58 protein-coding genes, 1 tRNA gene and 1 riboswitch (2 of these 60 only partly in view) are annotated in these 55,441 nt (G+C 59.2%); of the genes, 26 read left to right on the plus strand and 33 right to left on the minus strand.

Annotated elements, in window-relative coordinates:
* From ACR1XY_RS12355 to ychF, 4 genes are all read right to left on the minus strand, one after another.
* On the minus strand, nt 1-140 hold the start of the coding sequence (locus tag ACR1XY_RS12355) for an NAD(P)H-dependent oxidoreductase subunit E (RefSeq protein ID WP_480593681.1). It extends 1,564 nt beyond the left edge of the window; only the first 140 of its 1,704 coding nucleotides appear in the window; its start codon is at nt 138-140; its stop codon lies beyond the left edge, outside the window.
* A gap of 85 nt (nt 141-225) precedes the next feature.
* Nucleotides 226-1,107: a LysR family transcriptional regulator gene (locus ACR1XY_RS12360; RefSeq protein ID WP_480593682.1), complete on the minus strand. Its 882-nt coding sequence runs from the start codon at nt 1,105-1,107 to the stop codon at nt 226-228.
* 471 nt (nt 1,108-1,578) lie between these two features.
* Nucleotides 1,579-1,827 (minus strand): hypothetical protein, encoded by a 249-nt coding sequence (locus ACR1XY_RS12365; protein WP_480593683.1) that lies wholly within the window; start codon nt 1,825-1,827, stop codon nt 1,579-1,581.
* A 102-nt stretch (nt 1,828-1,929) separates the two neighbouring features.
* Nucleotides 1,930-3,027 carry a redox-regulated ATPase YchF gene (gene ychF / locus ACR1XY_RS12370; protein WP_480593684.1) on the minus strand — a complete coding sequence of 366 codons (1,098 nt, stop codon included), beginning with the start codon at nt 3,025-3,027 and terminating at the stop codon, nt 1,930-1,932.
* 199 nt (nt 3,028-3,226) lie between these two features.
* On the opposite strand from ychF, the gene ACR1XY_RS12375 reads away from it, so the two are divergent.
* The 7 genes from ACR1XY_RS12375 to ACR1XY_RS12405 all read left to right on the plus strand — a co-directional run bounded on the left by ACR1XY_RS12375 (nt 3,227) and on the right by ACR1XY_RS12405 (nt 9,103).
* Nucleotides 3,227-3,712, plus strand: coding sequence for an acyloxyacyl hydrolase (locus ACR1XY_RS12375; RefSeq protein WP_480593685.1), 486 nt, complete (start codon nt 3,227-3,229; stop codon nt 3,710-3,712).
* Nucleotides 3,713-3,790: 78 nt separating this feature from the next.
* The gene (gene trpA, locus ACR1XY_RS12380) at nt 3,791-4,582 is read left to right on the plus strand and encodes a tryptophan synthase subunit alpha (RefSeq protein ID WP_480593686.1); all 792 of its coding nucleotides are present in this window, start codon (nt 3,791-3,793) and stop codon (nt 4,580-4,582) included.
* A gap of 137 nt (nt 4,583-4,719) precedes the next feature.
* On the plus strand, nt 4,720-5,886 hold the full coding sequence (locus ACR1XY_RS12385) for an alpha-hydroxy acid oxidase (RefSeq protein WP_480593687.1): 1,167 nt from the start codon (nt 4,720-4,722) through the stop codon (nt 5,884-5,886).
* Between the two features lie 122 nt (nt 5,887-6,008).
* A complete protein-coding gene (locus ACR1XY_RS12390; RefSeq protein WP_480593688.1) occupies nt 6,009-6,665 on the plus strand; it encodes a 50S ribosomal protein L25/general stress protein Ctc in 657 nt (218 codons plus the stop codon).
* 127 nt (nt 6,666-6,792) lie between these two features.
* The gene (gene pth, locus ACR1XY_RS12395) at nt 6,793-7,473 is read left to right on the plus strand and encodes an aminoacyl-tRNA hydrolase (protein ID WP_480593689.1); all 681 of its coding nucleotides are present in this window, start codon (nt 6,793-6,795) and stop codon (nt 7,471-7,473) included.
* An 82-nt stretch (nt 7,474-7,555) separates the two neighbouring features.
* Nucleotides 7,556-8,719: a serine hydrolase domain-containing protein gene (locus ACR1XY_RS12400; protein WP_480593690.1), complete on the plus strand. Its 1,164-nt coding sequence runs from the start codon at nt 7,556-7,558 to the stop codon at nt 8,717-8,719.
* Nucleotides 8,720-8,728: 9 nt separating this feature from the next.
* Entirely contained in the window at nt 8,729-9,103 is a 375-nt protein-coding gene (locus ACR1XY_RS12405; protein ID WP_480593692.1) for a DUF2237 family protein, read from the plus strand.
* A gap of 42 nt (nt 9,104-9,145) precedes the next feature.
* Here ACR1XY_RS12405 and ACR1XY_RS12410 read toward each other — a convergent pair whose 3' ends face one another.
* The 8 genes from ACR1XY_RS12410 to rpsA all read right to left on the minus strand — a co-directional run bounded on the left by ACR1XY_RS12410 (nt 9,146) and on the right by rpsA (nt 16,071).
* Nucleotides 9,146-10,291, minus strand: coding sequence for a slipin family protein (locus tag ACR1XY_RS12410; RefSeq protein ID WP_480593694.1), 1,146 nt, complete (start codon nt 10,289-10,291; stop codon nt 9,146-9,148).
* A 396-nt stretch (nt 10,292-10,687) separates the two neighbouring features.
* Nucleotides 10,688-10,762: transfer RNA gene (locus tag ACR1XY_RS12415), tRNA-Cys, on the minus strand.
* A 367-nt stretch (nt 10,763-11,129) separates the two neighbouring features.
* Nucleotides 11,130-12,377 carry a tryptophan synthase subunit beta gene (gene trpB, locus ACR1XY_RS12420; RefSeq protein ID WP_480593695.1) on the minus strand — a complete coding sequence of 416 codons (1,248 nt, stop codon included), beginning with the start codon at nt 12,375-12,377 and terminating at the stop codon, nt 11,130-11,132.
* Nucleotides 12,378-12,444: 67 nt separating this feature from the next.
* Nucleotides 12,445-12,780, minus strand: coding sequence for a hypothetical protein (locus ACR1XY_RS12425; protein WP_480593697.1), 336 nt, complete (start codon nt 12,778-12,780; stop codon nt 12,445-12,447).
* Between the two features lie 47 nt (nt 12,781-12,827).
* Nucleotides 12,828-13,472, minus strand: coding sequence for a phosphoribosylanthranilate isomerase (locus ACR1XY_RS12430; protein ID WP_480593698.1), 645 nt, complete (start codon nt 13,470-13,472; stop codon nt 12,828-12,830).
* A 9-nt stretch (nt 13,473-13,481) separates the two neighbouring features.
* Nucleotides 13,482-13,832, minus strand: coding sequence for a lipopolysaccharide assembly protein LapA domain-containing protein (locus ACR1XY_RS12435; RefSeq protein ID WP_480593798.1), 351 nt, complete (start codon nt 13,830-13,832; stop codon nt 13,482-13,484).
* Nucleotides 13,833-13,838: 6 nt separating this feature from the next.
* Nucleotides 13,839-14,123 carry an integration host factor subunit beta gene (gene ihfB, locus ACR1XY_RS12440; protein WP_037310872.1) on the minus strand — a complete coding sequence of 95 codons (285 nt, stop codon included), beginning with the start codon at nt 14,121-14,123 and terminating at the stop codon, nt 13,839-13,841.
* Nucleotides 14,124-14,394: 271 nt separating this feature from the next.
* Entirely contained in the window at nt 14,395-16,071 is a 1,677-nt protein-coding gene (gene rpsA / locus ACR1XY_RS12445; protein WP_170326968.1) for a 30S ribosomal protein S1, read from the minus strand.
* A gap of 353 nt (nt 16,072-16,424) precedes the next feature.
* Between rpsA and ACR1XY_RS12450 the strand changes: the two genes are divergently transcribed.
* Complete coding sequence (locus ACR1XY_RS12450) at nt 16,425-16,832, plus strand: hypothetical protein (protein ID WP_480593699.1); 408 nt, start codon at nt 16,425-16,427, stop codon at nt 16,830-16,832.
* Here the strand turns inward: ACR1XY_RS12450 and ACR1XY_RS12455 are convergent.
* On the minus strand, nt 16,829-17,344 hold the full coding sequence (locus tag ACR1XY_RS12455; protein WP_480593700.1) for a hypothetical protein: 516 nt from the start codon (nt 17,342-17,344) through the stop codon (nt 16,829-16,831). The genes ACR1XY_RS12450 and ACR1XY_RS12455 overlap by 4 nt on opposite strands.
* Before the next feature lie 218 nt (nt 17,345-17,562).
* On the opposite strand from ACR1XY_RS12455, the gene ACR1XY_RS12460 reads away from it, so the two are divergent.
* Nucleotides 17,563-18,042 (plus strand): YHS domain-containing (seleno)protein, encoded by a 480-nt coding sequence (locus ACR1XY_RS12460; RefSeq protein WP_480593702.1) that lies wholly within the window; start codon nt 17,563-17,565, stop codon nt 18,040-18,042.
* 18 nt (nt 18,043-18,060) lie between these two features.
* Here ACR1XY_RS12460 and ACR1XY_RS12465 read toward each other — a convergent pair whose 3' ends face one another.
* Both ACR1XY_RS12465 and aroA read right to left on the minus strand, forming a co-directional pair.
* Nucleotides 18,061-18,678 (minus strand): (d)CMP kinase, encoded by a 618-nt coding sequence (locus ACR1XY_RS12465; RefSeq protein ID WP_480593704.1) that lies wholly within the window; start codon nt 18,676-18,678, stop codon nt 18,061-18,063.
* Nucleotides 18,675-20,021, minus strand: a complete 1,347-nt coding sequence (aroA, locus tag ACR1XY_RS12470; RefSeq protein WP_480593705.1) for a 3-phosphoshikimate 1-carboxyvinyltransferase — start codon at nt 20,019-20,021, stop codon at nt 18,675-18,677. The genes ACR1XY_RS12465 and aroA overlap by 4 nt, the downstream gene beginning before the upstream one ends.
* A gap of 185 nt (nt 20,022-20,206) precedes the next feature.
* Here aroA and ACR1XY_RS12475 point away from each other — a divergent pair, with 185 nt between their 5' ends.
* The gene (locus ACR1XY_RS12475; RefSeq protein ID WP_480593707.1) at nt 20,207-21,016 is read left to right on the plus strand and encodes a hypothetical protein; all 810 of its coding nucleotides are present in this window, start codon (nt 20,207-20,209) and stop codon (nt 21,014-21,016) included.
* Nucleotides 21,017-21,019: 3 nt separating this feature from the next.
* On the opposite strand, the gene trmB is transcribed toward ACR1XY_RS12475, so the two are convergent.
* The 8 genes from trmB to miaB form a co-directional block, all read right to left on the minus strand.
* Complete coding sequence (gene trmB / locus ACR1XY_RS12480) at nt 21,020-21,727, minus strand: tRNA (guanine(46)-N(7))-methyltransferase TrmB (RefSeq protein ID WP_480593709.1); 708 nt, start codon at nt 21,725-21,727, stop codon at nt 21,020-21,022.
* 93 nt (nt 21,728-21,820) lie between these two features.
* Nucleotides 21,821-23,002 (minus strand): methionine adenosyltransferase, encoded by a 1,182-nt coding sequence (gene metK / locus ACR1XY_RS12485; protein WP_480593710.1) that lies wholly within the window; start codon nt 23,000-23,002, stop codon nt 21,821-21,823.
* Between the two features lie 5 nt (nt 23,003-23,007).
* Nucleotides 23,008-23,056, minus strand: a riboswitch (SAM-SAH riboswitch).
* Nucleotides 23,057-23,098: 42 nt separating this feature from the next.
* Nucleotides 23,099-24,595: an apolipoprotein N-acyltransferase gene (gene lnt / locus ACR1XY_RS12490; RefSeq protein ID WP_480593711.1), complete on the minus strand. Its 1,497-nt coding sequence runs from the start codon at nt 24,593-24,595 to the stop codon at nt 23,099-23,101.
* Nucleotides 24,592-25,479, minus strand: coding sequence for a hemolysin family protein (locus ACR1XY_RS12495; protein ID WP_480593713.1), 888 nt, complete (start codon nt 25,477-25,479; stop codon nt 24,592-24,594). The genes lnt and ACR1XY_RS12495 overlap by 4 nt, the downstream gene beginning before the upstream one ends.
* Nucleotides 25,480-25,514: 35 nt before the next feature.
* Complete coding sequence (gene ybeY / locus ACR1XY_RS12500; protein ID WP_480593714.1) at nt 25,515-26,009, minus strand: rRNA maturation RNase YbeY; 495 nt, start codon at nt 26,007-26,009, stop codon at nt 25,515-25,517.
* A gap of 33 nt (nt 26,010-26,042) precedes the next feature.
* The gene (locus tag ACR1XY_RS12505; RefSeq protein WP_480593715.1) at nt 26,043-27,065 is read right to left on the minus strand and encodes a PhoH family protein; all 1,023 of its coding nucleotides are present in this window, start codon (nt 27,063-27,065) and stop codon (nt 26,043-26,045) included.
* Nucleotides 27,066-27,208: 143 nt separating this feature from the next.
* Nucleotides 27,209-27,973 carry an outer membrane protein gene (locus tag ACR1XY_RS12510; RefSeq protein WP_480593716.1) on the minus strand — a complete coding sequence of 255 codons (765 nt, stop codon included), beginning with the start codon at nt 27,971-27,973 and terminating at the stop codon, nt 27,209-27,211.
* Between the two features lie 182 nt (nt 27,974-28,155).
* A complete protein-coding gene (miaB, locus tag ACR1XY_RS12515; RefSeq protein WP_480593718.1) occupies nt 28,156-29,475 on the minus strand; it encodes a tRNA (N6-isopentenyl adenosine(37)-C2)-methylthiotransferase MiaB in 1,320 nt (439 codons plus the stop codon).
* A gap of 120 nt (nt 29,476-29,595) precedes the next feature.
* Here miaB and ACR1XY_RS12520 point away from each other — a divergent pair, with 120 nt between their 5' ends.
* Nucleotides 29,596-30,459 (plus strand): hypothetical protein, encoded by an 864-nt coding sequence (locus ACR1XY_RS12520; protein ID WP_480593719.1) that lies wholly within the window; start codon nt 29,596-29,598, stop codon nt 30,457-30,459.
* A gap of 7 nt (nt 30,460-30,466) precedes the next feature.
* Here ACR1XY_RS12520 and ACR1XY_RS12525 read toward each other — a convergent pair whose 3' ends face one another.
* Nucleotides 30,467-31,264, minus strand: coding sequence for a phytanoyl-CoA dioxygenase family protein (locus tag ACR1XY_RS12525; protein WP_480593723.1), 798 nt, complete (start codon nt 31,262-31,264; stop codon nt 30,467-30,469).
* Nucleotides 31,265-31,351: 87 nt separating this feature from the next.
* Between ACR1XY_RS12525 and ACR1XY_RS12530 the strand changes: the two genes are divergently transcribed.
* Nucleotides 31,352-32,242 carry a LysR family transcriptional regulator gene (locus tag ACR1XY_RS12530; RefSeq protein WP_480593725.1) on the plus strand — a complete coding sequence of 297 codons (891 nt, stop codon included), beginning with the start codon at nt 31,352-31,354 and terminating at the stop codon, nt 32,240-32,242.
* Nucleotides 32,243-32,244: 2 nt separating this feature from the next.
* Here the strand turns inward: ACR1XY_RS12530 and irrA are convergent, their stop codons facing one another.
* Nucleotides 32,245-32,661 carry an iron response transcriptional regulator IrrA gene (irrA, locus tag ACR1XY_RS12535; RefSeq protein WP_480593730.1) on the minus strand — a complete coding sequence of 139 codons (417 nt, stop codon included), beginning with the start codon at nt 32,659-32,661 and terminating at the stop codon, nt 32,245-32,247.
* A gap of 188 nt (nt 32,662-32,849) precedes the next feature.
* Here irrA and fabA point away from each other — a divergent pair, with 188 nt between their 5' ends.
* The 4 genes from fabA to ACR1XY_RS12555 are packed head-to-tail and all read left to right on the plus strand — an operon-like array spanning nt 32,850 to nt 35,662.
* Complete coding sequence (gene fabA, locus ACR1XY_RS12540) at nt 32,850-33,359, plus strand: bifunctional 3-hydroxydecanoyl-ACP dehydratase/trans-2-decenoyl-ACP isomerase (RefSeq protein ID WP_170326986.1); 510 nt, start codon at nt 32,850-32,852, stop codon at nt 33,357-33,359.
* A gap of 31 nt (nt 33,360-33,390) precedes the next feature.
* Complete coding sequence (fabB, locus tag ACR1XY_RS12545; RefSeq protein WP_480593732.1) at nt 33,391-34,620, plus strand: beta-ketoacyl-ACP synthase I; 1,230 nt, start codon at nt 33,391-33,393, stop codon at nt 34,618-34,620.
* A 5-nt stretch (nt 34,621-34,625) separates the two neighbouring features.
* The gene (locus ACR1XY_RS12550; protein WP_480593734.1) at nt 34,626-35,417 is read left to right on the plus strand and encodes an enoyl-ACP reductase FabI; all 792 of its coding nucleotides are present in this window, start codon (nt 34,626-34,628) and stop codon (nt 35,415-35,417) included.
* A gap of 59 nt (nt 35,418-35,476) precedes the next feature.
* Nucleotides 35,477-35,662 (plus strand): hypothetical protein, encoded by a 186-nt coding sequence (locus ACR1XY_RS12555; RefSeq protein ID WP_480593736.1) that lies wholly within the window; start codon nt 35,477-35,479, stop codon nt 35,660-35,662.
* Between the two features lie 23 nt (nt 35,663-35,685).
* On the opposite strand, the gene ACR1XY_RS12560 is transcribed toward ACR1XY_RS12555, so the two are convergent.
* Complete coding sequence (locus ACR1XY_RS12560) at nt 35,686-36,114, minus strand: FKBP-type peptidyl-prolyl cis-trans isomerase (protein ID WP_480593738.1); 429 nt, start codon at nt 36,112-36,114, stop codon at nt 35,686-35,688.
* A gap of 127 nt (nt 36,115-36,241) precedes the next feature.
* Here ACR1XY_RS12560 and ACR1XY_RS12565 point away from each other — a divergent pair, with 127 nt between their 5' ends.
* From ACR1XY_RS12565 to ACR1XY_RS12605, 9 genes are all read left to right on the plus strand, one after another.
* Nucleotides 36,242-36,928: a haloacid dehalogenase type II gene (locus ACR1XY_RS12565; RefSeq protein ID WP_480593741.1), complete on the plus strand. Its 687-nt coding sequence runs from the start codon at nt 36,242-36,244 to the stop codon at nt 36,926-36,928.
* Nucleotides 36,928-37,755, plus strand: a complete 828-nt coding sequence (locus tag ACR1XY_RS12570; protein ID WP_480593743.1) for an alpha/beta fold hydrolase — start codon at nt 36,928-36,930, stop codon at nt 37,753-37,755. Before ACR1XY_RS12565 ends, ACR1XY_RS12570 begins: the two co-directional genes overlap by 1 nt.
* A complete protein-coding gene (locus ACR1XY_RS12575) occupies nt 37,752-38,726 on the plus strand; it encodes a threonine ammonia-lyase (protein WP_480593745.1) in 975 nt (324 codons plus the stop codon). The genes ACR1XY_RS12570 and ACR1XY_RS12575 overlap by 4 nt, the downstream gene beginning before the upstream one ends.
* A 58-nt stretch (nt 38,727-38,784) precedes the next feature.
* On the plus strand, nt 38,785-39,573 hold the full coding sequence (pcaD, locus tag ACR1XY_RS12580; RefSeq protein ID WP_480593748.1) for a 3-oxoadipate enol-lactonase: 789 nt from the start codon (nt 38,785-38,787) through the stop codon (nt 39,571-39,573).
* A 12-nt stretch (nt 39,574-39,585) separates the two neighbouring features.
* On the plus strand, nt 39,586-40,308 hold the full coding sequence (locus tag ACR1XY_RS12585) for an alpha/beta fold hydrolase (RefSeq protein ID WP_480593750.1): 723 nt from the start codon (nt 39,586-39,588) through the stop codon (nt 40,306-40,308).
* 71 nt (nt 40,309-40,379) lie between these two features.
* Complete coding sequence (locus ACR1XY_RS12590; RefSeq protein WP_480593752.1) at nt 40,380-41,579, plus strand: TCR/Tet family MFS transporter; 1,200 nt, start codon at nt 40,380-40,382, stop codon at nt 41,577-41,579.
* A gap of 82 nt (nt 41,580-41,661) precedes the next feature.
* Complete coding sequence (locus tag ACR1XY_RS12595; protein ID WP_480593754.1) at nt 41,662-42,756, plus strand: Zn-dependent alcohol dehydrogenase; 1,095 nt, start codon at nt 41,662-41,664, stop codon at nt 42,754-42,756.
* A gap of 6 nt (nt 42,757-42,762) precedes the next feature.
* On the plus strand, nt 42,763-43,995 hold the full coding sequence (locus tag ACR1XY_RS12600) for a mandelate racemase/muconate lactonizing enzyme family protein (RefSeq protein ID WP_480593756.1): 1,233 nt from the start codon (nt 42,763-42,765) through the stop codon (nt 43,993-43,995).
* A 110-nt stretch (nt 43,996-44,105) separates the two neighbouring features.
* Nucleotides 44,106-44,393, plus strand: a complete 288-nt coding sequence (locus ACR1XY_RS12605) for an ArsR/SmtB family transcription factor (RefSeq protein ID WP_480593799.1) — start codon at nt 44,106-44,108, stop codon at nt 44,391-44,393.
* On the opposite strand, the gene ACR1XY_RS12610 is transcribed toward ACR1XY_RS12605, so the two are convergent.
* Nucleotides 44,390-47,413 carry an ABC transporter transmembrane domain-containing protein gene (locus tag ACR1XY_RS12610; protein ID WP_480593800.1) on the minus strand — a complete coding sequence of 1,008 codons (3,024 nt, stop codon included), beginning with the start codon at nt 47,411-47,413 and terminating at the stop codon, nt 44,390-44,392. The two genes, ACR1XY_RS12605 and ACR1XY_RS12610, sit on opposite strands and share 4 nt — an antisense overlap.
* A gap of 244 nt (nt 47,414-47,657) precedes the next feature.
* Between ACR1XY_RS12610 and ACR1XY_RS12615 the strand changes: the two genes are divergently transcribed.
* Complete coding sequence (locus ACR1XY_RS12615) at nt 47,658-47,990, plus strand: DUF3307 domain-containing protein (protein WP_480593757.1); 333 nt, start codon at nt 47,658-47,660, stop codon at nt 47,988-47,990.
* Here ACR1XY_RS12615 and ACR1XY_RS12620 read toward each other — a convergent pair.
* The 6 genes from ACR1XY_RS12620 to ACR1XY_RS12645 all read right to left on the minus strand — a co-directional run.
* Nucleotides 47,948-48,721, minus strand: coding sequence for a hypothetical protein (locus ACR1XY_RS12620; RefSeq protein ID WP_480593758.1), 774 nt, complete (start codon nt 48,719-48,721; stop codon nt 47,948-47,950). The genes ACR1XY_RS12615 and ACR1XY_RS12620 overlap by 43 nt on opposite strands.
* A gap of 54 nt (nt 48,722-48,775) precedes the next feature.
* Nucleotides 48,776-50,080, minus strand: a complete 1,305-nt coding sequence (locus tag ACR1XY_RS12625) for an NAD(P)/FAD-dependent oxidoreductase (protein WP_480593759.1) — start codon at nt 50,078-50,080, stop codon at nt 48,776-48,778.
* Nucleotides 50,077-50,751 (minus strand): TetR/AcrR family transcriptional regulator, encoded by a 675-nt coding sequence (locus tag ACR1XY_RS12630; RefSeq protein WP_480593760.1) that lies wholly within the window; start codon nt 50,749-50,751, stop codon nt 50,077-50,079. Before ACR1XY_RS12630 ends, ACR1XY_RS12625 begins: the two co-directional genes overlap by 4 nt.
* Nucleotides 50,752-52,305 carry a trimethylamine methyltransferase family protein gene (locus tag ACR1XY_RS12635; RefSeq protein ID WP_480593761.1) on the minus strand — a complete coding sequence of 518 codons (1,554 nt, stop codon included), beginning with the start codon at nt 52,303-52,305 and terminating at the stop codon, nt 50,752-50,754.
* On the minus strand, nt 52,305-54,707 hold the full coding sequence (locus tag ACR1XY_RS12640) for a GcvT family protein (RefSeq protein ID WP_480593762.1): 2,403 nt from the start codon (nt 54,705-54,707) through the stop codon (nt 52,305-52,307). Before ACR1XY_RS12640 ends, ACR1XY_RS12635 begins: the two co-directional genes overlap by 1 nt.
* A 111-nt stretch (nt 54,708-54,818) precedes the next feature.
* On the minus strand, nt 54,819-55,441 hold the 3' portion of the coding sequence (locus tag ACR1XY_RS12645; protein WP_480593763.1) for a glutathione S-transferase. It continues 7 nt past the right edge of the window; only the last 623 of its 630 coding nucleotides appear in the window; the start codon falls outside the window, past its right edge — the gene reads right to left on this strand; its stop codon occupies nt 54,819-54,821.

Below are 55,441 nucleotides of genomic sequence, written 5' to 3' on the forward strand. Positions count from 1 at the left end.
CGGTCACCCAGCAGGCGATGAATTTCTGCCTGCGCCTCATCCGTAAACTGACGGCCTTTGGGCGTGTGACGCCCTTTGCCTTTACCTGACTTCCAGACGCCCTTGGGTGCGCCTGATGGCTTGGTGTCTAATGGTGCCATGATGCCCTCCGATTGAGGCTCCGTGTCTCATCAGAATAACATATCGTCAAATCGCTTATTGCAATCGCACGATAACGACAACTTATCACCGCAAAGACGTCACCACCGCCCGCAAAGCCTCAACCGTGGGCAGCTCCGGATCGCGAGACAAAGTTGCCAGACAAATTGGTTTGCTGACCACGGGATTGACCAGTGGCAATACCTTCGTTCCCTTCAAATCGCCCAGCGCGCTGACCAACACGCGCGGGATGACTGTGGCAGCCAACCCCTCGCGTGCCATGACCATCGAGGCAGTGAAACCACTGGTTTCCGCAACAACTTGCGGGTGCAACCCCTGTTCGGCGAAAATCCGATCCAGAATGCGTCGGTTCTGCATTTGCGGCTCCAACAGGCTAAGCGGGAAATCGGCCACCCGCGCCCATGGGATCGGGCCGGTCTCGCTGGTCATGTGAGACGGGATCAACAGTACATAGGTCTCTTGGTACAATGGCTGCACCTGCCGAAGATCGGTGCCGATGCTGTCACCATAGGTGATGCCCGCATCCAAACTGCCCTCATCCAGCCGATGTTGAATCGCTGTGGCCGACATGGTTTCGATTCGCGTAACGATCCGGGGGTGCGCCTGCCGCAATCGTTTGGTCAGGCGGCCAGTGAATGCAGTCGCCGTTGGGATAACGCCCAGAATCAGCGTGCCGGTGATCTCGCCCTTGGCGGCCAGAACCTGTTGTTCCAGCGCCTTGGTTTCGTCGAGGATCCGCCGCGCACGCTGGACGATCATCTCGCCCTCTTCGGTCAGGCCCTGAAATCGGTTGGCACGACGAACAATGGAAACACCCAACCGGTCCTCAAGATTGCGGATGCGCATCGAGAACGCAGGCTGCGAAATCCCGCATTCCTCGGCCGCCTTGGCAAAATGCTGATGCCGCGCCAGGGCGCTGAGGAGTTGGAGGTCGCGGATTTCGATCATTTGGGGTCTTCTCGGTTGGCGGATCAAAATCCATACTAACGGGGTTTTCTATGCGTAGAAATGTGTTGACTGAATGGAATTTCGAAGCCGCACGAACACTCGGCATACTGCGTCAGAAAGTAAATGGCAGGAGAATGTAACCCAGATTCAAAGTCGTAGTTAGTGCTAAGACGACTTTTAGCGAATGTCGTTTTGGTGCGCAGGAACTTTTTGTAAGTCGATCGCCAAGGAACTGACCCATTTGCACACTTGGCCGTCACGTGTAGCGATGATCCGATCTTCAACGTGGCTCGCTTCCCAAACAGCAACGCATTCCAGCCCAAGGCACTCGCTCAAAAGCGCTGGTCGCTCCCCGCCTTGCTCTGCAAAGTCAGAATGACAAAGCGAAAGGACCCCAGATGTTTTGTCCTGTTTGAAGCGAAGGTCCTCCCTGATGACATCGCCACGAGGTTCAACCCGGCCGACTTTCAGTCAATAACCTCTGCTAATAACATCACGATAGACAAAAGATTTGAACAGTACCGGTAGTTCAATCAGATCCTCGATTTTCGGCCGCTCTGAATAGTAGCCTTCGAGAACCGCAACGAAATACTCTTCCCCCAATTGCCCATAAGCCCAACAGCATTCACCTAACGGAATCTCAACCAGCGCCCCGACTTGCCAGCGTTGCCGTTTTGACGGTTGGTTTCTTTTAGCCTGCATAAAATTGTTTACGCCCATGCTCCGTGCATCTCACATCAAACGCCTGCTCTCAATCTCAAAACGAGGCATCCAGTCGCCTTATGTCGAGCGTGCAGAATGCCAGGCCGAAACTGTCGCCGTTCAGGTGTTGAACAAGAAGTGCATGACATCGCCATCCTTGACGATGTAGCCCTTGCCTTCGGCTCTCATCTTGCCCGCCTCTTTTGCACCCTGCTCGCCATTGGCAGAAACATAATCGTCGTAGGCGATGGTCTCGGCGCGGATGAAGCCTTTTTCGAAGTCACCGTGGATCACGCCAGCGGCCTGCGGCGCGGCGGTGCCGGTGCGGATGGTCCAGGCGCGGGCCTCTTTCGGGCCAACCGTGAAATAGGTTTCCAGCTTGAGCAGGTCATAACCGGCGCGGATCAGGCGATCGAGGCCCGGTTCTTCAAGGCCCATTTCCTCTAGGAACATCTGGGCTTCATCGTCTTCCAGCAGGCTGATCTCTTCTTCGATCTTGGCGCTGATGATGACATGGGCGTTGCCCTGCGCGGCGGCCATTTCGGCAACTTTGGCTGAGTATTCGTTGCCCTCGGCGGCCTCTTCCTCAGACACGTTACAGACGTAGAGCACAGGTTTGGTCGTCAACAGTTGCAGCATCTTCCAGGCCTTGGCGTCCTCGTCCGAAACCTCGACCAGACGTGCAGGCTTGCCGCTTTCCAGCATCTCCTGCGCGGCGGACAACAGGCGGTCCTGCTGTTGCGCTTCCTTATCGTTGCCCTTCAGCTTACGCACCAGATTGGCACGGCGCTTTTCGATGCTTTCCAGATCGGCCAGCATCAGTTCGGTCTCGATGGTGTCGGCATCAGCCACCGGGTCAACACGGCCATCCACATGGGTCACGTCACCATCTTCGAAACAGCGCAGTACATGGGCGATGGCGTCGGTTTCACGAATGTTGGCCAGAAACTGATTGCCCAGCCCTTCACCCTTCGAGGCCCCCTTCACCAGACCCGCGATATCCACGAAGGTCATCCGCGTGGGGATGATCTGTTTTGAGCTCGCAATCGCCGCCAGTTTATCCAGACGGTCATCAGGCACAGCAACGTCACCGACGTTGGGCTCAATCGTGCAGAACGGGAAATTTGCCGCCTGAGCGGCTGCGGTTTTGGTCAGCGCATTGAAGAGTGTCGACTTGCCCACATTCGGCAAACCCACGATTCCCATTTTAAAGCCCATGACAGTCTCCTGAAGCCATTCGAGGGGTGCTTCTATGCAGGTCCGGGTCGATGCGCAAGCCGGACTGCAAGCAACCCGGCCAAGTCCAATCTGCAACATCACGAAAATGTTCACTACCCAGCAGCTTGCCGGGGTTCGAAATCGCACTCTAAGATCGTCGTATAGAACGTTATGAACAAACAAATAGTGAATGGTAGGCATGAAGAAAATTATCGTAACTCTTGCGCTGCTGCTGGCCGCCCAGATGGCGCAAGCACAATCCCTTGTATTTGGCGCCGGGTTCTCAGATTTTTCCGACAGCGAAGCAGATGACGAAGCGGTATTCGCGCTTGAATATCATCACCGCCCGTTTCACGAAGCCACCCGCTTTTCCGCAAACTGGGGCGGCGCCCTGACAGTGGATACCGCAAGCAATGTCCATATCGGCATCGGACTAATCGGCTTCTACACCTTTGCCGACCGCTGGTTCATCGAAGGTAGTGTCATGCCGGGGTACTTTTCCCATAGCGATGACCTGAACGATCTTGGCGGAGAATTCCAGATCCGCAGCCTGCTAGGCCTCGGGTACACTCTGGACAATGGCAACAAGGTGTCCTTTGCAATCACCCACAAATCCAACGCCAGCACGAATAACGAAAACCCCGGCGTCAACTCGGGCCTGCTGCGATACCACTACCAGTTCTGAGGCAATCTGACCCGGCGGGATTGATTTCCGGGCAAAGTTTCTGCACATCAGGTTCAACTCTGAATGCAAGGACTGCAGATGACCCGTATTGACGCTAAGTTCGCCGCCTTGAAGGCCGAGGGAAAAAAGGCCTTTGTCGCATATATCATGGCAGGCGACCCCGATTTCGACACCTCGCTTGAGGTTGTGAAAGGCCTGCCCGGCGCTGGTGTCGACGTGATCGAACTGGGGCTGCCCTTTACTGATCCCATGGCGGACGGCCCGACCATTCAGGCTGCTGGTCAACGGGCGCTGGAAGGGGGCATGACCCTGCAGCGCACTCTGGACCTGGCGCGTGCGTTCCGCGAAACCGACGACACGACACCCATTGTTCTGATGGGCTATTACAACCCGATCTACAGCCGAGGCGTTGATAAGTTTCTAGTCGATGCGCAAGCCGCTGGCATCGACGGGCTGATCGTGGTGGACCTGCCGCCAGAAGAAGACGAAGAGCTTTGCCTGCCCGCGCAGGCGGCGGGGCTGAACTTCATCCGGCTGGCGACCCCTACAACCGACGACAAACGCCTGCCCCGCGTGCTTCAGAACACCTCGGGCTTTGTATATTACGTGTCGATCACCGGCATTACCGGCGCGGCCGAGGCTCAGGCCACGAATGTCGGCCCAGAAGTGGCGCGGATCAAATCCGCTACCGATCTGCCCGTGATCGTAGGCTTTGGCATCAACACGCCCGAGAAATCCAAGGCCATCGCCAGCGTCGCCGATGGTGCTGTGGTCGGCTCGGCCATTGTCAGCCAGATCGCGGCAGGCAAACCCGTGGCCGAAGTTCTGGATTTTGTGAAGACCCTTGCCGACGGCGCGCATTCCGCCTGATCGATTGGCATCGAACCCTTTCAACAGACCGCAGCAAGCAACTGGCCTGCTGCGGTTTTTTTCTTGTCTTCAGACAATTGCGCCATGCCGGATGCCTCAGTAGAAATATGTAAACACTCAACCAAAGGCGCGGTCCCATGCCCGTAATCACCACCATCGAAGACCTGCGGCGCATCTATGAACGCCGTGTGCCGCGGATGTTCTACGACTATGCCGAAAGCGGCAGCTGGACCGAGCAGACCTTCCGCGACAACAGCTCGGATTTCTCGGATATCCGCCTGCGACAGCGGGTTGCAGTGGACATGGCCGGACGCTCGACCGCCTCGCAGATGATTGGAGAGGACGTCGCGATGCCCGTCGCACTGGCCCCGGTCGGGCTGACGGGCATGCAACATGCGGATGGCGAGATGAAGGCCGCCAAAGCTGCCGAAGAATTTGGCGTGCCATTTACCCTGTCCACCATGTCGATCAACTCAATCGAGGATGTGGCCGAGCACACGACGAAACCTTTCTGGTTTCAGCTTTATACGATGAAGGATCAGGACTATGTCAGCCGCCTGATCCAACGCGCCAAGGATGCGAAATGCTCGGCTTTGGTGATCACGCTGGACCTGCAGATTCTGGGCCAGCGCCACAAGGACTTGAAAAACGGCTTGTCCGCACCGCCGAAACTGACGGCCAAAACCATCGCGAACCTGATGACAAAATGGTCATGGGGCATCGAGATACTGGGCGCAAAGCGGCGCGAGTTCGGCAATATCGTCGGTCACGTCGAGGGTATCTCGGATGCCTCCTCCCTCGGCGCATGGACGGCCGAGCAATTCGACCCCAGCCTCGACTGGAGCAAGGTCGAAAAGCTGATGGAGCAATGGGGCGGCAAGGTCATCCTCAAAGGCATTCTGGACGCCGACGACGCCAGGATGGCTGCTAAACTTGGCGCTGATGCCATCGTTGTGTCTAACCACGGCGGACGGCAGTTGGATGGCGCACTCAGTTCCATCCGTATGCTGCCACAAATCATGGACGCGGTCGGCGATGATATCGAGGTCCATCTGGACAGTGGCATCCGCTCTGGTCAGGACGTCCTCAAGGCCTTGGCTCTGGGGGCCAAGGGCACCTATATTGGTCGCGCTTTTGTCTATGGGCTGGGCGCGATGGGGCAGAAAGGCGTGACAACTGCGCTGGACGTCATCCACAAGGAACTGGATACTACTTTGGCGCTGTGCGGCGAACGCAACGTTGGCGATCTGGGGCGGCACAACCTGCTGATCCCCGAAGACTTCGGCGGTCGCTGGCAGGACTGACTTGAACCTAAAAGCGAAAGCTCAAAAAGCCCTTTCCAAATCAAGTGAATCAAGCTAAGGACGCGGCTTCACGCGGGCATACAGCCTTGGAGGATGCCCGCCCTAACATTTGGAGAATTATCATGGCTGGAGAGATTCCTGATCTCGTAGCTCTGGAACGGACGGGGACAGGCAAGGGCGCCGCTCGTCAAGCACGCCGCGACGGCATGGTTCCGGGCATTGTTTTTGGTGGCGATAAAGAGCCGCTGCCGATTCAGATCCCGTTCAACGTCCTGTTCAAGCGCCTGAAAGCAGGCCGGTTCAAGTCGACCCTGTGGAACCTGAAAGTTGAAGGCCACGAAGACGTCCGCGTCATCTGCCGTGACGTTCAGCGTGACGTCGTCAAGGACCTGCCGACCCACCTGGACCTGATGCGCCTGCGTCGGACCACCAAGATCGCGCTGTTCATCCCGGTTGAGTTTATCAACGAAGAAGCAGCCCCTGGCATCAAGAAGGGCGGCGTTCTGACTGTTGTCCGACCGGAAGTCGAACTGCTGTGCACCGCCGGCGACATCCCTGAGAAGATCACCGTTGATCTGACCGGTATGGAGATCAACGACGTTGTGACCATTTCCTCCGTTGACCTGCCCGCAGGCACCAAGCCGACCATCGACCGTGACTTCGTGATCGCGAATGTCTCGGCACCGACCGGCCTGTCGTCCAGCGACGATGAAGAAGAAGGCGAAGAAGTGGCTGCAGACGAAGTAGAAGTCGTCGGTCAGGAAGAAACAGAAGAATAAGTCCGGACCCAACATTCCGGATTATGAAACGGGGCCTTTACCGGGCCCCGTTTTCTTTTGGCCCTTGGGCTGGAAAACAGATGGCATTCCGTGCCATCAACCACGTGCATCGCACAAGGACGAGACTATGAAACTGTTTGTCGGATTGGGGAACCCGGGGTCGAAATACGCCCGCAACCGGCACAATATCGGCTTTATGGCCGTGGACCGGATCGCCGAAGATCACGGTTTTGGTCCGTGGAAGTCCAAATTTCAGGCTGAGACCGCCGAGGGGCGTTTGGGCCGCAAAAAGGTGCTGCTGATCAAGCCGCAAACTTTCATGAACCGGTCTGGTCAGTCGGTAGGCGAGGCGATGCGGTTCTACAAGCTGGACTCGACTGACGTGACCATCTTTCACGACGAGTTGGACCTTGCCCCTGGTAAGGTGCGCGTCAAGGCGGGCGGTGGACATGCCGGGCATAACGGGCTGCGCTCGATCCACGAACATATCAGCCCGGCCTATGACCGGGTCAGGCTGGGGATCGGGCATCCGGGGCGGAAAGAGCTGGTCTCTCCATATGTCCTGAGCGATTTCGCCAAGGCCGATGCCGACTGGCTGGACGACGTGCTGCGTGGAGTGTCTGACGGCGCTGGATATCTGGCTGATGAGGAAAGCGGCAAGTTCATGAACGCAGTTGCCCTGCGCACCGCGCCGCCGCGGTCTTCGAAATCTCCGGCCAAAACACCAAAATCGGACGCCACCCACGCGCCGGAACCCGAGGTCGACGAACGCTCGGCCATGCAAAAGCTGCTGGACAAGTTCAAATAGGGCTGTTGACCTTGCCGCAACGTCCCAATTGCGGAACCACATCGGGCGGGTTCCAATGCCGCAGGAATGAGGGAGGCGAAAGATGAAGGCTCTGTTCAAGTGGGTGCTGCGCATCCTGCTGATGTTGGTGCTGGCTGCAGTTGTTGTCGGGGTCTGGAAACGCGAAGAGATTCAACGGCTGATGGCCGTGAATTCTCTGTTTTCCGAAGAAAAAATCGTCCACAATTTCTCTCATATGGATGAGGCTTTTCTGACGGTCGATCTGCCGCGCGGCGATGGCCAGACATGGGAGCTGCCCTATGGCCCCGGCTTTGACCTGCCCGACGGCACTGACCAATGGATCGAGGATCGCGCCGTGACCTCTTTGCTGGTGATGCAGGACGGGCAGATCCGGTTCGAAGAATACTATCTGGGCACGTCTCCCGAGGATCGGCGAATTTCATGGTCGGTTGCCAAGAGCTACCTTTCGGCGTTGTTCGGCGTCCTACTGGCCGAAGGGGCTATCGAGTCGCTGGACGACCCGGTCGTGAAATACGCGCCAAAACTGGCGGGCTCTGCCTATGACGGTGCGACGATCCGGAACGTACTGAACATGGCCAGCGGCGTTACCTTTGATGAAGACTACTTTGACTACAATTCCGACATCAACCGAATGGGCCGGATCATAGCATTGGGCGGTGAACTGGATGATTTCGCGGCTTCACTACAAGACGGTTTCGCACCCCCGGGTGAGACTTGGCAATATGTGTCGATCGATACCCACGTGCTGGGTATGGTGATCCGCGGCGCAACCGGGCGCAATGTGCCCGAGCTGATGACCGAAAAGATCATACAACCGCTGCAGCTGGAACGGGACGGGTATTACATCACCGACGGGGCGGGCGTTGCCTTTGTGCTGGCTGGGTTGAACTTTACCACGCGGGATTTTGCGCGCTTTGGGCAGATGATCCTGCAGAACGGCACGCATGACGGACAACAGCTTGTTCCGGCTGAATGGATTCGCGAGTCAACCTGGCCCAGCGCCCCGACACAGGCGGGTGAAACCGGGTATGGCTATCAATGGTGGATTCCCAAAGGTGCACATGAGGGTGAGTTCTTTGCGCGTGGAATCTACGGACAATACATCTATTTTGATCAATCCCGCGACGTGCTGATTGTGTCCACCGGAGCAGACCGGAAATTCCGCGATCCGGGCGTCAGCGACCAGAATATAGAAATGTTCCGCAAGATCGCGCAAAGCCTGTAAGGTGGATCCATGCAAAAACAGGACAGTATCAACGTTTTGGGAGGTGTGCTTGCCCCGTGTTCCCGTGATCCACTGACCGGATTCTTTCGCGATGGGGCCTGCAACACCTGCCCCGAGGATCAGGGCAGCCACACGGTTTGCGCGGTAATGACGGCCGAGTTTCTCGCGTTCTCCAAGTATGTCGGAAACGATCTGAGCACCCCGCGCCCCGAGTTCAACTTTGCCGGCCTGAAACCGGGTGACAGCTGGTGTCTGTGCGCCGGGCGTTTTCTGCAGGCCCATGACGAAGGCTGCGCGCCAAAGGTACATCTTGAAGCCACACACCAGCGCGCGCTCGACGTGGTGCCACTGCGGCTGCTGACCGAACACGCGGTTGCGGAATAGCCAGACCGGCCCAGGACATCCCGGACCGGCCCTTATTCGGGATCACTCCCGCAGTTTGACAAGGTCGGACATCAGCCCTTCGGTCCCGTTGTAGACCGTCAGCCGTTCGACCTTCCCGGCGATGGTTTCCAGCGCCTCCAGCTCTTTCAGCCGCAGCATCACCGGGTTTTCCGCCATCACCTTCGCGGTGTTCAGCAGGGACCGCGTGGCGTTGGTTTCTTCCCGCCGCCGGATGACGTTGGCCTCGGCCTGTTTCTCGGCAGCGACCACGGCGGTCAGGATTTCCCGCATCTCACCGGGCAGGATGACGTCTTTCAACGCGATTTCACCGACTTCGATACCGATCCCGGCCATTTGTGTCCGCACCCGATCCGCGGCCTCGGTGTCGACAGTCACCTTCTCGGCCAGCAGCCGGTCCAGTGTCATCGCCCCCAAAGTCTTCCGAAACGCCAGTTGCAGCGCCCGGTGCAGGGCCTGATCGAAGTCCTTGACCGCCCCCACCGCCTTTACCGAATCAATGACCCGGTAATCAGCGCTGAGGTTGACCCGGATGGTCACCCGGTCCTTGGTCAGGATCTCCTGCCCTGTCACCTCATGGGTCCGTTGCCGCAGGTCGATCTGTTTGACCTCCACGTTCCGCCCGACTTTCCAGAAGGCATGCGCACCGGGGGCCAGCTGATCCACCAGTACCCCGTCAACCGTCAGCAGCCCGGTATGCCCTTCGGCCACCTCAACCTGCGTCAGGTTCAGCCGCAGCCCGGCCCGAACCAGCCGCTGCGCCGTCGCTTTGGGCACAACCATGGTGTCGGTCAACGCGTGATGCTCGATCTTCCACGGCCCTGCGGCCTTCCATACAAGCACCCGTGCTTCGGGGTTCAGCACCCGAACAGCCACCCCATCCCGCAGCAGAACCAGAACTTCGTCAGGTTCGGCCCGGAACTCGGTCAGATGCTTGGCGGCCAGCTCGGGCCGGTTCTGCATCAGCGCCCGCTCATAGGGCGACACGAAAAAGAGCTTTTCCAGATCGTGCAGCTCGGTCAGCACATCCTTGCGCGGCAGCCGGTGTTTCCCGGGGCCGAGGATTGCATCGAACACCCCGTTGCGCAGGACCAGCATCCGCTGGGTCTCGGTCAGGGTCAGCCGTTGGTGACCGGTCAGCCGGTCGATCAGATCTTGGAACAGTGTCATGTCATTTCTCCTTTTCGTCTCGCTCTATCGTCGTCGCAATTGCGAACTCCTTTTCATGTTTTCAGTGGGATGCACCCCGAACGGGTGACAGGTGTGAAGCCTTCGGACGAAAGCGGGAAAGATCCGGACATCCCCCGCGCCATACCCCTGCGCGGGAGGATCAGAGAGAGGGGCGCGGGACCCATGCGCCGCGTGACCCATAGGCCAAGCGGGGCACCGATCCGGCGGTACCGTCATCTGCCCTCCGGCCCAAGGCCAGAGCAGCGAAGACCCCTGCCCCGCCCGGCCAAAGCCTGACGCTGCGCGGTGCCGCCCCTGCTGGGGAACACCCGGACCCATATGTTTTGGACCGTTTTCACGGGCCGGCGTGGAAGGCCGGTGCTGACTGAACAGCTTTTCAAATGACGGGATTCGAACCCGTTACACATCGATTTGCAGTCGATTGCTCTCACCAGAATGAGCTACATTTGGAGCTTTGGAAGGAATTGAACCTTCGCCTACAGATGGGAAACCTGTCGCTCTATCCAACTGAGCTACAAAGCGTGTACCAATCCCCGGTTTCGGCCCTGGCATACGGTTTCGGCAGCGCCGTCCGCACCGGGAGAGTGATCACCTCTGCCCGCTAGGGTCCGGCCCGTTGCGACCGGTAACGGCGGGTTTAGGCGAAAGGTCTGGATTCGCTCAATAATTTTCTGGGGGTCAAAATCGCACCTGTGGCGGGCGCGCAACAAAATTACCCATCTGCGCAATATTCGAAAAGGTAGCGCGACAAAAACAAAGCGGCGCACCCGTCAAAGGTGCGCCGCTCTTGTCACAAATTTCAAATTTTACCACCTGGTCAATCGGCGCTGCGGCCTTCGGTATCCGACATGTCGAAGTTAAGATACTTGGCCACGGTCTGCACGTCCTTGTCGCCACGACCGCACATGTTCATGCAGATCAGGTGATCCTTGGGCAGTTCGGGGGCGATTTTCATTACATGGGCCAGCGCGTGGGAGGGCTCAAGCGCCGGGATGATGCCTTCGGTCGCGCAGCACAGCTGGAACGCCTCCAGCGCTTCTTTGTCGGTGATCGAGACATAGTTGGCGCGGCCAATTTCGTGCAGCCACGAGTGTTCGGGACCGATACCCGGATAATCCAGACCGGCTGAGATCGAATAGCCTTCCAGAATCTGCCCGTCATCGTCCTGCAGCAGATATGTGCGGTTGCCGTGCAATACGCCCGGACGCCCACCGGTCAATGAGGCGCAATGCTCCATCTTTTCGTTCACGCCCTTGCCACCGGCCTCAACACCGATGATGTTGACGTCCTTGTCGTCGAGGAACGGGTAGAACAAGCCCATCGCGTTCGAGCCGCCACCGATTGCAGCAATGATCGTGTCAGGCAGACGGCCTTCGGCCTTCATCATCTGCTCTTTGGCTTCCTTGCCGATAATCGACTGGAAATCGCGCACCATCGCCGGATAGGGGTGCGGCCCCGCCACGGTGCCGATGCAATAAAAGGTGTCGCGCACATTGGTCACCCAGTCACGCAGCGCGTCGTTCATCGCGTCTTTCAGCGTGCCGCGGCCAGAGGTCACCGGAATCACCTCGGCCCCCAGCAGGCGCATACGAAACACGTTCGGGGCCTGACGCTGCACGTCATGCGCGCCCATATAGACCACGCACTTCAGGCCAAACTTGGCGCAGACGGTGGCAGTGGCCACGCCGTGCTGACCGGCTCCGGTTTCAGCAATGATCCGGGTCTTGCCCATGCGCCGCGCCAGAATGATCTGGCCCAGCACGTTGTTAATCTTGTGAGCGCCGGTGTGGTTAAGCTCGTCGCGTTTCAGGTAGATCTTAGCACCGCCCAGATGCTCAGTCAGACGTTCCGCGTAATACAGTGGCGAGGGGCGGCCCACGTAGTTCGCCCACAGATCGTCCATCTCGGCCCAGAAGGTGGGATCGTCCTTGGCCTTCTCATACTCCTCCTCCAGCGACAGGATCAGGGGCATCAGCGTTTCGCTGACGAACCGCCCGCCGAAGATGCCAAAGCGGCCCTGTTCATCGGGGCCGGACATGAAGGAATTGAAAAGATCGTTGGCCATGGGTTTCTCCATCGTCGTGCCCATTGTTCATAGGAGGTGGCGGCGGGATTTGCCATGGCAAAACGTATTATTCCGCCGCTTCAAGGTGCTGCGCCCAGATTTGCAACGCCTGCTCTCTACTGGGCACTGCAATGCAGGGGAAGTGGTGAAACTCACTCACCTCGGCCAGTCGTACAGCGGCCTGCACCACGCGTCGGTGCGGACCGGAATGGGCAAAGGTCAGCATCGCCTCGGCATCGTGCCAGACACTGAGCGAGAAATAGAGCCCCTGATACGGAAAGACATCCGCTTTCAGACACAACGGATCGCCGCGCGCCTGAAGCAACGCCTGATGCGCGCGCCAAAAAAACTCCGGCCCGTAATACCACCGTTTCAATGAAACTCCGCCAATCGCTGCCAGCATTGCCGCGCCCTCCCCTATCGGAGATACGCAGGCACCGGGCGATCAGATCACCGGGTGGCGTCGATAAAGGCGCGGATGAGGGTTGCGTCCTTCACGCCGGGCGCGCTTTCCACGCCCGAAGAGACATCGACCTGCCGCGCGCCAGTCATGCGCATGGCATCGGCAACGTTATCAGCCGTCAACCCCCCGGCCAGCATCCACGGGCGCCGCCAGTACTTGCGCCCGGCCAGCAGGCGCCAGTCAAAAGCCAGGCCGTTGCCGCCCGGCAACTCGGCGTTGCGCGGTGGCTTGGCGTCGATCAGCAGTTGGTCCGACACTTCCGAGTACAGGTCGATTGCCACAAGGTCTTCAGCTTCGGCCACACCAATGGCTTTCATCACGGGCAGGCCGAACCGTTCGCGGATCTCGGCCACGCGATCCGGGCTTTCCTTGCCGTGCAGTTGCAACATGTCCAACGGTACGCTGGCCACGATCCGGTCCAGTTCCTCATCCGACGCGTTCACGGTCAGCGCGACCTTGGCCACACCAGAAGGCACCAGATGGGCCAGTTCGGTGGCGGCCTCAATGTCCAGATGCCGTGGCGATTTTGGGAAGAACACGAACCCGACATAACGTGCGCCAGCCTCGGCTGCCACGCGCACGTGATCGGGGGCGGTCAGGCCGCAGATTTTGACACTTGCGTCTTGGGGCATTGGTTTGCCTCAGCTGGCCTCGTCCAGCAGGGCCAGAACTTCGTCCTGACCTTCGTTCTGCTTTTTCTTGAGCTTTTTGACTTCACGCTCAAGCTTGCGCACTTCGTTTTTCTTCACGGACGCATCCCGGCGGTGCTTGTGCTCGCGCAGCCATTCCCAGAGGAAACCGATGATCAGGCCTGCGACAACGCCGCCCAACACCACCACGAACAGCGGCAGCGACGTGCTGAAGTTAAAACCCACAAGCTCGGCAAAGGGTTCCGGCATCAGCGACAGTTCAACCGTTTCGCGATTGGCCAGCGAGACGGAAATAAGAACGATCCCGAGGATCGCCAGGAAAGCATATCGAAGGTAGCGCATCATGACTTAGGCTTTACCGTTCAATCGATCCCTAAGCAACTTGCCAGTTTTGAAAAACGGCACACATTTTTCTTCGACTTGAACAGTCTCACCCGTGCGGGGATTGCGGCCGACACGCGCGTCGCGCTGTTTCACCGAAAAGGCACCGAAGCCACGCAGTTCCACACGGTCACCGCGCGCCATGGCATCCGTCACTTCTTCGAACACGGTATTCACGATCCGCTCGACGTCGCGTTGATATAAATGCGGGTTCTCGTCGGCGATTTTCTGAATCAGTTCTGAACGGATCATGAGCGCTACCCTCCCAGGCGATCGGTTAACCATCTCTATTGTTCTGAACAGTATAGGAAAAAAGTCGGATCGGGGGAACGTAAACTCTTTGTGCAAAGCCTTCATTTTGCTGCTAAACCGCGCGATTTTTCGCTTGTTCACGCGAATTCCGCGCTTAAAGCGCGAACCACACCCGAAATAAGTCCGGAATTTGGAACATATTGATTCGCAACAAAAACGGCCCCGCGCGGATACGCGGGGCCGTAAATTCGGCTAAGGCTGATGCCTTGGCTTAGTCGCCGGACTTCAGCGCCGCACCCAGGATATCGCCCAGCGATGCGCCCGAGTCGGAAGAACCGTACTGTTCCACGGCCTCTTTCTCTTCGGCGATCTCGCGTGCCTTGATCGACAGGCCCAAACGGCGGGTCTTGCTGTCAACGTTGGTGACGCGAACGTCGACCTTGTCACCGACCGAGAAACGCTCAGGGCGCTGTTCGGCACGGTCACGCGACAGGTCCGAACGACGGATGAACGATTTCATGCCTTCGTACTCGACCTCGATGCCACCATCTTCGATCGCGGTGACTTCGACAGTGATGACCGAACCACGCTTCACGCCGCCCACGGCTTCGGCGAACTTGTCACCGCCCAGGGCTTTGATCGACAGCGAGATACGCTCTTTTTCGACGTCAACTTCCGAGACAACGGCCGAAACCATGTCGCCTTTGCGGTAGTTCTGGATGGCATCCTCGCCACGCTCGTCCCAGGACAGGTCCGACAGGTGAACCATGCCGTCGATGTCGCCTTCGAGGCCGATGAACAGACCGAATTCGGTGATGTTCTTGACTTCGCCTTCGACCTGCGTGCCCTCGGGGTGCGTTTCTGCGAACACTTCCCACGGGTTGCGCTGAGTCTGCTTCAGGCCCAGAGACACGCGACGCTTGGCGCCGTCGATTTCCAGAACCATAACGTCGACTTCCTGGCTGGTCGAAACGATCTTGCCGGGGTGGACGTTTTTCTTGGTCCAGGACATCTCGGACACGTGCACCAGACCTTCGACACCGGCTTCCAGCTCGACGAACGCGCCGTAGTCGGTGATGTTGGTGACGCGACCCTGATGGACCGAGCCCAGCGGGTATTTCGCAGCAACCAGATCCCACGGATCTTCCTGCAGCTGCTTCATGCCCAGGCTGATGCGGTGGGTCTCTTTGTTGATCTTGATGACCTGAACCTTGATGGTTTCGCCGATCGTCAGGATCTCGGACGGGTGGTTCACACGACGCCATGCCATGTCGGTGACGTGCAGCAGGCCGTCAACGCCGCCCAGGTCAACAAATGCGCCGTATTCGGTGATGTTCTTGACGACACCCTCGACGGTCTGACCTTCGGACAGGTTGCCGATAACTTCGGCACGCTGTTCGGCACGCGATTCTTCCAGGATTGCGCGACGCGACACAACGATGTTGCCACGGCGGCGGTCCATTTTCAGAATCTGGAACGGCTGCTTCAGACCCATCAGCGGGCCAGCGTCGCGCACGGGGCGCACGTCAACCTGCGAGCCGGGCAGGAACGCAACTGCGCCACCCAGATCGACGGTGAAGCCACCTTTGACGCGACCGAAGATAGCACCTTCGACGCGCTGGTCGTCGGCATATGCTTTTTCCAGACGGTCCCATGCCTCTTCACGGCGGGCCATCTCGCGCGAGATGACGGCTTCGCCACGGGCGTTTTCTGCGGCGCGCAGGTAGACTTCGACCTCGTCGCCAACAGCGATTTCAGGGGCTTCGCCGGGATTTGCGAATTCTTTCAGATCAACGCGGCCTTCCATTTTGTAGCCGACGTCGATGATGGCTTGGCCGGCTTCGATCGCCAGTACCTTGCCTTTGACAACAGAACCCTCTTCGGGTGTGTCCATTTCGAAGCTTTCATTAAGGAGGGCTTCGAATTCCTCCATGGATGCGTTAGCCATGTGGCGTTGTTTTCCTTTACAGTACGTTTTTGCTGGCCGAGCGGTTGTCTCCGCCGGTCTTGTTTCATGGTGCCTTGAGGCGTAACCCGGGGCGCATCTGACTACACAAACACAAAGGGCCGAGGTAACCCGGCCCTGCTCAGATACGTCATCCGGACGTTAGCCGCCCTTGTTAAGACCGGTGCTCTATAGCGGGTTGGCTCCGGTCTCGCAAGTCGAAAGCACTTAGCGCGAAGAACAGGGACAACATCGCCGACCTCACAATCGGTTGATAGCAGCCTTGCCCGGTTGCACACCTTGCATCACCCCGGCACCACTGGTCTGGCAGGCACACAGACCGGAATTGTCAGATCATGGAAGAGTTCAACGTCATCGTTGCACATCAACCCCAGTGGGTTCAGATATGGATGAACATTCTGAGCTTTGGCGCCTTCCTGTTACCGATCTCACTATTGATTTGGCGGCAGACACGCCTGACAGCGATTATTACGATCCTGTGCAGTTTGCTGGCGGCGGCCGGCGTTCTGCTGATCTTCAACCAGCTTGGTTATGTCCGTTTGATGGGGCTCGGCCACGCCGTGTTCTGGACACCGCTTGCCTATTACCTCTGGAAACAACAGGCGCGCGAAGACATCCCCGTCGCTCCCAAATGGATAATCCGTGTGGTGGTCTTGACCATCGCCGTGTCGCTGGCCTTCGACTACTTGGACGTACTGCGGTATTTGCTGGGCGATCGAACACCTGCTTCTGTTCCGGCTTAGATTTCTTCGCCTTTCTTAAGCAATTCCTCGATCAGATCCCGCTGAAGGTTACCGCTGTCCCCTCCGCCGAACTGCTGCGCACCGCCGGAATAAAGCGAGCCATAGGTCTTGGCGATGTTCACCGTCTGCGCCAACCCCGAGATCAGCTGGTCCTTTTCAAGCGGTGACAGCGGATGAATGAATGTTGCCCACAGCATTCCGTTGGCAATCGCATAGCGCGCGTCGAGAGCGCTGTCGAAATTGGCCTGCATCATGCGGTGCATGTCCTCGGCGGTCAGGCCCTCGGCGCTGCGGATCGGGATCATCGCGCGCATCCGGTCGGCATTGCTGTCGGTGATGATCAGAACCGGAACGTCCGATACGGTCAGTTGGAACCCTGGCCCGCGCGGCTGTGCCTCAGGGTCGAGCGCGAAGATGATCTTGCCCAGACGTTCATAGTCCATCGGTGGCTCGGCCTCCTGAGCAGCCAGGCTTCCGGCCAGAAAAAACAGAGTTAGGGCTAGTCGGATCATCGCATCTCTCCTGCAGGCTACGCTCCAACCATAGGGGCCGGCTGGCGGAGTGACCAAACAAAGCTTGGTGAAGGACTTATCCCGCCCCACCGCAGGTTTGAACGATCTGCAAGATTTGGCGGGCTTCCTGCGATAGCCCGTTCAGAACTACCCCTCTACTTATGTTTCAGCGGTTGGCCGCCCGGCTGATCCAAACCTGAACAGGAAAGGAAATCCCAATGAAATCTCTGGTTCTGACAACCGTCCTCGCCGCCCTGCCTCTGATCGCGGCACCCGCCTTTGCCGCGGATGAGATAAACGTTTCTAACGGTATCTCGGCGGCCGGTGCGCCGCTGGCCGCGCACGGCGTCGATCTGGTCGCGCTGGTGAGTGACGGCAATCCGGTCGAGGGCTTTGCCACCCATTCCGCCACCTATGACGGGGCGTCCTACTACTTTACCAGCGCTGCGAACCGCGAAGCGTTCGAGACCAACCCCGCCGCCTACCTGCCTCAGCACGGCGGGTTCTGTTCGTTCGGCGTTTCGGTGGGCAAGAAGTTTGACGGCGATCCGGATCAATATCTCGTCGCGGATGGCAAGCTGTACCTTTTCCTGAACGCCGAAACCCGCGCGGCCTTCCTGAAGGACGTGACAGCCACGGCAAAAACCGCTGACGATCAGTGGGCGAATATCAAAAGCGTCGCCGTCGGCGAGTTGTAATCCTGAAAGCCCGCAGCGCTATGGCGTCGCGGGCTTTTTCTTTTCGATGAAGGCCACGGCCTGAGCTAGCGCAGCCTCGATACTCAGATCGGACGTGTCCAGCAGTACGGCATCGTCGGCGGGTTTCATCGGTGCAGTGCTGCGTTCGGCATCCCGTGCATCGCGTTCGCGCACATCGGCCAGCACCATTTCGCGGGTGACTTCCGATCCCTTGGCGCTCAATTCCAGAAAACGCCGCTCGGACCGAACTTCGGCGCTGGCGGTGACGAACAGCTTCACCTCGGCCTCAGGGCAGATCACCGTTCCGATATCGCGCCCATCCAGAACCGCGCCCCCGGCACGACGGGCAAAATCGCGTTGGAAGGCGACCAACGCCGACCGGACCTCAGGGATTACAGCCACTTTCGACGCCGCCTGCGCAATCTCGGCCGTACGCAGATCACCCTGCTCCAGCTCGTCAGCCGTCAGCGCCTGCGCGGCCTCGACCGGGTCGGTACCGTCCAGAGTGCGACGCCCAACCGCGCGGTAGAGCAACCCCGTATCCAGATGCGCGAACCCGAAGTGTGCGGCAACGCCTTTCGAGATCGTGCCCTTCCCCGCCGCCGCAGGGCCGTCAATGGCGACAGTAAAGCTCACGTGCGTTCGACCTTGGCGCCCAGAGACGCCATCAGCGGTTCGAAAATCGGGAATGAGGTCGCGATCGGGCCGCCGTCATCGACCGAGACCGGGGTCTGCGCGCCCATCCCCATCACCATGAACGACATGGCGATGCGGTGGTCCAGAAAGCTCTCGCACGTACCGCCGCCGGGGATATTGCCGATGCCCAGCCCCTCGACCGACCACCATTCTTCGCCCTCGTCAACGGTCACGCCATTGGCGCGCAGACCCCTGGCCATTGCGTCGATCCGGTCACTCTCCTTGACGCGCAGCTCTTTGACGCCGCCCATCATCGTGGTGCCTGTGGCATTGGCTGCAACCACGGACAGAACCGGGTATTCGTCGATCATCGAGGCCGCGCGTTCCGGCGGCACGTTGATACCCTTCATGTTGGGCGAATACTTGGCGCGCAGATCGGCAACGGGCTCACCGCCCTCTTCGCGTTCGTTTTCATAGGTCAGATCTGCGCCCATTTCGCGCAGAGTGGTAAACAGCCCCGCACGGGTCGGGTTCAGGCCGATACCTGGCACCAACACATCCGAACCCGGCGTGATCAGCGCCGCGCAGACCGGGAAGGCCGCGCTAGACGGGTCGCGCGGCACGGCGATGACTTGCGGTTTTAGCTCGGGGCGGCCGGTCAGAGTGATCACCCGCCCCTCATCGGTATCCTCGACGGAAATTTCGGCGCCAAACCCGGCCAGCATCCGCTCCGAATGGTCACGCGTGGCCTCTTTCTCAATTACCACCGTCTTGCCGGGCGCGTTCAGGCCAGCCAGCAGCACGGCGGATTTCACTTGCGCCGACGGTACTGGGACTTCGTAGCGGACCGGCACGGGTTCCGCCGCACCCACGATCGTCATCGGCAGACGCCCACCGGCACGGCCAACCGACTGCGTACCAAACAGCGCCAACGGATCGGTGACCCGCGCCATCGGGCGTTTGTTGAGGCTCGCGTCTCCGGTAAAGGTCGCGGTGATGGGCGAGGTCGCCATTGCCCCCATGATAAGTCGCACTCCGGTACCCGAATTGCCGCAGTCGATCACCTGATCCGGCTCGGCAAAACCACCGACTCCGACACCATGCACGGTCCATTCACCACCACCGTGGTCCGTCACCTCGGCCCCAAAGGCGCGCATCGCCTTGGCGGTGTCCAGAACGTCCTCGCCCTCAAGCAGGCCCGAGATTTTGGTTTCACCCACCGCCATAGCGCCAAGGATCAGCGACCGGTGCGAGATCGACTTGTCGCCGGGCACCTCTGCTGTGCCGGTCAGCGGGCCGCAGGGATGCGAGGTCATCGGGATTGGCGTGCCGTGTCCGGACATGGGGGCTCCTGTTTTCGCTATCAGTGCTCAAGCCGATTAGCGAATTGGGGCCGCTTGGTCCAGCCGCAATACGACCGCCAGAGGGAGCGAGGTTTGGGCGATCAGGAGTTTCTGGGCTACAATGGTCAAACTCAAGGACGAGTTCATTTTTTGTTGCTCATAATTCAATGTCCAAGGTTTTTTCCATGTCACAGCTTCAAACCATGCTTTCCAGCGGAACGGAAAAGTTCTTTCAGCCCAAAGATCCACTAAAGACAGACAGTGTTCTGCAGATGCGCCTGGCCTTTCTGGTCGGCCTCGTGGCCTTTGGCCTGCCGATCATCCTTGCCAGCGGCGCAGTGTTTGGTGGCAGCTGTTTTCGCGACAGCATAAGCCATTTCTACTATGCCCAATTCCTTGGGACCATCTTCGTCGGTTTAATGGTTTTTATCGGTGGTTTCCTAATCGCCTATACCGGAGATCATTGGCTTGAGGATCTTGGGTCATTCATCGCCGGAATAGGCGCATGTTTTGTCGCGGTTTTCCCAACAAGCGGGTCTGGCTGCGAAGAACCCGTCAGCTTTAAGTCTCGGATTTTTGCCGATGTGAACCAAACGCCGCCGCCGGTCCTGTCGGACCCCGAACCGGAAGCATTCTTCACCCTGTTTTCGGGCGCGCCGCACTTACATGCCTGGGCTGCGGGCATCCTGTTTATCTATCTTGGCCTTTATTGCCTTTTCGTTTTACGCCGCGTGGTTCCGGAGCGTCACTTAAGACACGGGCAAATGATCCAGACGAAAAAGCGACGCAATACTTTGTATTCGTTATGCGGCATCACGATCCTGTTGTGCGTTCTGACTCTGGGTATCGTCGCCTTTTCTGGTGAAGGCGCCCAGACAGGATGGAAATCCCATAACCTGACTTTTTTTGTAGAAACCATCGCGCTTTGGGCATTCGGGCTGGCATGGTTTGCAAAAGGCCGAGCCTTCCCCAGCATGCGCGATCCCGCGCCGTAGCGGTCAGGTTTTGCGGAACGTAAGGTAATGTGGTGTGCGGCCTTCGCGCAGAGCTTTCTGCTCATATCGAGTGGAAATCCAGTCCTCCCACGGTTCGCGCCAGTCTGCGGGGCGTTCAGCCAGCCACTCGAAACCTGCGTGCGGAACTTCCTCCAGCGTCTGGCGAACATAGTCGGGGATGTCAGTTGCCACGCGGAAGATTGACCCCGGCTTCAGCACGCGCGCCAGCGGTTCCAGATGTTCGGGCGTGACAAAGCGACGGCGGTGGTGCCGCGTTTTGGGCCAGGGGTCGGGGTACAGCAAAAAGGCGCGCGAAATGCTGGCTTCGGGAAGCACGTCGAACAGATCGCGTGCGTCACCGGGGTGCACCGCAAGGTTTTCGACTCCGGCCTGACGAATTTTACCCAGCAGCATGGCGACGCCGTTGATATAGGGTTCAGCCCCGATGATACCGATATCGGGGTTGCTGGCGGCCTGATGCACCAGATGCTCGCCACCGCCGAAGCCAACCTCAAGCCAAACATCCTTGCCGCCGAACAGCGCGTCCAGGTCCAGCGGGTGACGTTCAGGGTTGGTTTCCCAATCGACCGCGCCCGGAGACAGGGCATCGAGATCTTCGTTCAGATACGTCTTTTGACTCTGCTTCAGTGTCTTGCCCTTAAAGCGGCCATAGAAGTTTCTGCGGGGGCGTTTTGGTGTCTGGGTGCTCATGGCGGTGCCCATACTGCGCAGGTCCAAGTGTTGCAACCCCGGCGCCTGAACGAAAAAGCGCGCCGGTTAGGGCGCGCTTTGTATTGCATTGGATCAGACCGCGGTTTTCAGCGCATCGACCAAGTCAGTACGCTCCCAGCTGAATCCGCCATCCGCATCGGGTTCACGTCCGAAATGGCCATAAGCAGCCGTGCGCTGGTAGATAGGCTTGTTCAGTTTCAGGTGCTCGCGAATACCGCGCGGGGTCAGGTCCATCACCTGTCCGACGGCAGTTTCGATGAGAGCGTCCGCAATCTCGCCGGTGCCGTGCGTATCGGCGTAGATCGACAGAGGTTTGGACACACCAATCGCATAGCTCAGCTGAATGGTGCAGCGTTCCGCCATGCCCGCAGCAACCACGTTCTTGGCCAGATAGCGCGCGGCATAAGCGGCCGAGCGGTCCACCTTGGTCGGGTCTTTCCCCGAGAACGCACCACCACCATGAGGCGCGGCACCGCCGTAGGTGTCGACGATGATCTTGCGCCCGGTCAAACCCGCGTCGCCATCCGGGCCGCCGATCACGAATTTGCCCGTCGGGTTCACGTGCCATTCGGTTTCTGCGGTCAGCCAGCCTGCGGGCAGGGTTTCGGTGATATAGGGTTCGACGATGGCACGGATGTCGTCCGAGCTCAGCGCCTCGTCCAGGTGCTGAGTCGACAGCACGATCGAACTGACGCCGACCGGCTTGCCATCGCGGTACACAACCGACAGCTGCGATTTCGCGTCCGGGCCCAGTGCGGGCTCGGTGCCGTTCTTGCGCACTTCGGCCAGACGACGCAGAATCGCGTGCGAGTACTGGATCGGTGCTGGCATCAGCGCAGGGGTTTCGGTGGTGGCGTAACCGAACATGATGCCCTGGTCGCCAGCGCCCTCATCCTTGTTATCCGAGGCGTCCACGCCCTGAGCAATATGGGCGGACTGTTCGTGCAGCAGATTTGTCACCTCGACGGTTTCGTGATGAAACTTATCCTGCTCATAGCCGATATCCTTGATACAGGCGCGCGCGATCTCGTCGATGCGGCCCATATAATCGTGCAGCTTTTCCTGATCGGACAGACCTACTTCGCCACCGATCACCACTCGGTCGGTCGTGGCAAAGGTTTCGCACGCCACGCGTGCTTCGGGTTCTTCGTTCAGAAATGCGTCAAGGACGGCATCGGAAATCCGGTCACAAACCTTATCCGGGTGCCCTTCGGATACGGATTCCGAAGTAAATGTGTAGTTCTGTCGGGACATGAAAGTGCTCCATTGAGATTTCCCCATCACGCCAGGAAGCCGTTGTGACGGGCAAGCGAGGGGATACGCCTACAGCTTCACAGGGTCAATCAGAATTTAAGCGTGTTTTCGCCGGACGTTGCACCAAAGCAGCACGAACAAAACCGCCAGCAGAACAAAGACCGGGATATCGCCGATCCGGGCGTATACAGTGGGGGGCAGCGGCGCTGGCAGTTTTGCATCCACAAAACCCGCCTGCCCCAAAGCCAGCGAATCCACAACGTGCCCCAGCGGATCGATCATCGCCGAAACCCCGGTATTGGCCGAGCGCATCATCGGAAGACCCTGCTCGATCGCGCGCATCTGGGCTTGAGCCAGATGCTGATATGGGCCGGACCGCGTACCGAACCAGGCATCATTGGTGATTTGCAGCAGAAAATTAGCGCGCCCCGGTGCAGACAAGACATCCTGCGTGAACACAGCCTCGTAACAGATCAGCGGCAGCGCCTTGCCCAGCTTTCCCGCATCCATCAAGGCGGCCCCCGGTCCCGAGCTGAAACCATGGCCAGCGGTGGTCGCCATCCCGTGAATGCCGAACCGTGCCAAAAGGTTTCCGAACGGCACGTATTCTCCAAACGGCGCAAGGTGGTGCTTGTCATACAGACCCTGTTGTTGTCCCTGCTCGTCCAGATAGATCATTGAATTGTAGATGCGCGGCCCGTCACCCCGCTGGATACCCAGAAATACCGGTACGCCCTGCGCTGCATCTGTGACTGCGGCCAAATACGGCTGTGCACTGCCCAGCCATGCCGGTATCGACGTTTCGGGCCAGACAATCAGGTCCGGTCGGGGTTGCGCGGCGGTGAACCCAATCTGACGCGCAAAAAACAACGGCGCATAGTCCGGATCCCATTTCTGATGTTGTGGGGCGTTGGGTTGGATCATACGCACGGCGTGATCGGTCTCGGTGACGGTCGGACGCGAGGCCGCATAGGCCAGGGCCAGACAGGCAATTCCTATCGACAGGCCCAGTGGCAGCGCAAATCCGCCACGTTGCGCCAGTGCCGCGCCCATGGGAAGCGTTGCCAAAAGGGTCAAAGTGCCCAGACCGTATGGTCCGAACAGGGATAAAAGCTGTACCATCGGCGTATCGACCCAAACCTGCGCCAGACCGGCCCAGGGAAACCCGGTCAGCACATAGCCTCGGGCGCATTCCGCCAGAGACACGGCCAAGGCCAGGAAAACCGCCTGCCCAACGGCACCTTTTCCCGGTCTCCTTGCGGCCCAAAAGGCAAGCGCCCAGAACAGGGCCAGCCCGCCTGCCATGAAGATCAAGGCGAAGGGTGCCATCCAGGCGTGGCGCTCGGCGTCTACAAAAAACGGCTCGATGATCCAGCTGAGTCCGCGCGCGAAGTATCCGGTGGCAAAGGCCCAGCCCAACCAAGCGGCCCGCCCCCGCGACTCAGAGTATAGAAACAGCGGTGCCAACAGCACCAGTGCGGCCAAGGTGGCTGCCCAAATCCCAAGCGGTGCGAGGCCAAACGCCGCCAGAGCGCCCAGCAGGGCCGAAAACACAAACCTCAGCCAAAAAGGCCACCCCTGCGCAGGGTTCATGCAGCAAGGTCCGGTAACATGACACGTAAACGCTTGATTCGGCGCGGATCGGCATCGATCACCTCGAATTCCGGACCTTCGGGATGCAGAACAACCTCACCCCGCGCAGGCACACGGCCCGACAGCATGAAAACAAGACCGCCCAAGGTATCAATCTCTTCCTCGTCTACGTCCTCGTGACTGGTCAGTGAGCGCCCGATCTCGGCCTCGAACTCTTCCAGAGGGACACGTGCCTGAACGATGTAGCAGCCAGGCTTTTCCTGCACCCAAAGCTGATCTTCGTCGGCGTCATGTTCATCGGCAATCTCACCAACCACCTGCTCGATCAAGTCCTCGATGGTTAGCAAGCCGTCAACACCGCCATATTCGTCGATCACCAGCGCCATGTGGCGGCGTTCTGTCTGCATCTTTGTCAGCAGCACACCAATTGGCATCGAGGGCGGCACAAACAGCAAAGTCCTCAGCATCGACACGAGATCGAACTCGGCGCCGCTGCCGTTAAACCCGTGGGTCAGCGCAAAATCCTTGAGGTGGACGAATCCCAAAGGAGTATCCAGCGTTCCCTCGTACACCGGTATCCGAGACAGGCCACTATCACGAAACACCTGCGCCAGTTCATCTTTCGTGATTGTTGAAGGGACCGAGATGATTTCGGCAGTCGGAATGGCCACATCCTCGACCCGCATCCGCCGCAAGTTGATCATGCCGCGCGGTTGAGTCGTGTCGGCCTCGTGCCCGTTGGCTACGTGGACCTCATCCTCGTCCTGTGGCGAAAACGCGTCCACTATGCGAGAAAAAAACCCAGCTTTCTCTTTGACATTGTCACCGCCGTTCTTCGGTTGCGCGCTCTGCGCCGCCATAGAACTGCCGTCTGTATCGCCCATAATCCCGTTCCAAATTATCAGCCCTGAAGGCCCGTCTACGCACTATATGGGTCATCAAGACCCAGTTTGCCAAGTATATCGACCTCGACCGCTTCCATCAAATCGGCGTCTGCATCGCGGATGTGGTCGTATCCCAGCAAATGTAGTGTTCCGTGAATGATCAGATGTGTGACGTGATCATCCATGGGTTTGCCAACCTCGGCCGCCTCACGCGCGCAGGTGTCGTAGGAGATCGCAATATCTCCCAGCGCGAATTCGCCAGTGAAATCCGGGTCGGGCGGCAGTGGCGACTGGCCCGGTTGGTCAGCGGCCAGTTCCTCGGCTGGCCAACTGAGCACGTTGGTCGGCGCAGGCTTTTCCCGAAACTCTGCATTCAGTTCGGCGATCCGGGTGTCGTCACAGGCCAGCAGGCTGATCTCGCACAGGTCAGCATCCAGACCGCAATGATCCAGTACGGCATGAATAGCGCGCGCAGCCAAGGGTTCCAGCCCCTGCCAGCGCCCGTCTTCGATGGTCAGTTCAAGGTTCATGTCACCACGTCCTAAGCCTGCGGCCGCGGACGATTAGCCCGTCTCACGGCCCGAGTCGGCCTCATACGCTTCGATAATGGCGGCGACAAGCGGGTGCCTTACGACGTCCTTCGAGGTAAAATAGTTGAAGCTGATATTCGGGATCGTCTTCAGCAAACGCTCGGCATCGGCCAACCCAGACTGAACCCCGCGCGGCAAGTCGACCTGAGAGCGGTCACCGGTGATGACCATGCGGCTGCCCTCACCCAGTCGGGTCAGGAACATCTTCATCTGCATGGTGGTGGCGTTTTGCGCCTCGTCCAGGACAACAAAGGCGTTGGCCAGCGTCCGCCCGCGCATGAAAGCCAGCGGCGCGATTTCGATTCGCTTCTCTTCAATCAGCTTGGCCAGCTGCTTGCCGGGCAGGAAGTCGTTCAGCGCATCATAGAGCGGCTGCATGTAAGGGTCGACCTTGTCCTTCATGTCACCCGGCAGATAACCCAGCTTTTCACCAGCCTCGACGGCGGGACGGCTGAGAATGATCCGGTCCACATGCCCGCCGATAAACATCGACACACCAACGGCCACGGCCAGATAGGTCTTACCAGTGCCGGCAGGACCAATTCCAAAGGCCAGTTCGTTGTTGAACAGCGACTGGACATAGGCCTTCTGCGCGTCCGTGCGTGGCTCGACCAGTTTTTTGCGGGTTTTGATTTCGACCGTACCGCCCTTGAACATCTCAAGCTGGTCGCCATCGCGGCTGCCGGTTCCTGTCTCGGAGCTGCCCATCCGAAGCTCGCGGTCCACGTCGGCAGCCTCAACATCGCGACCGCCTTCAAGACGGGTATAAAGCGCCTGCAGCACCTCAATCGCCTGCTTCTGCGAATCCTCATCGCCCATGACAACCAACTGGTTGCCGCGTCGGACAATCTGGACGGACAGCTTATTTTCGATTTCGGTCAGGTTGCGGTCATACTCACCGCACAAATCAATCAACAACCGATTGTCAGGGAATTCAACAAACGCCTCACTTTGGGGCATGTCATCTTGCGGTGGGGTAAGGGCACCGATGGCCAATCCGTTCTCCTGTCTTGGCGTTTCACCCCGAGCGTAGACAACAACTCTCGGTGGGCGCAAGCCACAGTTTTAAATTTTCCAAAACGGATGGCAAAACCGCCGAATAGTAGCCCAAGCGATATCGCCATTAGTTGAGAGCTTGGTCAAAACGTGTAGTTCAACCCAAATCTCAAACCGCGGTAACGCGGAGTGGATTTCGTCGAAAAACCATTGCTGAATTCGACCCGGCGCGAGTCGAACTGCACGTATTCGTATTCACCCGTAATCGACCAGTTCTCGCTCAGGTTGTGCTCGGCACCGATACTTGCCGAAAAACCGTTCCGAGTATCACTTTCTTCGAATGGTTGCGTCGTGACGCCGGAAGTCAGGCTGCTGGTGGTTTTCACGTCACCCTGCACGTATCCTACCGTTACGAAATACAATACCGTGCCGCTTTTGTTGGTCAGACCATTGCGAAACCGAATCGAAAGGATGTCCGAGACCTCGGACGATCCAGTGATTGCAACGCTGCCAATATCCGTCATGGCGTCGTCATCGAGCGTGCCAAAATCATACCCGAGTTCGAACCCGTAGACATAGTCGCGTCCCCCGATGGCCGGCAGAACGCCACGCCAGCCACCCCGGACACCACCGTAGTTGCCGTTCAGGTCGAGTTCTCCAATTTCGAACGTACCGCCCGGGGTCGTCAGGCCAAACCGGTCCGTGCCGCCCGTTGCATATCCACCGCTAAGGCCCAGGTAGAAGGCGCTGACATCGCTGCCGAAACGTTTCGGGCTGACGACCGGAGGGTCAGTCACACCCTGCTCCAGATTGCCCGCAACAGTTGCGCTGGATAGAAGGGAAAGCACCAGCGCTGACGAGAAAACAACCCGACGGCTTGGTCCAAAGAAACGTGTTCGAATTTCCACTCGTTACCTCCATCGTCCCAACCCGAAAACCGGACCGGTACAGAACTGGATTTTCAGGAGCGCAGAGCGCTGGACCCTAAAAAATCTGGCCCTTCTCGGAACATAGTTCACGGTTGTGAATCAAGGGTTAAAAATTGAAACAAGTGCTGACTATGGCATTATGACAGCACCAGTCGATCAGGTCAGATCATTGCCCCCGCCAGCGAATTTGTCCCCGAACCGGTGATCTGAACATCCCTAAGCTCTCCGACGGCGACGTCTGCATCAGACACATGAACCGAGTGCAGATATTCGGATTTTCCAACCATTTGCCCGGGCAAGCGACCGGATTTTTCGAACAGAACGCTAACCCTTCGCCCAACCATTGCATCCTGAATTTCCCGCTGATGCTGCGTGATCAGGGCCTGCAGACGTTGCAAACGGTCATCCGCCGCCTGCGGATCGACCTGAGGCCGCTCAGCCGCGGGCGTACCGGGGCGGGTCGAGTATTTGAAGGAATAGGCATAGCCGTATTTGACTTCTTCGACCAAATCCATCGTTGCTTGGAAATCTTCTTCGGTTTCCTCGGGAAAGCCGACGATGAAGTCACCGGACATGACGATATCGGACCGCGCCGCACGGATACGCTCGACCAGACGCAGATAGCTTTCCGCCGTGTGGCTGCGGTTCATCCGTTTGAGGATTTTGTCCGATCCCGACTGCACCGGCAAGTGAAGATACGGCATCAGCTTTTCGCAGGTTCCATGCGCCTCGATCAGGTCATCGGCCATGTCATTGGGGTGCGAGGTGGTAAAGCGGATGCGCTCCAGCCCGTCGACTTTGTTCAACTCCCAGATCAGACCGGCCAGCGTCATGTCGCCGTTCGGACCCGAGCCATGATAGGCGTTCACGTTCTGACCCAGCAGAGTGATCTCGCGCACGCCGCGCTCCACCAGATCTTGGGCTTCACGGATAATGCGATCCGCCGGGCGGCTGACTTCGGCACCACGGGTATAGGGCACCACACAGAAGGCGCAGAATTTGTCGCAGCCTTCTTGCACGGTCAGAAACGCTGTCGGGCCACGCTTGGCCTTGGGGCGGTTCTTCAGTTTCTCGAACTTGTCTTCTTCGGGGAAGTCCGTGTCCAGCGCCTTGGCGCCAGTGCGGGTCTTTGCCTCCATCTCGGGCAGGCGGTGATAGCTTTGTGGGCCCACAACCAGATCGACCAAAGGCTGACGACGCATGATTTCTTCGCCTTCGGCCTGCGCAACACATCCCGCCACGCCGATCTTCAGATCGGGCTTTTCCGCTTTCAATCCCTTGAACCGGCCAAGCTCGGAATAGACCTTTTCGGCAGCCTTTTCCCGGATATGGCAGGTGTTGAGCAAAATCATATCCGCATCATCGGGGCTTTGCGTTTCCACGTAGCCCTGCCCGCCCAACGTCTCGGACATGCGCTCGCTGTCATAGACGTTCATCTGGCAACCATAGGTTTTGATGTACAGCTTTTTGGGTTCTGACATGGGTATGGCCTTTGCGTTCGCGGGATCGGCGTCATCTATACCCTACGAACGCCGCTTGCAATGCCGGGGCGGATACCCGATTTTGACCGAAGATTCCAGCAAAGTGGAACCGGACAGGTAATGCAATACGATTCACTCGACGTTTTCCTGAACTCAGGCAAATCGGCGCTGGCCAAAGGCCCGGTCGCCCTGATCTTTGCCGAGGACACGGTCGAGATCGACAGCACGATCCGGCATCATCTGCACCTGGGGTTCAAATCCGTGATCGCCTTCATGCCGCAGGATTTTGCGCTGGACCCGGAGTTGTCCGAACGCATTCACCGCGTAACGCTAACCTGCGTGCCCGGCGCGATCGTGTTCGACACCATCAACAAAATCATACAGGCCGCGCCCGGCATTTGGATGTATTACTGCTATAACGCCGAATACCTGTTCTTTCCGTTTTGCGAGACGCGAACGGTGGGCGAATTGCTGGCCTTTCACGCCGAAGAACGCCGTGACGCGATGCTGAGCCATGTCATCGACCTCTATGCCGATGATTTGGATGCCTTTCCGAACGGAGTCGCCCCGGACCGCGCGATGCTGGACGGCACGGGCTATTACGCCCACACCCGCCACGACGCCGAAGGCCACCCGGTCGAGCGGCAGTTGGACATGTCGGGCGGCCTGCGCTGGCGGTTTGAGGATCACATTCCCTATGAACGCCGCCGTATCGACCGGATCGCCCTGTTCAAATCCCGCAAGGGTCTGGAACTGCGCCCCGATCACACGTTCAACGACCCGGAATACAACACCTATTCCTGCCCGTGGCATCACAATATGACGGCTGCCGTATGCTCATTCCGGGCGGCCAAAGCGTTGAAAACCAACGCCGGATCGACCTTCGACATCCCGAGTTTTTGCTGGCGCAACTCAGTGCCGTTCCAGTGGACCTCTGGTCAATTGCTCGACCTTGGCCTGATCGAATCAGGCCAGTGGTTCTGAGCCGCGACTAGCGCTGCAGCAGCACCGGGAACCAATCTTCGCGCAGGCGCTGGCCGGGGGTCATGTCATGCCCCAGAAACGGTGGAGATGTCCGGCCCGGACGTTCCACATACCGCGCATCATCGCCGACCAAACGCAATGAAAACGCCCTGCGGCGGCTGTCGGAGTGATTCCCGCGCGCGCCGTGCAGCGTGCGGTAGTTGAATGCCACCGCGTCGCCCGGCTCCATCTCGAATTCCACAACCTTCATACCTTCGGCATCCGGGTCGGGGACTGGGATGTACTGGCCTTCGTCCGGGAAAAACCCCTCCTCCGACACCCAGCGGGTTGGCAGAACCTCTTTCTCCCACCGGTGCGAGCCCGCCACGCAGCGCAGCGTTGCCTGTTTCACCGGGTCCAGCGGCGACCAGAAGCTGATCGTCTGCTGCCCTTCGACAAAGTAATACGGCCCGTCCTGATGCCACGGGGTCGCCATCGAGGTGCCCGGTTCCTTGACCAGAACGTGGTCGTGGAACATTTGAACGGTCTGCGATTGCATCAGGTCCGCCGCGACCTCGGCCGCCGGAGAGTTTTCGATCACCTCGCGAAACTGATTAATCCGCGACCAGTTGCAGTAATCGTCAAAGAACAGGCCGGTTTCGCCTTGCTTCTTGTTGTCCGACGCGTAAGGCCCCGGTTCGGCCATGTTGGCGGCGACGCCTGCGCGCAGGGCCTCGACATGGTCGGCAAACAGCCCTTTGATCAGGACAACGCCGTCCTGCTGATAGGTGTCGATCTTCTCTTGCGTGACCAGAGGGTGCGTCATGTCTATCTCCGTACCGTGGGGTTGGGTGATGTGGACATGGGAAAGCCCTCTGTTCAAGTCATATCTTTCAAAGATACACTTAACTTCATGTTATATATCTCGCTGCGCCAATACGAATATGTCTGCGCCATCGGACGGCATGGCAGCCTGTCCGCCGCCGCGTTACACCTGAATGTCTCGCAACCGGCGCTGTCCAACGCACTGACACGGGTCGAGGACCAACTGGGCTATTCCCTGTTCGCCCGTCGGCGCGGAGCAGCGATGGCGTTGACCCCGCAAGGGCGCAGCTTCATTGAAGAGGCCGAGGTGCTGCTTGCCAGCGCCACCCGGTTGGAAAACGCTGCCGAAAGCAGCGCGGGCAAGGCGCGCTTGCGGCTGGGCTGTTTCGTCGATTTGGCCCCGTTTCTGCTGGCCCGCGCCCTGCGACAGTTGCGCGCCGAGATGCCGGATGTGGCGGTGTCCTACCGGGTGGACAGTTTCGAGGGCCTGATTTCCGGCCTGATCGACGGGCGGATCGACCTCGCGCTGACCTATGGGCTCAGCATGGATGCGACGTTCACTCGACACACCTTGTTCACCAGCTCTCCGCGCGCACTTTCGTCGCTGGATCACCCTTTGGCCACAAACAGCCAAGTTTCCCTGAAGGATCTGGCCGCTCACCCGCTGATCCTTTCCGAGGAAGGGTTGTCCGCCCAGCATGTGCTGGGACTGTTTCGTCAGATCGGAGAAAGCCCAATGGTGGCACACCGCGCGGCCTCCTTGGAGATTCAGCGCAGCCTTGCGGCACATGGCGAAGGAGTCGCGATCAGCTATGCCAATCCACCCGCTGACATCAGCTATGACGGAATGCCGCTGCTGAGCCTGCCTGTCTCGGATCCGTTCGCAGCCGAACCCGTGGTGCTGGCCCGACATGGCACAGGACCCACCGACGCGCCAGTTGCGATAGCGGAGCGTGCGTTAAATGAAATCGTGACGTGAGGTTACTTTTTTCGCAGACGGATCACGACATCGACCGAGGCGATCTCAACGCCTTCGGGGGCCTCGGGCAGGCGCTGAATTACCAGCTGGTCTGAGGGCGCATCGCTCAGGCGGCTCTCGTCTTCCCAGTAGAAATGGGGATGATCGTGAGTGTTTGTGTCGAAATAGCTTTTCGACCCGTCCACCGTGATTTCCTGCAAGACACCAGCCTCGCAAAACGCGCGCAGGGTGTTGTAGACAGTCGCAAGGGATACGGCATCACCGTTCGTTTTTGCAGATTCAAACAGGCTTTCCGCCGTGACGTGGCGATGACGGCCGTCGCCGACCAAAAGTTCGGCCAGAGCCATGCGCTGACGTGTCGGACGCAATCCCGCGTCGACCAACCAATTCGTGGCTCTGCTCTGGCTTTGAGGTGTCATGAATCCGAAACCCGTTTGTTGCTGACATATATATAAGTGCTCAGGTCAGGTAATTTCAAATGAAATTCATTCGCAAAGAATGTCCTGAACACAACATGATGTGGGCGACCGCTCTTGCAGGACCTTGCATACGGGTGCTAGGTGAGGCCAGATTAAAGAAACGGACCCCTGGCAGGAGAGGCGGCAGAATGGCCCAATTCCCGAGCAGCTTTGACAAGGACGATCTGCTGAAATGCGCCCGAGGCGAATTATTCGGCCCCGGCAATGCGCAATTGCCTGCCCCGCCGATGCTGATGATGGATCGGATCACCGATATCTCGGCCGATGGCGGCGCGCATGGAAAAGGTCACGTTTTGGCCGAGTTCGATATCACCCCGGACCTGTGGTTCTTTGACTGCCATTTCCCCGGCAACCCGATCATGCCCGGTTGTCTTGGACTGGACGGTCTGTGGCAGCTGACCGGCTTCAACCTGGGCTGGCGCGGCTGGCAGGGTCGCGGCATGGCCGTGGGCGTGGGTGAAGTAAAGCTGACCGGCATGGTGCGCCCGGACCGCAAGATGCTGACTTATAAAATCGATTTCAAAAAGGCGATCCAGACCCGCCGCCTGACCATGGGTGTGGCGGATGGTATCGTCGAAGCGGACGGCGAAATGATTTACGACGTCAAAGACATGAAAGTCGTTCTGTCCGAAGCCTAAGCCGGACCGGCCTTAAATAAGGAGCACGCACATGCGTCGAGTAGTTGTCACCGGTCTGGGGGTCGTCTCCTCTATCGGGAACAATGCCGAAGAGGTTCTGGCCTCGTTGAAGGCCGGCAAGTCCGGCATCGAGGCCAATGAACAGATGGTCGAACATGGCTTTCGCAGTCAGATCGCGGGATCGCTCAAGATTGACGTGTCCCAGCATGTGGACAAGCGTACCCTGCGCTTCATGGGACCCGGTGCCGCCTATGCCCATATCGCGATGAGCCAGGCGATCGCCGATTCTGGCCTAACCGAAGAGCAGGTCGTAAACCCGCGCACCGGTCTGGTTGCCGGGTCTGGTGGTCCGTCGACCAGTGCGATGCTGACAGCGCATCAAACTGTGCTGAAAACCGGCGCAACCAAACGGATCGGGCCATTTGCGGTTCCGAAATGCATGTGCTCGACGATTTCCGCGAACCTGGCGACCGCGTTCAAGATCAAGGGCATCAACTACTCGATCACCTCGGCCTGCTCGACCTCGCTGCACTGTATCGGCAATGCGGCAGAGCAGATCATGCTGGGCAAGCAGGACGTAATGTTTGCCGGCGGCGGCGAGGAACTGGACTGGACCCTGTCCTGCCTGTTCGACGCGATGGGCGCGATGTCCTCGAAATACAACGACGCGCCGGAAAAAGCCTCGCGCGCGTTTGATCAGGATCGCGACGGGTTCGTGATCTCGGGCGGCGGCGGTATCGTCGTGCTGGAGGATCTGGACCACGCGCTGGCGCGCGGCGCCAAAATCTATGCCGAGGTCACCGGCTATGCCGCCACCTCGGACGGACACGACATGGTGGCCCCCTCGGGAGAAGGCGGCGAGCGTGCGATGCGTCTGGCGCTGGCAACCGTACCCGAAGGCCGCAAGGTCGATTACATCAACGCCCACGGCACCTCGACCCCGGTCGGAGACGTTGGCGAGGTCGAAGCTGTGCGCCGCATCTTCGGTGAAGGCAACGTGCCGCCGATTTCTTCGACCAAGTCGATGACTGGCCACGCGCAGGGCGCAGCCGGCGCGCTCGAAGCTATCTTTTGTCTGCTGATGCTGGACAATGACTTTATTACTCCGTCGATCAATGTCGACACACTTGCCGAAGGCATCCTGCCCGGTGAAATTGCAACTCAAGTGGTTGAAAACGCAGGTCTGGACAGTGTCATGACCAACAGCTTCGGCTTTGGCGGCACAAACGGGTCCATGGTTCTGTCAAAGTATAACGGGTGAACAAGATGTCGGAACTTCTCAAGGGCAAACGCGGCCTGATTATGGGCGTGGCCAATGACCGCTCGATCGCGTGGGGAATTGCCAAAGCCATGCACGAAGCCGGCGCGGAACTGGCTTTCACCTATCAGGGTGAGGCATTCGGCAAACGGCTGGAGCCGCTGGCCCAAAGCCTTGGCAGCGACTTCATGGTGGATGCCGATGTCACCGATGACGAGTCGCTGGACCGCGCGTTCAGCGAATTGGGCGCGCGCTGGCCGACGATTGACTTCGTGGTCCATGCCATCGCCTTTTCGGACAAGTCCGAACTGACCGGCCGGTTCCTGAACACCTCTCGGGCGAACTTCAAACACTCGATGGATGTCTCGGCCTATTCCTTTATCGAGGTTGCGCGCCGCGCCTATCCGCTGATGAAGGACAATGGCGGCACGCTGCTGACGCTGACCTACCAGGGGTCGAACCGGGTTGTTCCGAACTACAACGTCATGGGTGTGGCGAAGGCTGCGCTGGAATCGGCTACACGCTATCTGGCAAACGACCTTGGCCCCGAAGGTATCCGCGTCAACGCCATCTCGCCCGGCCCGATGAAAACGCTGGCGGGCGCAGCCATCGGCGGCGCACGCAAGACCTACAAGTTCTGCGATCAGAACGCACCGATGCGCTCGAACGCTACCTTGGAGGCCGTCGGCGGCACCGCCGTTTACCTGGCTTCTGATGCTGGTGCCTGCACGTCGGGCGAGGTCATTCGCGTCGACGGAGGCTTCCACGTTCTGGGTATGCCGCAGCCCGATCACATGTGACCCGATCTTTCCCTGCCCGCGCCAAGATTTCACCATCTTTTGCGGGCACGGATAGCGACATGAGCAAAGCAGAACATATCCTCTCGAACACCACTCGGGCATCCCGGCGCAAACAGGGGTTTCTGGGACAACGCGGTCGTATCGCGTTGCTGGCCTTAACCATGCTGCTGATGCTGTTTGTGTTCTTTACACAAGCAGATGTACGCGCAGCATTTACATCCTGGACCAGCCTGATTTCAGGCTGATCCAACGCACTGACACGCTGCGGTCAGTTGATTGAGACGACCTCAATATCGAATATCAGGTCCTGACCGGCCAGCGGGTGGTTTGCGTCCAGCGTTACGGTTGCCTCGTCAGAATCCACCACCGTCACTGGCACGGCCTGCCCATCGGGCGTTTGCATTTGCAGCTGGGTGCCGGGTTCCAGCGGGATATCGTCCGGGATGCCTTCGCGCGGGATTTGCTGGCGCGCTGCAGGATTGATCGGGCCATAGGCATCCACGCAAGCGATCTCGACCCGCTTTTTCTCACCCACGGTCAGACCGGGCATCGCCGTGTCCAGCCCGGGAATGATCTGGTCTGACCCTACCACGAACTCCAGCGGATCGCGCCCTTCGGAACTGTCGAAGACGTTGCCGTCCAACAGTGTGCCTGTGTAATGGATGCGAACTGTGTCGCCTTGCTTGATCTCGGTCATTGGTGGCCTCCGGCCGTTAAGGGAATAAGCGGTCAAGCCTAGGGTGTGACACGTCATTGTAAACCCTTCCCCCTTTTGTGTTTGCAACTCTTGTGCCACCCTGCGCGCGACTGAGGGAGGGGTTCTGATGCCAATCACCACATGCGTATTTGACGCCTATGGAACGCTGTTCGACGTCGCCGCCGCAGCACGCCAGGCCGCCGCTGAACCCGGGTTCGAAAAATTGCAGCAGAAATGGCCCGAGCTGGCCAATCACTGGCGGCTGAAACAATTGCAATACACCTGGTTGCGCGCGATCACTGACGCCCACGCCGATTTTTGGGATGTGACGCAAGACGGGCTGGACTGGGCGCTCGAGGCCACGGCGCTGGACGGAGACCCAACTCTGCGTCAGCGTCTGTTGGACCTGTATTGGGAATTGCAGGCCTACCCTGAGGTTCCCCAAATGCTCGCAGATCTGAAAGTCGGAGGACTGAACACCGCGATCCTGTCCAACGGGTCGCTGCCCATGCTGGATGGCGCGGTTCAATCGGCTGGGATTGGCGATGTGCTGGACGACGTGCTGTCGGTCGAAAGCGTTGGTGTCTTCAAACCCCATTCCAGCGTTTATGACCTGGTGCAGCAAAAGTTTGGCGGTGAACGCGATGAGGTGCTGTTTGTCAGCTCGAACGGTTGGGACGCTGCGGGTGCCAGTGGCTATGGTTTCGTGACCGCCTGGGTCAATCGGGCAAAAGAACCAATGGACCGCTTGCCATGGACACCAGCGCATGTACTGTCCGACCTGACGACGATCCCTCAACTGGCTGGACTTTAATGGCTTTCTTCACAACTTCCGATGACAGGCGCCTCTACTATACTGACACCGGGTCCGGGACTCCGGTATTGTGCCTAGCCGGGCTGACCCGCAACAGCCGGGATTTCTCGTTCCTCGCGCCGCATATCACCGATCTGCGCATGATCACGATGGATTACCGAGGGCGCGGGCAGTCGGCGTTCGACCCGGACTTCATGAACTACAATGTTCTGCGCGAGTCCCATGACGCGATCGAGTTGCTGGATCATCTGGGGCTGGATCGCGTGGCTGTACTGGGCACCTCGCGCGGCGGTCTGATCGCGATGGCTCTGGCGGCCAGCCATCCTGAACGCTTGGCTGCTGTTGTTCTGACGGATGTGGGCCCCGTGATCGAGACCTCGGGCATGGCCAAGATAATGGATTATGTCGGCCGACAGCCGATTGCGAAAACCTATGACGAAGCCGCTCAAACCCTGCAGCAGGTGATGGAGCCGCAGTTCCCCGGCGTCCCGCTCGACCGGTGGCGACAGCAGGCCGAGATTCAATACGAGCAAACCGAGGACGGGCTGGCCCTGCGCTATGATCCCGCCTTGCGCAAGGCCCTGCTGGATCAGGCCGCTGCCGGGGCTATCCCGGATATGTGGATGTTCTTCGAGGCGCTGCACGACATCCCGACCGGGGTCATTCGAGGCTCGAATTCAGATGTGCTCGGCAAAGACACGCTGACCGAAATGCACAAACGCCATCCCGGTCTTATCTCAGTAGAAGTTCCGGATCGCGGGCATGTTCCGTTTCTGGATGAACCGCAATCACTCGACCTTATCCGCAAGGTAGTGGACGCCGCATGAGCACGCTGGAAATGATCGAAGCCGCCGCCGCGCGGCTGAAGGGCCACGTCCGGGAAACACCCCTGCTGAGTTCGCCCTTTCTGGACGAATTGGCGGGGCGCCGGGTGCTGGTGAAGCCCGAATGCCTGCAACATACAGGCAGCTTCAAGTTTCGCGGCGCGTGGTCCGCGATCTCGGCGTTGGATGAAACCGACCGGCAGCGCGGCGTGATCGCCTATTCCTCGGGCAACCATGCGCAGGGCGTGGCCTATGCCGCCGCACAGCATGGGATTTCGTCGGTAATCATCATGCCCTCAGACGCGCCACTGCTGAAGATCAACAACACCCGCGCGCTGGGGGCTGAGGTGGTTCTGTACGACCGCGCCAACGAGAGCCGCGAAGAAATTGGTGAAGCACTGGCCGCAGAGCGCGGCCTGACCCTGATCCGCCCCTATGATGAGCCGCAGGTGATTGCAGGTCAGGGCACCACCGGCCTGGAGCTTGCCCGACAAGCCGCAGAGATGGGTGTTGAACAAGCCGACGTGCTGGTCTGCTGCGGAGGCGGCGGATTGACCTCGGGGATCGCTTTGGCGCTGGAGGGGCACGCGCCCGGCCTGCGCGCCCGCCCCTGTGAGCCCGAGGGTTTTGATGACGTCAAACGTTCGCTGGCGACAGGACAAATTCAGAACAACAGCGCGGCTTCGGGGAATATCTGTGACGCGATCCTGACGCCGCAGCCGGGGCAGATCACCTTTCCGATCCTGAACCGCCTGTGCGGGCCGGGCCTGTCGGTCACCGAAGAAGAAGCGATGCGGGCCATGGCGCAGGCATTCCTGCGTCTGAAGCTGGTGCTGGAACCGGGCGGTGCGGTGTCGTTGGCCTCGTCCCTGTTTCGCCGTGATGAAATCGATGGCGATGCGGTGATCGTTGTGGCATCAGGGGGAAATGCGGACCCCGAAGTATTTGGAAAAGCACTGGAATTCCTGACCTGACATGGATCAATGATTGGGTCACAGTAATGTCTTAACGTATGACGGCGGGGATTGTGTCATGCAAATCTTGGATATTGGCGAAGTGCAGTTGCACTACCGGGTCGATGGTGACCCGGAGGGTGCGCCGATCGTTTTTGCCAACTCACTGGGCACCGATCTGCGCCTTTGGGACGCCGTACTGCCCCACCTGCCCAAGGGCCTGCGGATCATCCGCTATGACAAGCGCGGGCACGGGCTGTCGTCGCAGCCCCCGGCCCCCTATTCCATGGGTGCACTGATACGCGATGCCGAGGCGCTGTTGGATCATCTGAATGTGCGGGATTGCGTTTTTGTCGGCCTCTCCGTCGGCGGGCTGATCGCTCAGGGCTTGGCGGTGAAGCGGTTAGATCAGATCCGTGCACTGGTGCTGTCAAACACCGCCGCCAAGATCGGCATCCCCTCGATCTGGCAGGATCGGATGGATGCGGTGCGTCAGGGCGGTATCGAAGCGCTGGCCGATGCAACGATGGAGCGATGGTTTTCGAAGAAATTCCGCGCCTCGCCCGATCATCTGCTGTGGCGAAACATGATGGTGCGGCAGCCGGTCGACGGGTATCTGGGCTGTTGCGCCGCGATTTCAGGCACGGATTTCTACACCCCCACCGGCGGCCTGCGCCTGCCCACACTGGGGATTGCGGGCAGCGAGGATGGTTCTACACCGCCGGATCTGGTCCGCGAGACGATCGAATTGATCCCCGGCTCCAGATTCGAACTGATGCGCCGGGCCGGCCATCTGCCCTGCGTCGAACAACCGGCGGAATACGCGGCCCTGCTGCGGGACTTCCTCGCAGATATCGGACATATTTGAAGGAGCGTGACAATGGCGGATTTTCTGTTGGTCCATGGGTCCTGTCACGGCGCTTGGTGCTGGCGAGATCTGATCCCCGCGCTTGAGGCTCTGGGCCATTCGGCACGCGCCATCGACATGCCCAGCCACGGCTCAGACCCGACGCCGATTTCCGATGTCACGCTGGATGGCTGCAGGGATGCGGTGCTGTCGGCCTCGACCCCGCAGACAGTGATCGTCGGCCATTCCTGGGGCGGTTATCCGATCAGCGCAGCTGCCGAAGCTGACCCCAAGGCCATGCGTGCTCTGATCTATCTGTGCGCCTATGTCCCGCAGGATGGTCTTTCCATGGTTGAAATGCGCCGCCGGGCCCCACGTCAATTGATCGTCGATGCGGTTGAGAAATCCACCGACGGCCTGTCCTACACGGTCAGACCAGAAAAAGTGCACGACCTTTTATACCACGATTGCCCGCCAGAGATCGTACCGTTTGCATTCGCGCGTCTGTGCCCGCAGGCGATTGCACCGCAAGAAACCCGGCTGTCGTTGTCCGAGAATTTCGCACGCGTCCCCAAGGCCTATATTCGCGCCACGGACGACCATACAATCCCGACGGAATATGAAGAAGTGATGGGCCACATCGCCCCCGAGGAGCTGCGCGCGACGATTGAAAGCTCTCATTCTCCGTTCTTCTCGCATCCCCGCCATCTGGCCGAAATTCTGGACGATCTAGAACAGAAGCTGCCTGCAACATAACCAAGCGTAACAGGCACTTCACAGGTTAACCAAGCGTGATAGGGTCCGGGTGAAACTCGCGAATGGGTGCCATGCGTCTGCCTTTTCTCTTCGTTCTCGGTACGGTCATGATCGACGCCATGGGCATCGGTCTGGTGTTGCCGATCATGCCAGACCTGATAGTCGAGGTTCAGGGCGGCACCCTGGCCGATGCAGCGATTTGGGGTGGGATCCTCAGCACCGCTTTCGCCGCTATGCAGTTCCTGTTCGGGCCGATTCTGGGCAATCTGTCCGACGCATATGGGCGACGCGCGGTGCTGTTGGTATCTTTGTTCATCATGTCGCTGGACTACGTGGTGATGGCGATTGCGGGCAGCATCTGGCTGTTATTGGCCGGGCGCATCATTGGGGGCATTACGGCCGCGACTCATGCTACGGCTGCAGCCTTCATGGCTGATGTGTCAAAACCCCATGAAAAAGCTGCGAATTTCGGCCTGCTGGGCGCAGCATTTGGCATCGGGTTCGTACTCGGCCCGGTGATCGGAGGACTGTTGAGCGAATATGGCACGCGCGCACCCTTCTGGGCCGCTGCCGGCCTATCGGCCCTAACCTTTTTGACAGGTTTGCTGGTGATGCCCGAAACGGTCACCAATAATACCCGCAGGGCCTTCAGCCTGCGCCGCGCCAATCCGGTGAACTCCTTGCGGGCAATCGCCTCGCTGCCGGGCATCCGCCCGATGCTGTGGGTTTACTTCCTCTATTCGGTGTCGATCTACGTCTATCCCGCGATCTGGGCCTATTTCACAACAGAACGCTTCGGCTGGTCACCGCAGATGATCGGCCTGTCACTGGGTGTCTACGGGATAGGGATGGCAGCCGTTCAGGGCGGCCTGATCCGCCCCGCAACCCGATATCTGGGTGAGCGGGTCACGATCATCTACGGTATGGGGTTCGAGATCGCCAGTTTCCTGCTGCTGGCTTTCCTGACCAACGGGTTCATCGCGTTGATGCTGATCCCAGTCACCGCGCTTGGGGCGGTTGTCACCCCCGCCCTTCAGGCCCTGACATCCCGTGCCACGCCGGACTCTCAGCAGGGTGAGCTGCAGGGGGTGCTTTCTTCTCTGAACGCGCTGTCGATGGTGATCTCACCTATGGTGATGACCAGCGTGTTCGCGCAGTTCGCGCAGGCCGATGCGGCACTTTATCTGCCCGGGGCACCATTCCTTTTGGCGATGCTGTTGATGATCTTCGGGTTCGCGCTTTTTCTGCGCGCGCGCCCTGCCACAGCGTAACAACGACACATGAATGACGGTTTCCGTCTTGCAGCGGTCATTTTCCCGCGCCACCGTGGACCAAAGGGAGTGAGGGACAAGAATGCAAACCATCAAAGCCGCCGTCTGCCGGGCGTTCAACAAGCCTTTGGTCATCGAAGACATCCAGATCGCGCCGCCCGGCACCGGAGAGGTCGAGGTGACGCTGGATGCGGTGGCGATCTGCCATTCGGACATTACTTACGCCAGCGGGGCGTGGGGCGGACACCTGCCGGCCGTCTACGGGCACGAGGCCTCAGGCGTGATCACTGCAACCGGTGACGCGGCCGGTGGGTTTCAGGTGGGTGATGCGGTCGTCGTCACGCTGATCCGGGCCTGCGGGTCCTGCCCGTCCTGCGCGGGAGGTCAACCGACGATATGCGAAACACCTTATGACTCAGTCAACGGTCCGCTGCGCACAGCAGAAGGCGGCGCCTTGGATCAGGCAATGGCCTGCGGTGCTTTTGCCGAGAAAGTGGTGATCAGCCATCGGCAGATCGTGAAGATCCCTGACGCAATGCCAAAAGACGTGGCCAGCCTGTTGTCTTGCGGGGTAATCACCGGCGTCGGTGCTGCGGTGAACGCCGCCAAGCTCCGCCCCGGTCAGGATGTGGTTGTCATCGGTGCGGGCGGCGTCGGACTGAATGCGATTCAGGGCGCGCATATCGCCGGGGCACGGCGGATCGTGGCCGTCGATATGACCGAAGAGAAGCTTGAGATCGCCAAGGAATTCGGCGCGACACATGGTGTTCTGGCTGGCCAAGAACAGCCGTGGAAAGCCGCCCACAAGGCGTTGGGCGGGCGTGGTGCGGATGCGGTTCTGATTACCGTTGGTGCGATCCCGGCCTATGATCAGGCCCCGCGTTACCTGGGCCCTGGCGGCAAAGCGATCATGATAGGAATGCCTCATTCCGGCCAAATGTCCAGCTATGAACCCGTTGTTCTGGCAGCGCTGGGTCAGGGGCTTGTCGGCTCGAAAATGGGCGATGTGGTCATACAGCGCGATATCCCGTGGATGATCGATCTGTACGAACAGGGGCGGCTGAAACTGGACGAGTTGATTTCGGGCCGCTGGGCTCTGGACCAAATCAACGAGGCGATCGAGGACACCAAGACCGGATCGGCCAAGCGTAACGTGATCCTGTTCGATAGGGGGTAGAGGCGGATGAAACTGCAAGACCTAGACATCATCGTCACTGCGCCACCCGCACCGGGCTGGGGCGGGCGCTATTGGATACTGGTAAAAGTTACCACCGATACCGGGATCACCGGTTGGGGTGAGTGTTATGCCTCGTCCGTCGGCCCCGAGGCGATGCGCCACGTCATCCGCGACGTGTTTGAACGACATATGCTGGGCGAAAACCCCGAGAATATCGAGCTGATGTTCCGCCGCGCCTATTCCAGTGGCTTTACCCAACGCCCGGACCTGACCGTCATGGGCGCGTTTTCGGGGCTTGAGATCGCCTGTTGGGATATTCTGGGTAAAGATCGCGACCGCCCGGTCTACGCCCTGCTGGGCGGGTTGATGAACGAGCGTATCCGCGCCTACACCTACCTCTACCCCCTGCCGCAGCATAACCTGACCGATTTCTGGACCTCGCCCAAACAGGCTGGGGATTGCGCGGCAGAGATGGTGCGGCGCGGGTTCACGGCGGTGAAGTTCGATCCCGCGGGCCCCTACACCATTCGTGGTGGGCACATGCCTGCGATGTCCGATATCTCAATGTCGGTCGCCTTCTGCAAAGCGATCCGTGAGGCGGTGGGCGACAAGGCCGACCTGCTGTTCGGCACGCACGGCCAGTTCAACACAGCGGGCGCCATCCGGTTGGGTCAGGCGTTGGAGCCGTACTCTCCGCTGTGGTTCGAGGAACCCACCCCGCCCGACATGATCGAAGACATGGCCCGCGTCGCCCGCAACGTCCGCATCCCCGTCGCGACCGGAGAACGCATGACCACCAAAGCCGAGTTCGGGGCCGTCCTGCGCGCAGGGGCCGCGGAAATCCTGCAACCCGCGTTGGGCCGTGCCGGAGGCATATGGGAGATGAAGAAAGTCGCCGCCATGGCCGAGGTGTTCAACGCTCAGATGGCCCCGCATCTTTACGCAGGGCCGGTCGAATGGGCCGCCAATATCCATCTCGCTGCATCGATCCCGAACCTTCTGCTGCTGGAAACCATCGAAACCCCGTTCCACGATCAATTGATCAACGGTACGCTGCGCGTGGATGAGGGCTTTGTGACTGCCCCAACCGCGCCCGGTCTTGGAATCGAGGTGGATGAGGACCTCGCGCGCGCGCATCCCTACACCGGCGATGGCCTGCATCTGCAAATGCAGGAAGAGCCTTGCGATTATGTCAACGGAAACGCCTTTCAGGGCGGTGCACCAGCGACCGAGGGGTGACAAGCAAACCCGATTTGGGGCATATTGCCAGCACCCAAAATCCAAACAGGCCGCGCGTGACCATCAAAGCCCACGATACCACAAGCGCTCACCCCGAAACCCTCGAGGACATGCAGGAAAACGCCGCGCGGGCTGCGGCTTTTCTAAAAACACTGGCCCATGAGGGGCGGCTGATGATCCTGTGTCACCTGGGCGAGGGCGAAAAATCTGTCGGTGAGCTTGAGGACCTATTGCAAATCCGGCAGGCCGCCGTCAGCCAGATGCTGGCCCGTCTGCGTCAGGAACGGCTGGTCTCAACCCGCAGGGATGGCAAGACAATCTATTACTCGCTCCAGGACGGTGACACGGTGCGGGTCATCAGGTTGCTCTACGACCTGTTCTGCAATCCGAATGGTTAGTTCGAGATATAACCCGCAATCACCTGCAACAGTTTGAAGGCGGTCGCGGCGTCATTTTCGACTACGGCCAGGAATTCTTCCTCACCGATCCGCAAACATGAGAGCTCGGTCTCGGCAATCATGCTCAGGGCGCGGGGTTCCTTTCGAATAAGCCCCAGTTCACCCACCAGCGCCCCCGGCCCGACCTTGGTAATCAGTTGATCAGGGCCTTCCATCTGCGGCAGGTACAGCCCAGCCTCACCCTCAAGCACCACATAGGCGCCGTCAGTGGGCTGGTCGTCCTTCAGGAACACAACCTCACCCGGTTTGGCATTGTACCAGCGCGCACCAAAGGCCAGCAGGCGCAGCTGTCTGCGGTCGAGACCGGAAAACAGCGGTGCCTGCTCCAACGCGCGCAGCTTGCGTGCAAGATCGGCCGAGGCGGCACTATCCTCTTCCACCATGGCATCCCCTTCATCCGTCACCACCCGACCCTGACGGATTTCGACATACATGTCGAACTTGTCCGGGTTCTCAAAATGGTCATTCAGATAGATTACGGTTGTATCCGGCAGCAACTCGCGCAGGTTCTTGTAAACGGCGACCTGGGTCGCCATGTCATAGCTGGCAAGTGCGTTTTCCAGGATCAGAATGTCGGGTTTCTTGATCGTCGCACGGGTAAAGGCCAGCGGCTCGGCAAAAACAGCGGGCAGGTTCTGGCCGCCGATCGCAACCGGCACGTCATAGATCAGTTCCACCACCAGCGGGCGCGCACCGTTTTCGTCCAGCACATCGACAATCAGCTTGCGCGCCTCGTCCGAGCGTCCGCCGCCAATCTGGCTGACTTTGCCGAACAGGGCATTCTCCATCACCGTCAAACCGGGGGCAAAAGCGTCTTTGTGCAGTGGTAAAAAGACATCCTGCAACCGCTCCAACAGCTTTTCAGAATGACTATGGCGCAGTTCCAGGATGCGGTTTTTTAGCTCATCCGTAAAGGCGGGCCCGATTTGCTCGGCCGAGATCACGAACGGTACCGCCAAAAGGTTCGCCAGCTTTTCGTCATCCAGCCCCGACACACCCTCGCTACGGGTTTTCTCGACGAGCTCAAGCGCAGTCTCATAAGTCTTGGCTTCCAGACCAAGTTTGCGGAACAACGGATGATCCGTTCCATCCAGACCAAAAATCTGGCGCAGCATCTCGATCACGTCCTGGGTCAGTCTGACCAGCGTTTTGTCCAGCCCCAAATCGCGCAGTTGGCCAAGGAAAACGGTCTGGCGGGCCAGCAGGTCCTGCGTAACCGGAACCCTCGGGGTAGCGAACAGCAGATTTTCCGCGACCGGCAATGCTGAATTATACGTGCACCAGTCGAAGACCAGCGCCTGTTGATCCAACCCGGCTGCCTGCACGGCCTGTTGCACGAGCGGGCGCAGCTCGACCAGTTTCTGCGCCAGCTCCGGGTGTTCAGCGGCGTCGAATACCTGATCCGACCCGCGCTGGAACAAAGCGGCCCCCGACCCCAGTCCGTCGATCAGATGCAGCCACCAGTCCCGCAACGCCTCGGGACTGTCCAATCCGGCCAAGGATGGATCCAGCCAGTCTGACCGGAAAGGGTCGGCGCTGTTACCTGCGCGCTGTGTCTCGGCAAAGTCGGGGTCATCGAATTGGGTCGTCAGCGGCCTCTGACGCATCGGCATCATGACGTTGTCCCCCAACGTGCCCTGAAACAAGACCGGGCGCGACGAGGCATAGCCAATGCGTGCGGCCACGACGCTTTGGTGCAGGGTCGCCAGGTTTTCGCCGCCCACTTCTACCCGCCCCGAGCTGGGCAGGATTTCCCGTGTCAGCAATTCGGCCACTGCGCGCCTGTCTTCTTCGCTGGGGGCGGCAATGCCGATTGTTTGCTGACCCGCAAAGGTGAGGTTCAGATCATCCAGCACCTGATTGCCATCCATATCCCGAACCGAAACACGATCCAGCACGATATCGCCCTTCAAGCGCGGACGGGATTCGGGCTCGCCCTCAAACAGCTTTTCATCGGGCATGCCGGGTGGAGCAAACCGTTCGATCACCACATCCCAACGCAGCGACATGTCCTGCGTCTGGTTGTAATACGTCAGCAGCTCCTTCCACGGCGAGCTCAGGTCTTTGTACGCCGCCAGCGCAGCCACCAGCGCCCCCAGCGAGACTGAGCCCTGCAGCACCAGAAGGCCGCCAACCAAGTAGAACATGAAGGGCGTCAGCTGCGAGATGAAGTTGTTGATGAACTTCATGAAGAATTTCTTCTGGTAGATCTCGAACCGAATACCGAACAGTCGCCCCAGCTGCTCCGAGATCATCGCCCGACGATAGCGCCAGCCACCATTGCCGCGTAGGGTCGAGGCCCCGGCGGCGTTCTCACCGATCTGTGCGGCCAGAACACGGACTTCCTGAATGCGCTTCTTGTTCAGCAGATTGATCTGCCGCTGCAGCTTGGGGATCAGCCAGGCCTGCAACGGAATCAACGACACGGCCGCCAGGCCGAACCAGACGCTTTGCAGAAACAGGAAAGACAGGATCGTGATCATCTGACCGGCCTGCAGCACCGGTTGGCTGATCGCATCGCCCATCAGCCCGCCCATCGGCTCGCTTTCCGCAGTGATCATCGAAACCATCTCGCCCTGGCTAACCCGCTCGAAATAGGGTTGAGGAAAGCGCAGGGCTCGATTGATCAACTGATACCGGAAGCGGCGCAGCATCCGTTCGCTGAGCACCCCTTTCATAGTGTTGATGCGCATCTTCATTACGCCGTGGCACAGCACAGCCAGCAAGAACGCCCCGCACAGGATGATCAGGAACGTGGTCTGCGGCAGGTCATAACCAAGAACATTCACCACAGGGCTGGCCGCACCGATCGCATCGTTGATGATGCGTTTGGGCAGTTCCAGCGTCAGGTACAACAACGGAAACAGCGTAGAGGTCACGGCCAGCAGGACAAGCTGATCGCGTTTGGAATACTTCCAAATAAACCGGAAAATCGAACGTTCTATGGAACCCGCCCCTATTCTGAATCATTGAACCGATCCTGAAGAAAGTACCGCAAATCAAACACTCTGAATTTACAGCAATCGTGGCCCGTGACGCAAATGGTTTCCAGTTTGGTCATATCTCCGCCATGTGTGAACAAGTTCATTTGCACCGCAACGGTTTAGCCCCTAAGATTCGCTTCAGGACGATATCGGGAGGAGCAATTTGAATGCCAGCATAGGCGCAGTGTTATTGATGCTCTGCTTATTGCAGATCAAACATATGTTTGCGGACTATTTCCTCCAGACTCCGAAAATGTTGTCCGGTCGCGGTGTGTATTTACACTGGGGCCGTGCGCAGCATGCTGGCGTGCATGTTGTCGGATCCGTTATTGTTTTTCTACTGTTCGGGGCGCCGTGGTCTTTCATCCTGATCATTGCCGCACTGGAATGGATCGTGCATTTCAATATCGACTTTGCCAAAGCCAGCTATTCGGACAAGAAACAGCTGTCACCAACGCAGGCAGCGTTCTGGCGTGCAGCAGGGCTGGACCAGTTTATGCACAACCTGACCTATATTGCGATGGTCTGGGCTTGGGTGAGTTTCGCCACCTGATCCCCCATGATTTCCCGAGTGGAATGACGGTAAGCCTCTAACCAAAGCTGATCCAACGCATCAAGTTCCGTGGTATCGAATCTTTCCGCAACCTCCCAATACCGGCCCGACGGGACGATATATCCCAGCTCCTGTTCCGCATTCAGAACCCCTTCCATCGCATCGGTAGCGGGCAAACCGGCGTCTGTCAGGTTGCCCAATCCCACAGACGGGAACAGTAACCGACTGTCCCCATGCGATAGCCTGACGACCCGGCACCCCTGTGCCGCGCCGAACATCGCCAGACGCGCTGACTTCGCCTCGAGCGACCGCAGGGTGACATCCGCACGCAACGGATCAGCCGTACCGGTCCCGTAGAAATGCGTATTACCGGTTCCAGGATAGATCATGTCACAACCGAAATAGGCCAGAACCGCAGGGCGAGTCACCGCAAGCGCCCAATACCCCGCAGTGAACGCCATCGTACCACCGGCATAGACGAAACCGCCGAAGCCGTTCTGAACAGGAACGTAATCCCTGGCCGTCACAACCCGCTGATGGTCACGGATCCTGTCTGGTCGTCGTTGGGCCGGGAAATCCTCAGGATGGATCAACACGTCCCAATCCGGCCGGATACGCCAGGCATTGTTGATGGCAACGATGTGCGTAAATGTCGCGCGCGGCCACTGCTGCGCGGCCACTGCGCCCGGGGCGCTGCCCAGTATCAGAACTCGGTTCGTCGGCTCGGCCATGCTGGGCCTCGTTCCATGCGGTCCCCAGATAGCTAGTGCGTTCTCTCGTACCGGCTAGCCCAGAACCGAAAAACTGCTTTCTTCGTTGATCGGGCGCTTGCGGGAATAGAAACCCACGTCGATCGTCCGCTTGATATAAGGCAACTCGAACTGCAGCGGCTGGGCATCGTGATCCGCCCCACCTTCGCAATAGTCGATCAGGGCCGTCATCATCTTTCCTGCGATCGGCGCATTCTTGTACTGATTCCCGCTGGTGCCACAGGCCATGTAAAACCCCGGAAGGCTGGATTTGTCATAGATCGGAATCCAGTCGGTAGAAGCGTCGTACAGGTCTACAACTCCACGTGTCTTGGAAGGGATGCCCAGGCTGGGCACCCGCTGCGCATAGCGCATGGCCTGCGTCGTCCATTGATCGGTAAAGTCGTGGTTATAGTGGACGTCGTCCTCGCACCACTGATGCGGGTCACATTCCGGGTCTTCCGAGCCGACCAGGATGTGGTTGCCGTGCTCGGGACGGCAATAGCAGGCTATATCACTGTCCGACACGATCGTGCCATCGTTTTCGAAATCGAACCCCTCGGGCGCAGGAACGTGTACTACTTCCTGCCGCAGGGGACGTGTTTCGATGGTCATGTCATCCAAAACGCCTGCCATCTTGTTGATGATCGCCGAGCCCGGTCCGGCCACATTCACCACCACCTTGGCGCTGAGTTCTTCGCCCGAGGCCAACTTGACCCCGCACACGCGCCCGCCTTCGGTCAGGATCTCGACCACTTCAGCCCCGGTGCGCACCTCAGCCCCGTGCCGTTTCGCGGCATCCATCAGGTTTTGCGCCGACAGGGCCGGATCGGTGACATAGCCAGCCTGAGGCCAATATACCCCGCCTTGCATCTTGCGCCCGTTCGGCTGACCGAATTCCGGGTCATCCATGCGACGCGCCGGCGCGAAACTGTCCAGCGAGTAAACCGGCAGGCGTTCAGTGATTTTCGCAGCCGACCACTCTTCGAACGGGCAATCCAGATCGGCACTGTTCTTCATGTGTTTTTCCAACATCCCGTTGGCGTCGGTTTTCATCACCAGACATCCCGTCTCGCGGAACTGTGCCAGACTGGCCTTCGTGGGCAGTCCCAAGTAATCAGCCCAATCGCGCCAATAGTGATAGCCTTCCCACGCAAAAGCGGTGCCGTCGAAGGTCGAGTAATGCATCCGAATGATCGCGCAAGACCCCGCAGTTGAGCCATGGCCGACCTGAGAATTGCGGTCCAGCGACAGGGTTTTCCAACCGGCCTTGGCCATTTCGAACGCGATAGCTGCCCCTATGACACCGGTACCGATGATGATTGCGTCTGGTTGGCTCATTCTCTGTCTCCTTCCCAATAGCGCTTTGAATAGGCGCTGAATTCTTCGACTTCCTCGGGTCGTGGCTCGACTCCGGTGAAAACGTAAAGGTAGTGCGGTACCATCTGCAGTCGGGTTTCCATCGGCTCATTCAGCTGGGCGAGATCGTATCCAATCTGCATGTAGTACAGCACACGGGCACGGGTTTCTGCCTCAACCGCAGAATAGCCAAAACGCACGAACATGGCGTGCAGAGCTTCCAACCGCCGGGCGTCCGATTGATCCAATGCACGGCGTACCTTGCCCGATTTGCGCGCCCAATCCCGTACGGCAAAATCCAGCGCCGTATCGAACAGATCGGTGTTCACCACGCAGCGATGCACATTGCAGACCGCCGCCGTAATGGTTTCCGCCGGAGCCTCAGCCTGTGCAATCAGACCCACCGTGTTCGTGGCCTGCCAGCGGGAGAGCAAAGCGTCGAGCAGTTCCTGACGTGATTTGAAATACCAGTAGAAGGAAGATCGCGAGACCGCCATCCGCTCGGCCAAGCTCAGCACCTTGATCTGGTCCACCCCGTCCGAAATCAGCACATCCATCGCCACGTTAAGCCAGTCGTCACGCGTGACCTTTATGTTGCCGACCAAGGGCTCGGCCTTGGGGTCGTCGCGGTGCAGGATCGGTTTGGTGTTCATTCAACTCTCCGGTGGCGCGCCGCCTTCGGCGGTACGGCGCGCGATGAAATCCTGCAAGGCACCAAGCCGGTCGCTATCGCCGGCAGGAGCTTTGAAATCTTCAAGAATGGCCTTCCATACACCCGTTGCCCGATGATTGGCGTCAACCGATCCACGCTCGGTCCACGTGCCGAAATTGGCATAGTCGTGCACGTGGGGCTGGTAGAATTCAGTGTTGTAGCGTTCCATCGTCTGGCTGGTTGCAAAGAAGTGTCCGCTTGGTTCGACCTCGCGCAGGGCGGTGTCAAAGCCGATCTCGGTGCCCCCCGCCTGCGCCCCGGCACAAAGTTCGGCGACCATGTTCAGCACCTCGGCGTCGCAGACCAGCTTTTCGAACGACACTGACAGCCCGCCCTCGAGCCACCCGGCCGAGTGGATGATCACTGTCGCCCCAGCCATCAGGCACCCCCAGAGGCCGAACTGATTTTCATTTGCGGCCTGTACGTCATTGATGTTCGATGCTGACCCGGCAGCGGATCGCCAAGGCAGCCCCAGATGCCGCGCCAATTGCCCGGCCGCCAGTGACGCCTGAAAATGCGAAGGCGTCCCGAACGCAGGCGCACCCGATTTCATGTCTACATTGCTGGTGAAGGTCCCATAGCACACCGGCGCGCCTGGGTTGGTCAGTTGGGTCAGCGTCAGTGCCGCCAAGGCTTCGGCATGGGAAAGCGTGATTGCTCCTGCCACCGTGATAGGTGCCATCGCCCCCATCAAGGTAAAAGGTGTAATGATCGACATCTGCCCATGGCGGGCAAAGTCGATCAGCCCCTGCGCCATGGGTATGTCCAGCGTCCGCGGGCTGTTGGTATTGATGATCGTGTAGCAATGCGCGTTGCCGCGGAAATCTTCATCTGACAGGCCCCGTGCGGTGGAAAGCATCTCGAAGCAGTCCATAACCTGCGGCGTCCCGCGCGAGAAGAAGAACGGGAACTTGTCCGTCAGCTCCATCTGCGCCTGCGTCGTGAAGTAGTGGCGCAGATGTGTCGGCACGTCCTGCGGCTCGACCTGAGGCGAGATCATCTGGAACACGTCGAAATGATGCGTGAGTTTCAGAAACTCAAGATAGTCCTGCCCGGTCGCAGGGCGGCGGCCCCGTTCCAGATCGGTGGCATTAGGTGCCCCTGCCCCCGGCTGGAACACCAGACTTCCCAGTTCCAGTGTGAAATCGCGGCGGCGCGCGCCCGCGTGGCAGGCGATCGAGTTGGGGGCTGAGGCGACGGCGGCCTCGACAATATCGCGCCCGACGAAGACCATTTCAGAGCCTTCATCCACGCGTGCGCCACCCGCAGCAAAAATCCGTCGGGCTTCGGGCAGCAGAACCTTGACCCCCAGTTCCTCAAGCGTCCGCAGGGCCGTTTCGTGCATGTCCGCGATCTGGTCCGCCGAAAACACCTCCATCGGCGGGAACGGGTTCGTCAGTTGGCGGTAGTTCACATCGCGACTGGGCGGCGGGGCGGCGTCAACACCGCGCCCGCGCCGTCGCCGACCGCGTTCGGATGTCTGCGAAATCACCATCAGCCCCTCATCGCCTTGCCCTGCGGGTCGTATGGGGACGGTGCGACCACCCTCGCGGAGCGTTCGACGCCAACCACATGCACGGTCAATTCCGTGCCCGGTTCGGCCTTGTCGCGGTTGACCAGCGCCATTGCCAGCGACTTGCCGGTATAGTGCCCATAGCCACCAGAGGTTACAAAGCCTATCCGATCTTCGCCCGACCAAATCGGCTCATACCCGCTGGCATCCGCGTCCAGCGCATCCACCTCAAGCGTCACCTGAACCTGCGCGGGGCCGTTGCCCTCTCGTTCAGCCACGGCGGCATCCTTGCCGACGAAATCCTTATCCCAATCGATCCAACGGTCCATCCCGGTCATCCCGGGCGTATAGAGCTGAGTGAATTCTGCCGACCAGATACCAAAGCTCTTTTCCAACCGCGTCGAGAGCATCGCGTTGAAACCGCACTCGCGGATGCCCTCGTCAGCGCCCGCCTCCAATAGCATCCGGCGCAGCTTGATGTGATCACCATAGCGGCAGTTGATCTCATAGCCCTTTTCGCCGGTCACCGACATGCGCGCGACGCGAGCGCGGACCAGACCGATGTCGAAATCACCGCAGCCCATGAATTTCAGCCCCGAGATATCCTGTTCTGCCAGTTTCTCGACCACGGTCTGCGATCTTGGACCGACGACGGCGAAACCGCAGTATTCCTCGCCCAGATCGCGAATATCGACGCCGTCGATCATGTGATCATCGAACCACCGCATGTGCCAGGCGCGCAGGTAGTAGCTGCCCATGATCCACCACGTGCCATCGCCCCAGTTGAGAACAGTCAGATCGCCCTTGAGCCGCCCGTTCTCACCCAGCATCGGGGCCAGCTTGGCACGGCCCGGTGCAGGCAGTTTCGAGGCCATCACTTTGTCCAGCCAGACCTCTGCATTTGGGCCACTGATTTCGAACCGCGAAAAGCCCGAGATATCCAGCAGGCCTACGCCCTCGCGGATCACCTTGCATTCCTGGGCCACGATGTCATGCGCGTTCGAACGCTTGAGCGTCGGTGTTTCCTCGAACCCCTTCGGCGCGAAGTACAGCGGCACCTCCAGATCCCAGCTGACACCCCACTTGCATCCGGCGTCGGTCATCGCGTCATGGGCCGGGGCCATTTTCAGCGGACGTCCGGCGGGCAATTGCTCGTTCGGGTAAGTCATCACGAAACGGCGGGAATAGAACTGACCGGTGGTTTCGCGGATATAGCGTTTGTTCTGGGCAAAATCGCCATAGCGCGCCACATCCATCGGCCATGCGTCGGCTTCGGGTTCGCCATGGATCATCCACTCGGCCAGCGTCTTGCCAACGCCGCCGCCCTGCAGGAAACCCGCCATCACCGCACAGGCCGACCAATAACCTGGCTTGCCCGGTACCGGGCCAACCAGCGGGTTACCATCGGGCGAGAAGGTAAATGCGCCGTTTACCCATGTCTTGATGCCGACATTCTGGATCGACGGATAGCGTTCAAAGCCCAGCGTCAGTTCATTTTCGATCCGATCCAGCTGTTCCTGAAACAGCTCTTCGCCATAGTTCCACGGCGCGCCGTCCATGGCCCAGTGTTCGTGGTCGACTTCGTATATGCCGACCAGAACGCCCTTCTGATCCTGTCGCATATAGGTGAATCCTTCGAGGTCCACGGTCATCGGCATCTCGAAATCGGCCTCAGCCACCTCGGGCACCGTGTCGGTAATCAGATAGTGGTGTTTCAGCGGTGAGACCGGCAGCTCAATCCCCGCCATACGGCCCACCTGCTTGGCCCAAAGCCCCGCGGCGTTGACCACATGTTCACACGTGATTGTGCCCCGATCGGTCACCACCTGCCAGCCATCCGCGGTCTGGATCAGCTCCTCAACCTTGGTTTCTTCATAGTATTCCGCGCCACGTTTTTTAGCCGCCGTCGCATAGGCCTGCACCGTGCCGGTTGTGTCGATATAACCCTCACGGTCCGCCCACATGGCACCCAGAACGCCGTCGGTGGACATGATCGGGCAGCGCCGTTGCGCCTCTTCCGGAGACAGCAACTCACAGTCATCAATGCCGATGGATTGGAAGATGCGATAGTTCGCCTGCAGCCATTCCCAGCGTTCGGGCGTGCCGGCCAAGGTCAGGCCACCAGTCATGTGCAGTCCGATATTCTGACCGGATTCTTTTTCGATCTCGCTCAGCAGGTCGATGGTATAGGCCTGCAGAGAGGCCATGTTCGGATCCGCGTTCAACGCGTGAATCCCGCCAGCTGCATGCCATGACGAACCCGACGCCAACCGCCGCCGCTCTAGCATCACCACATCCGACCAGCCGAACTTGGCCAGGTGATACAGAACCGAGGCGCCCACAACGCCGCCCCCGATGACCACAACGCGATACTGAGATTTCATCCTGCCCTCTCCTGCATGACACGCTGTGAACGCTAGACGCACTATTCACTTCTGTCTAGACATTTATGTACAGTCCTGGTCACGCGCAGCCGACATACGGATTTCAACGCTTTAAAGCTGTGCGCTGGGCCGTGATGAGACCGCTTCGAACCACGCTAGTGTTGCCGAGTTTTCCTGTGGAATCCGTCTTTTGATCACGCGAGCGAAGTCGACAAATACAAAGGCGGTGATATCGGCCAGAGTGAATTCTGCCCCAGCGATATAGCGGCTGTCCGCCAATCGCCTTTCCAACAGATCGAAGAAATACCCGACCCGTGCCGCGCCCCTTTGCGCCAGCTCGGGGATTTGAGGGTGATTCTCGGGGCCTGGAATCGCCCGATCGGCGAATGCGGGATGGGCGTTGCGCAGCGTCTCTGCAATGGGCATACCGCCCTGTTGTTCGACGATGCTGTTCCACATCAAGACCAGACCCTGCTCGTCCGGGGTGCGTCCCATCAGCGGCGGCTCGGGAAACCGCGCCTCAAGATACGCGGCGATACCAAGGTTCTCGGCCAGTACCGTGCCTTCATCAGTAACCAGAACCGGAAGGGTTGCGCTTGGGTTGATCGCCCTGAACGCGTCGCCCAGCTGTTCCCCTTTGGCTATCGAGATGTCGCGGGTTTCGATCTGCAGCCCTTTTTCCGCGATGAACATGCGGGCACGGCGCGGGTTCGGGGCAGTGGAGCAATCATAAA

This window comes from Ruegeria sp. AD11(2025) (assembly GCF_056542405.1).

Excerpts from the sequence above, each read along its gene's own strand:
- ACR1XY_RS12360 (WP_480593682.1), bottom strand. The coding sequence starts at position 1,107 with ATGATCGAAATCCGCGACCTCCAACTCCTCAGCGCCCTGGCGCGGCAT.
- ACR1XY_RS12365 (WP_480593683.1), bottom strand. The coding sequence starts at position 1,827 with ATGGGCGTAAACAATTTTATGCAGGCTAAAAGAAACCAACCGTCAAAA.
- ychF (WP_480593684.1), bottom strand. The coding sequence starts at position 3,027 with ATGGGCTTTAAAATGGGAATCGTGGGTTTGCCGAATGTGGGCAAGTCG.
- ACR1XY_RS12375 (WP_480593685.1), top strand. The coding sequence starts at position 3,227 with ATGAAGAAAATTATCGTAACTCTTGCGCTGCTGCTGGCCGCCCAGATG.
- trpA (WP_480593686.1), top strand. The coding sequence starts at position 3,791 with ATGACCCGTATTGACGCTAAGTTCGCCGCCTTGAAGGCCGAGGGAAAA.
- ACR1XY_RS12385 (WP_480593687.1), top strand. The coding sequence starts at position 4,720 with ATGCCCGTAATCACCACCATCGAAGACCTGCGGCGCATCTATGAACGC.
- ACR1XY_RS12390 (WP_480593688.1), top strand. The coding sequence starts at position 6,009 with ATGGCTGGAGAGATTCCTGATCTCGTAGCTCTGGAACGGACGGGGACA.
- pth (WP_480593689.1), top strand. The coding sequence starts at position 6,793 with ATGAAACTGTTTGTCGGATTGGGGAACCCGGGGTCGAAATACGCCCGC.
- ACR1XY_RS12400 (WP_480593690.1), top strand. The coding sequence starts at position 7,556 with ATGAAGGCTCTGTTCAAGTGGGTGCTGCGCATCCTGCTGATGTTGGTG.
- ACR1XY_RS12405 (WP_480593692.1), top strand. The coding sequence starts at position 8,729 with ATGCAAAAACAGGACAGTATCAACGTTTTGGGAGGTGTGCTTGCCCCG.
- ACR1XY_RS12410 (WP_480593694.1), bottom strand. The coding sequence starts at position 10,291 with ATGACACTGTTCCAAGATCTGATCGACCGGCTGACCGGTCACCAACGG.
- trpB (WP_480593695.1), bottom strand. The coding sequence starts at position 12,377 with ATGGCCAACGATCTTTTCAATTCCTTCATGTCCGGCCCCGATGAACAG.
- ACR1XY_RS12425 (WP_480593697.1), bottom strand. The coding sequence starts at position 12,780 with ATGCTGGCAGCGATTGGCGGAGTTTCATTGAAACGGTGGTATTACGGG.
- ACR1XY_RS12430 (WP_480593698.1), bottom strand. The coding sequence starts at position 13,472 with ATGCCCCAAGACGCAAGTGTCAAAATCTGCGGCCTGACCGCCCCCGAT.
- ACR1XY_RS12435 (WP_480593798.1), bottom strand. The coding sequence starts at position 13,832 with ATGCGCTACCTTCGATATGCTTTCCTGGCGATCCTCGGGATCGTTCTT.
- ihfB (WP_037310872.1), bottom strand. The coding sequence starts at position 14,123 with ATGATCCGTTCAGAACTGATTCAGAAAATCGCCGACGAGAACCCGCAT.
- rpsA (WP_170326968.1), bottom strand. The coding sequence starts at position 16,071 with ATGGCTAACGCATCCATGGAGGAATTCGAAGCCCTCCTTAATGAAAGC.
- ACR1XY_RS12450 (WP_480593699.1), top strand. The coding sequence starts at position 16,425 with ATGGAAGAGTTCAACGTCATCGTTGCACATCAACCCCAGTGGGTTCAG.
- ACR1XY_RS12455 (WP_480593700.1), bottom strand. The coding sequence starts at position 17,344 with ATGATCCGACTAGCCCTAACTCTGTTTTTTCTGGCCGGAAGCCTGGCT.
- ACR1XY_RS12460 (WP_480593702.1), top strand. The coding sequence starts at position 17,563 with ATGAAATCTCTGGTTCTGACAACCGTCCTCGCCGCCCTGCCTCTGATC.
- aroA (WP_480593705.1), bottom strand. The coding sequence starts at position 20,021 with ATGTCCGGACACGGCACGCCAATCCCGATGACCTCGCATCCCTGCGGC.
- ACR1XY_RS12475 (WP_480593707.1), top strand. The coding sequence starts at position 20,207 with ATGTCACAGCTTCAAACCATGCTTTCCAGCGGAACGGAAAAGTTCTTT.
- trmB (WP_480593709.1), bottom strand. The coding sequence starts at position 21,727 with ATGAGCACCCAGACACCAAAACGCCCCCGCAGAAACTTCTATGGCCGC.
- metK (WP_480593710.1), bottom strand. The coding sequence starts at position 23,002 with ATGTCCCGACAGAACTACACATTTACTTCGGAATCCGTATCCGAAGGG.
- lnt (WP_480593711.1), bottom strand. The coding sequence starts at position 24,595 with ATGAACCCTGCGCAGGGGTGGCCTTTTTGGCTGAGGTTTGTGTTTTCG.
- ACR1XY_RS12495 (WP_480593713.1), bottom strand. The coding sequence starts at position 25,479 with ATGGGCGATACAGACGGCAGTTCTATGGCGGCGCAGAGCGCGCAACCG.
- ybeY (WP_480593714.1), bottom strand. The coding sequence starts at position 26,009 with ATGAACCTTGAACTGACCATCGAAGACGGGCGCTGGCAGGGGCTGGAA.
- miaB (WP_480593718.1), bottom strand. The coding sequence starts at position 29,475 with ATGTCAGAACCCAAAAAGCTGTACATCAAAACCTATGGTTGCCAGATG.
- ACR1XY_RS12520 (WP_480593719.1), top strand. The coding sequence starts at position 29,596 with ATGCAATACGATTCACTCGACGTTTTCCTGAACTCAGGCAAATCGGCG.
- ACR1XY_RS12525 (WP_480593723.1), bottom strand. The coding sequence starts at position 31,264 with ATGACGCACCCTCTGGTCACGCAAGAGAAGATCGACACCTATCAGCAG.
- ACR1XY_RS12530 (WP_480593725.1), top strand. The coding sequence starts at position 31,352 with ATGTTATATATCTCGCTGCGCCAATACGAATATGTCTGCGCCATCGGA.
- irrA (WP_480593730.1), bottom strand. The coding sequence starts at position 32,661 with ATGACACCTCAAAGCCAGAGCAGAGCCACGAATTGGTTGGTCGACGCG.
- fabA (WP_170326986.1), top strand. The coding sequence starts at position 32,850 with ATGGCCCAATTCCCGAGCAGCTTTGACAAGGACGATCTGCTGAAATGC.
- fabB (WP_480593732.1), top strand. The coding sequence starts at position 33,391 with ATGCGTCGAGTAGTTGTCACCGGTCTGGGGGTCGTCTCCTCTATCGGG.
- ACR1XY_RS12550 (WP_480593734.1), top strand. The coding sequence starts at position 34,626 with ATGTCGGAACTTCTCAAGGGCAAACGCGGCCTGATTATGGGCGTGGCC.
- ACR1XY_RS12555 (WP_480593736.1), top strand. The coding sequence starts at position 35,477 with ATGAGCAAAGCAGAACATATCCTCTCGAACACCACTCGGGCATCCCGG.
- ACR1XY_RS12560 (WP_480593738.1), bottom strand. The coding sequence starts at position 36,114 with ATGACCGAGATCAAGCAAGGCGACACAGTTCGCATCCATTACACAGGC.
- ACR1XY_RS12565 (WP_480593741.1), top strand. The coding sequence starts at position 36,242 with ATGCCAATCACCACATGCGTATTTGACGCCTATGGAACGCTGTTCGAC.
- ACR1XY_RS12570 (WP_480593743.1), top strand. The coding sequence starts at position 36,928 with ATGGCTTTCTTCACAACTTCCGATGACAGGCGCCTCTACTATACTGAC.
- ACR1XY_RS12575 (WP_480593745.1), top strand. The coding sequence starts at position 37,752 with ATGAGCACGCTGGAAATGATCGAAGCCGCCGCCGCGCGGCTGAAGGGC.
- pcaD (WP_480593748.1), top strand. The coding sequence starts at position 38,785 with ATGCAAATCTTGGATATTGGCGAAGTGCAGTTGCACTACCGGGTCGAT.
- ACR1XY_RS12585 (WP_480593750.1), top strand. The coding sequence starts at position 39,586 with ATGGCGGATTTTCTGTTGGTCCATGGGTCCTGTCACGGCGCTTGGTGC.
- ACR1XY_RS12590 (WP_480593752.1), top strand. The coding sequence starts at position 40,380 with ATGCGTCTGCCTTTTCTCTTCGTTCTCGGTACGGTCATGATCGACGCC.
- ACR1XY_RS12595 (WP_480593754.1), top strand. The coding sequence starts at position 41,662 with ATGCAAACCATCAAAGCCGCCGTCTGCCGGGCGTTCAACAAGCCTTTG.
- ACR1XY_RS12600 (WP_480593756.1), top strand. The coding sequence starts at position 42,763 with ATGAAACTGCAAGACCTAGACATCATCGTCACTGCGCCACCCGCACCG.
- ACR1XY_RS12605 (WP_480593799.1), top strand. The coding sequence starts at position 44,106 with ATGCAGGAAAACGCCGCGCGGGCTGCGGCTTTTCTAAAAACACTGGCC.
- ACR1XY_RS12615 (WP_480593757.1), top strand. The coding sequence starts at position 47,658 with ATGTTTGCGGACTATTTCCTCCAGACTCCGAAAATGTTGTCCGGTCGC.
- ACR1XY_RS12620 (WP_480593758.1), bottom strand. The coding sequence starts at position 48,721 with ATGGCCGAGCCGACGAACCGAGTTCTGATACTGGGCAGCGCCCCGGGC.
- ACR1XY_RS12625 (WP_480593759.1), bottom strand. The coding sequence starts at position 50,080 with ATGAGCCAACCAGACGCAATCATCATCGGTACCGGTGTCATAGGGGCA.
- ACR1XY_RS12630 (WP_480593760.1), bottom strand. The coding sequence starts at position 50,751 with ATGAACACCAAACCGATCCTGCACCGCGACGACCCCAAGGCCGAGCCC.
- ACR1XY_RS12635 (WP_480593761.1), bottom strand. The coding sequence starts at position 52,305 with ATGGTGATTTCGCAGACATCCGAACGCGGTCGGCGACGGCGCGGGCGC.
- ACR1XY_RS12640 (WP_480593762.1), bottom strand. The coding sequence starts at position 54,707 with ATGAAATCTCAGTATCGCGTTGTGGTCATCGGGGGCGGCGTTGTGGGC.